Origin of the sequence: Pseudomonas sp. NPDC087804, assembly GCF_044742965.1 — a bacterium.
Taxonomy (GTDB): Bacteria; Pseudomonadota; Gammaproteobacteria; order Pseudomonadales; family Pseudomonadaceae; genus Aquipseudomonas; species Aquipseudomonas rustica.
Genome location: NZ_JBIUVN010000026.1, coordinates 1 through 56261 on the forward strand (window position 1 = coordinate 1; position 56261 = coordinate 56261).

At 60.0% G+C, this 56261-nt stretch carries 52 protein-coding genes, 1 other RNA gene and 1 pseudogene (1 of these 54 running past the window's edge); 38 read left to right on the plus strand and 16 right to left on the minus strand.

Annotation, left to right across the window (positions count from 1 at the left end; all coding sequences use genetic code 11):
• Positions 1-63: 63 nt before the first annotated feature.
• From rho to ACIOMO_RS22845, 5 genes are all read left to right on the plus strand, one after another.
• Entirely contained in the window at positions 64-1323 is a 1260-nt protein-coding gene (rho, locus tag ACIOMO_RS22825) for a transcription termination factor Rho (protein ID WP_401243718.1), read from the plus strand.
• A gap of 196 nt (positions 1324-1519) precedes the next feature.
• Positions 1520-3517 (plus strand): acyltransferase family protein, encoded by a 1998-nt coding sequence (locus ACIOMO_RS22830; protein WP_401243720.1) that lies wholly within the window; start codon positions 1520-1522, stop codon positions 3515-3517.
• A gap of 69 nt (positions 3518-3586) precedes the next feature.
• On the plus strand, positions 3587-5053 hold the full coding sequence (gene ubiD / locus ACIOMO_RS22835; protein WP_034151998.1) for a 4-hydroxy-3-polyprenylbenzoate decarboxylase: 1467 nt from the start codon (positions 3587-3589) through the stop codon (positions 5051-5053).
• Entirely contained in the window at positions 5053-6021 is a 969-nt protein-coding gene (locus ACIOMO_RS22840; RefSeq protein WP_159814342.1) for a CDP-6-deoxy-delta-3,4-glucoseen reductase, read from the plus strand. The genes ubiD and ACIOMO_RS22840 overlap by 1 nt, the downstream gene beginning before the upstream one ends.
• Before the next feature lie 209 nt (positions 6022-6230).
• Positions 6231-6899 carry a gamma-glutamylcyclotransferase gene (locus ACIOMO_RS22845; protein ID WP_053124899.1) on the plus strand — a complete coding sequence of 223 codons (669 nt, stop codon included), beginning with the start codon at positions 6231-6233 and terminating at the stop codon, positions 6897-6899.
• Here ACIOMO_RS22845 and glpT read toward each other — a convergent pair.
• Positions 6875-8224 carry a glycerol-3-phosphate transporter gene (gene glpT, locus ACIOMO_RS22850; protein WP_053124897.1) on the minus strand — a complete coding sequence of 450 codons (1350 nt, stop codon included), beginning with the start codon at positions 8222-8224 and terminating at the stop codon, positions 6875-6877. The genes ACIOMO_RS22845 and glpT overlap by 25 nt on opposite strands.
• A gap of 222 nt (positions 8225-8446) precedes the next feature.
• On the opposite strand from glpT, the gene ACIOMO_RS22855 reads away from it, so the two are divergent.
• Complete coding sequence (locus ACIOMO_RS22855) at positions 8447-9076, plus strand: flagellar basal body-associated protein FliL (protein WP_401243723.1); 630 nt, start codon at positions 8447-8449, stop codon at positions 9074-9076.
• A 19-nt stretch (positions 9077-9095) separates the two neighbouring features.
• On the opposite strand, the gene ACIOMO_RS22860 is transcribed toward ACIOMO_RS22855, so the two are convergent.
• Positions 9096-10073 (minus strand): NADPH:quinone oxidoreductase family protein, encoded by a 978-nt coding sequence (locus ACIOMO_RS22860; RefSeq protein ID WP_401243725.1) that lies wholly within the window; start codon positions 10071-10073, stop codon positions 9096-9098.
• A gap of 150 nt (positions 10074-10223) precedes the next feature.
• On the opposite strand from ACIOMO_RS22860, the gene ACIOMO_RS22865 reads away from it, so the two are divergent.
• The gene (locus tag ACIOMO_RS22865; protein ID WP_053124890.1) at positions 10224-10631 is read left to right on the plus strand and encodes a flagellar basal body-associated protein FliL; all 408 of its coding nucleotides are present in this window, start codon (positions 10224-10226) and stop codon (positions 10629-10631) included.
• Positions 10632-10724: 93 nt separating this feature from the next.
• Here the strand turns inward: ACIOMO_RS22865 and ACIOMO_RS22870 are convergent, their stop codons facing one another.
• Positions 10725-11174 (minus strand): EVE domain-containing protein, encoded by a 450-nt coding sequence (locus tag ACIOMO_RS22870; protein ID WP_053124888.1) that lies wholly within the window; start codon positions 11172-11174, stop codon positions 10725-10727.
• Between the two features lie 197 nt (positions 11175-11371).
• Here ACIOMO_RS22870 and ACIOMO_RS22875 point away from each other — a divergent pair, with 197 nt between their 5' ends.
• Positions 11372-11527, plus strand: coding sequence for a hypothetical protein (locus ACIOMO_RS22875; RefSeq protein WP_008081430.1), 156 nt, complete (start codon positions 11372-11374; stop codon positions 11525-11527).
• 34 nt (positions 11528-11561) lie between these two features.
• Here ACIOMO_RS22875 and ACIOMO_RS22880 read toward each other — a convergent pair whose 3' ends face one another.
• The 4 genes from ACIOMO_RS22880 to ACIOMO_RS22895 all read right to left on the minus strand — a co-directional run bounded on the left by ACIOMO_RS22880 (position 11562) and on the right by ACIOMO_RS22895 (position 12979).
• On the minus strand, positions 11562-12167 hold the full coding sequence (locus ACIOMO_RS22880) for a 5-formyltetrahydrofolate cyclo-ligase (protein ID WP_401243728.1): 606 nt from the start codon (positions 12165-12167) through the stop codon (positions 11562-11564).
• Positions 12168-12246: 79 nt separating this feature from the next.
• Positions 12247-12425, minus strand: a non-coding RNA gene (gene ssrS / locus ACIOMO_RS22885) — 6S RNA.
• A 30-nt stretch (positions 12426-12455) separates the two neighbouring features.
• Complete coding sequence (locus tag ACIOMO_RS22890; RefSeq protein ID WP_008081434.1) at positions 12456-12773, minus strand: cell division protein ZapA; 318 nt, start codon at positions 12771-12773, stop codon at positions 12456-12458.
• Positions 12770-12979, minus strand: a complete 210-nt coding sequence (locus tag ACIOMO_RS22895) for a TIGR02449 family protein (RefSeq protein WP_007911197.1) — start codon at positions 12977-12979, stop codon at positions 12770-12772. The genes ACIOMO_RS22890 and ACIOMO_RS22895 overlap by 4 nt, the downstream gene beginning before the upstream one ends.
• Positions 12980-13109: 130 nt before the next feature.
• Between ACIOMO_RS22895 and ACIOMO_RS22900 the strand changes: the two genes are divergently transcribed.
• The 10 genes from ACIOMO_RS22900 (at position 13110) to gcvP (ending at position 25705) form a co-directional block, all read left to right on the plus strand.
• Positions 13110-13670, plus strand: a complete 561-nt coding sequence (locus tag ACIOMO_RS22900) for a YecA family protein (protein ID WP_053124884.1) — start codon at positions 13110-13112, stop codon at positions 13668-13670.
• Positions 13671-13697: 27 nt separating this feature from the next.
• On the plus strand, positions 13698-15032 hold the full coding sequence (gene pepP / locus ACIOMO_RS22905) for a Xaa-Pro aminopeptidase (RefSeq protein WP_401243730.1): 1335 nt from the start codon (positions 13698-13700) through the stop codon (positions 15030-15032).
• Positions 15029-16216: a 2-octaprenyl-6-methoxyphenyl hydroxylase gene (gene ubiH / locus ACIOMO_RS22910; RefSeq protein WP_053124880.1), complete on the plus strand. Its 1188-nt coding sequence runs from the start codon at positions 15029-15031 to the stop codon at positions 16214-16216. Before pepP ends, ubiH begins: the two co-directional genes overlap by 4 nt.
• Positions 16209-16694, plus strand: coding sequence for a DUF4442 domain-containing protein (locus tag ACIOMO_RS22915; RefSeq protein ID WP_053124878.1), 486 nt, complete (start codon positions 16209-16211; stop codon positions 16692-16694). Before ubiH ends, ACIOMO_RS22915 begins: the two co-directional genes overlap by 8 nt.
• A 9-nt stretch (positions 16695-16703) precedes the next feature.
• Positions 16704-17921, plus strand: coding sequence for a 2-octaprenyl-3-methyl-6-methoxy-1,4-benzoquinol hydroxylase (locus ACIOMO_RS22920; protein WP_400754282.1), 1218 nt, complete (start codon positions 16704-16706; stop codon positions 17919-17921).
• Positions 17922-18180: 259 nt separating this feature from the next.
• The gene (locus ACIOMO_RS22925; RefSeq protein ID WP_008081441.1) at positions 18181-19185 is read left to right on the plus strand and encodes an extracellular solute-binding protein; all 1005 of its coding nucleotides are present in this window, start codon (positions 18181-18183) and stop codon (positions 19183-19185) included.
• Between the two features lie 154 nt (positions 19186-19339).
• Positions 19340-20956 (plus strand): ABC transporter permease, encoded by a 1617-nt coding sequence (locus tag ACIOMO_RS22930; protein ID WP_401243733.1) that lies wholly within the window; start codon positions 19340-19342, stop codon positions 20954-20956.
• A gap of 155 nt (positions 20957-21111) precedes the next feature.
• Positions 21112-22194, plus strand: coding sequence for a glycine cleavage system aminomethyltransferase GcvT (gcvT, locus tag ACIOMO_RS22935; RefSeq protein ID WP_053124871.1), 1083 nt, complete (start codon positions 21112-21114; stop codon positions 22192-22194).
• Positions 22195-22242: 48 nt separating this feature from the next.
• A complete protein-coding gene (gene gcvH / locus ACIOMO_RS22940) occupies positions 22243-22626 on the plus strand; it encodes a glycine cleavage system protein GcvH (protein ID WP_053124868.1) in 384 nt (127 codons plus the stop codon).
• Positions 22627-22831: 205 nt separating this feature from the next.
• A complete protein-coding gene (gene gcvP / locus ACIOMO_RS22945) occupies positions 22832-25705 on the plus strand; it encodes an aminomethyl-transferring glycine dehydrogenase (RefSeq protein ID WP_401243735.1) in 2874 nt (957 codons plus the stop codon).
• Positions 25706-25880: 175 nt separating this feature from the next.
• Here the strand turns inward: gcvP and ACIOMO_RS22950 are convergent, their stop codons facing one another.
• The 3 genes from ACIOMO_RS22950 to ACIOMO_RS22960 all read right to left on the minus strand — a co-directional run bounded on the left by ACIOMO_RS22950 (position 25881) and on the right by ACIOMO_RS22960 (position 28482).
• Positions 25881-26201 (minus strand): DUF2388 domain-containing protein, encoded by a 321-nt coding sequence (locus ACIOMO_RS22950; RefSeq protein ID WP_171057234.1) that lies wholly within the window; start codon positions 26199-26201, stop codon positions 25881-25883.
• 65 nt (positions 26202-26266) lie between these two features.
• Positions 26267-28051, minus strand: coding sequence for a GspE/PulE family protein (locus tag ACIOMO_RS22955; RefSeq protein ID WP_401243737.1), 1785 nt, complete (start codon positions 28049-28051; stop codon positions 26267-26269).
• A gap of 92 nt (positions 28052-28143) precedes the next feature.
• Positions 28144-28482 carry a hypothetical protein gene (locus ACIOMO_RS22960; protein WP_401243739.1) on the minus strand — a complete coding sequence of 113 codons (339 nt, stop codon included), beginning with the start codon at positions 28480-28482 and terminating at the stop codon, positions 28144-28146.
• Positions 28483-28608: 126 nt separating this feature from the next.
• On the opposite strand from ACIOMO_RS22960, the gene ACIOMO_RS22965 reads away from it, so the two are divergent.
• Entirely contained in the window at positions 28609-29073 is a 465-nt protein-coding gene (locus tag ACIOMO_RS22965) for an Lrp/AsnC family transcriptional regulator (protein WP_141125863.1), read from the plus strand.
• 145 nt (positions 29074-29218) lie between these two features.
• Here ACIOMO_RS22965 and ACIOMO_RS22970 read toward each other — a convergent pair whose 3' ends face one another.
• The gene (locus ACIOMO_RS22970) at positions 29219-30589 is read right to left on the minus strand and encodes an inorganic triphosphatase (protein ID WP_400754255.1); all 1371 of its coding nucleotides are present in this window, start codon (positions 30587-30589) and stop codon (positions 29219-29221) included.
• 155 nt (positions 30590-30744) lie between these two features.
• Between ACIOMO_RS22970 and argE the strand changes: the two genes are divergently transcribed.
• Both argE and argA read left to right on the plus strand, forming a co-directional pair.
• A complete protein-coding gene (gene argE, locus ACIOMO_RS22975) occupies positions 30745-31890 on the plus strand; it encodes an acetylornithine deacetylase (RefSeq protein ID WP_401243742.1) in 1146 nt (381 codons plus the stop codon).
• Between the two features lie 237 nt (positions 31891-32127).
• Complete coding sequence (argA, locus tag ACIOMO_RS22980; RefSeq protein ID WP_053124855.1) at positions 32128-33426, plus strand: amino-acid N-acetyltransferase; 1299 nt, start codon at positions 32128-32130, stop codon at positions 33424-33426.
• A gap of 209 nt (positions 33427-33635) precedes the next feature.
• Here argA and tauA read toward each other — a convergent pair whose 3' ends face one another.
• Positions 33636-34622 (minus strand): taurine ABC transporter substrate-binding protein, encoded by a 987-nt coding sequence (gene tauA, locus ACIOMO_RS22985; protein WP_053124853.1) that lies wholly within the window; start codon positions 34620-34622, stop codon positions 33636-33638.
• Between the two features lie 367 nt (positions 34623-34989).
• Here tauA and ACIOMO_RS22990 point away from each other — a divergent pair, with 367 nt between their 5' ends.
• The 8 genes from ACIOMO_RS22990 to ACIOMO_RS23025 all read left to right on the plus strand — a co-directional run bounded on the left by ACIOMO_RS22990 (position 34990) and on the right by ACIOMO_RS23025 (position 42319).
• Complete coding sequence (locus ACIOMO_RS22990) at positions 34990-36363, plus strand: OprD family porin (RefSeq protein ID WP_401243745.1); 1374 nt, start codon at positions 34990-34992, stop codon at positions 36361-36363.
• A gap of 294 nt (positions 36364-36657) precedes the next feature.
• The gene (locus ACIOMO_RS22995) at positions 36658-37296 is read left to right on the plus strand and encodes a peroxiredoxin (RefSeq protein ID WP_159811927.1); all 639 of its coding nucleotides are present in this window, start codon (positions 36658-36660) and stop codon (positions 37294-37296) included.
• A gap of 283 nt (positions 37297-37579) precedes the next feature.
• The gene (gene ssuE, locus ACIOMO_RS23000) at positions 37580-38173 is read left to right on the plus strand and encodes an NADPH-dependent FMN reductase (protein WP_008085340.1); all 594 of its coding nucleotides are present in this window, start codon (positions 37580-37582) and stop codon (positions 38171-38173) included.
• Positions 38174-38263: 90 nt separating this feature from the next.
• Positions 38264-39229 carry a sulfonate ABC transporter substrate-binding protein gene (locus tag ACIOMO_RS23005; protein ID WP_401243747.1) on the plus strand — a complete coding sequence of 322 codons (966 nt, stop codon included), beginning with the start codon at positions 38264-38266 and terminating at the stop codon, positions 39227-39229.
• A 25-nt stretch (positions 39230-39254) separates the two neighbouring features.
• The gene (ssuD, locus tag ACIOMO_RS23010) at positions 39255-40403 is read left to right on the plus strand and encodes an FMNH2-dependent alkanesulfonate monooxygenase (RefSeq protein ID WP_008085337.1); all 1149 of its coding nucleotides are present in this window, start codon (positions 39255-39257) and stop codon (positions 40401-40403) included.
• 8 nt (positions 40404-40411) lie between these two features.
• Positions 40412-41194: an aliphatic sulfonate ABC transporter permease SsuC gene (ssuC, locus tag ACIOMO_RS23015; RefSeq protein ID WP_003229260.1), complete on the plus strand. Its 783-nt coding sequence runs from the start codon at positions 40412-40414 to the stop codon at positions 41192-41194.
• The gene (gene ssuB / locus ACIOMO_RS23020) at positions 41191-41997 is read left to right on the plus strand and encodes an aliphatic sulfonates ABC transporter ATP-binding protein (RefSeq protein ID WP_401243749.1); all 807 of its coding nucleotides are present in this window, start codon (positions 41191-41193) and stop codon (positions 41995-41997) included. Before ssuC ends, ssuB begins: the two co-directional genes overlap by 4 nt.
• A gap of 106 nt (positions 41998-42103) precedes the next feature.
• On the plus strand, positions 42104-42319 hold the full coding sequence (locus tag ACIOMO_RS23025) for a molybdopterin-binding protein (protein WP_003229256.1): 216 nt from the start codon (positions 42104-42106) through the stop codon (positions 42317-42319).
• 160 nt (positions 42320-42479) lie between these two features.
• On the opposite strand, the gene ACIOMO_RS23030 is transcribed toward ACIOMO_RS23025, so the two are convergent.
• Together ACIOMO_RS23030 and ACIOMO_RS23035 are read right to left on the minus strand one after the other, a co-directional pair.
• Entirely contained in the window at positions 42480-43106 is a 627-nt protein-coding gene (locus ACIOMO_RS23030; protein ID WP_159811925.1) for a TetR/AcrR family transcriptional regulator, read from the minus strand.
• A 269-nt stretch (positions 43107-43375) separates the two neighbouring features.
• Positions 43376-44751, minus strand: a pseudogene (locus tag ACIOMO_RS23035) (glutamine synthetase family protein).
• Positions 44752-45029: 278 nt separating this feature from the next.
• Between ACIOMO_RS23035 and ACIOMO_RS23040 the strand changes: the two are divergent.
• The 8 genes from ACIOMO_RS23040 (at position 45030) to ACIOMO_RS23075 (ending at position 53840) form a co-directional block, all read left to right on the plus strand.
• Entirely contained in the window at positions 45030-45386 is a 357-nt protein-coding gene (locus ACIOMO_RS23040; RefSeq protein ID WP_156316191.1) for a glutamine amidotransferase, read from the plus strand.
• Between the two features lie 93 nt (positions 45387-45479).
• Positions 45480-46838 (plus strand): glutamine synthetase family protein, encoded by a 1359-nt coding sequence (locus ACIOMO_RS23045; protein ID WP_007913846.1) that lies wholly within the window; start codon positions 45480-45482, stop codon positions 46836-46838.
• A gap of 56 nt (positions 46839-46894) precedes the next feature.
• A complete protein-coding gene (locus ACIOMO_RS23050; RefSeq protein ID WP_053124836.1) occupies positions 46895-48259 on the plus strand; it encodes an aspartate aminotransferase family protein in 1365 nt (454 codons plus the stop codon).
• A gap of 171 nt (positions 48260-48430) precedes the next feature.
• Complete coding sequence (locus ACIOMO_RS23055; RefSeq protein WP_053124834.1) at positions 48431-49543, plus strand: polyamine ABC transporter substrate-binding protein; 1113 nt, start codon at positions 48431-48433, stop codon at positions 49541-49543.
• 186 nt (positions 49544-49729) lie between these two features.
• A complete protein-coding gene (locus tag ACIOMO_RS23060; RefSeq protein ID WP_053124832.1) occupies positions 49730-50827 on the plus strand; it encodes a polyamine ABC transporter substrate-binding protein in 1098 nt (365 codons plus the stop codon).
• A 66-nt stretch (positions 50828-50893) separates the two neighbouring features.
• Positions 50894-52036, plus strand: a complete 1143-nt coding sequence (locus tag ACIOMO_RS23065; RefSeq protein WP_008085321.1) for an ABC transporter ATP-binding protein — start codon at positions 50894-50896, stop codon at positions 52034-52036.
• Between the two features lie 35 nt (positions 52037-52071).
• A complete protein-coding gene (locus ACIOMO_RS23070; RefSeq protein ID WP_172680169.1) occupies positions 52072-52953 on the plus strand; it encodes an ABC transporter permease subunit in 882 nt (293 codons plus the stop codon).
• Positions 52950-53840: an ABC transporter permease subunit gene (locus tag ACIOMO_RS23075; RefSeq protein ID WP_053124828.1), complete on the plus strand. Its 891-nt coding sequence runs from the start codon at positions 52950-52952 to the stop codon at positions 53838-53840. Before ACIOMO_RS23070 ends, ACIOMO_RS23075 begins: the two co-directional genes overlap by 4 nt.
• An 89-nt stretch (positions 53841-53929) precedes the next feature.
• On the opposite strand, the gene ACIOMO_RS23080 is transcribed toward ACIOMO_RS23075, so the two are convergent.
• On the minus strand, positions 53930-54571 hold the full coding sequence (locus ACIOMO_RS23080; protein WP_401243753.1) for an HD domain-containing protein: 642 nt from the start codon (positions 54569-54571) through the stop codon (positions 53930-53932).
• A gap of 306 nt (positions 54572-54877) precedes the next feature.
• Between ACIOMO_RS23080 and ACIOMO_RS23085 the strand changes: the two genes are divergently transcribed.
• Entirely contained in the window at positions 54878-55843 is a 966-nt protein-coding gene (locus ACIOMO_RS23085; RefSeq protein ID WP_401243755.1) for a GlxA family transcriptional regulator, read from the plus strand.
• 133 nt (positions 55844-55976) lie between these two features.
• Here the strand turns inward: ACIOMO_RS23085 and ACIOMO_RS23090 are convergent, their stop codons facing one another.
• Positions 55977-56261, minus strand: the 3' portion of a protein-coding gene (locus tag ACIOMO_RS23090) for a penicillin acylase family protein (RefSeq protein ID WP_401243757.1). The gene runs 2127 nt beyond the window's last position; only the last 285 of its 2412 coding nucleotides appear in the window; the start codon falls outside the window, past its right edge; the stop codon is at positions 55977-55979.

The window sequence follows — 56261 nt, forward strand, 5'->3', positions numbered from 1 at the left end:
CGCGGCCTCATTAAGCCAAAAGCTAAAATTCCCCCCCACCATAAATGATTACGTCATTCCTATATGAATCTGACTGAACTCAAGCAAAAGCCGATTACCGAACTGCTCGAATTGGCCGAACAGATGGGCATAGAAAATATGGCCCGTTCGCGCACGCAGGACGTGATTTTCTCCCTGCTGAAAAAGCACGCTAAAAGCGGCGAGGAAATCTCCGGTGATGGCGTGCTGGAGATTCTCCAGGTCGGCTTCGGCTTCCTGCGCTCCGCTGACGCTTCCTATCTCGCCGGCCCAGACGACATTTACGTCTCGCCGAGCCAGATCCGCCGTTTCAACTTGCGCACCGGTGACACCATCGTTGGCAAGATTCGCCCTCCGAAGGAAGGCGAGCGGTATTTCGCACTGCTCAAGGTCGACACGATCAACTTCGATCGTCCGGAGAACGCGAAAAACAAGATTCTCTTCGAGAACCTGACCCCGCTGTTCCCGACCGTGCGCATGAAGATGGAAGCCGGTAACGGTTCCACCGAAGACTTGACCGGTCGTGTGATCGACCTGTGCGCCCCGATCGGCAAAGGCCAGCGTGGTCTGATCGTTGCACCGCCGAAAGCCGGTAAAACGATCATGCTGCAAAACATCGCAGCGAACATCGCCCGTAACAACCCTGAAGTTCACCTGATCGTGTTGCTGATCGACGAGCGTCCGGAAGAAGTAACCGAAATGCAGCGCACCGTGCGCGGCGAAGTGGTTGCCTCGACCTTCGACGAGCCGCCGACCCGTCACGTACAAGTGGCTGAAATGGTGATCGAGAAGGCCAAGCGCCTGGTCGAACACAAGAAAGACGTGGTGATCCTGCTCGACTCCATCACCCGTCTGGCCCGTGCCTACAACACCGTGATCCCGAGCTCCGGCAAGGTATTGACCGGTGGTGTCGATGCTCACGCCCTCGAGAAGCCAAAGCGTTTCTTCGGTGCGGCACGTAACATCGAAGAAGGCGGCTCGCTGACCATTATCGCCACCGCGCTGGTTGAAACCGGCTCGAAAATGGACGAAGTGATCTACGAAGAGTTCAAGGGTACCGGCAACATGGAACTGCCTCTGGATCGCAAGATCGCCGAGAAGCGCGTGTTCCCTGCGATCAACATCAACCGCTCCGGCACCCGCCGCGAAGAGTTGCTGACCGCCGACGACGAACTGCAGCGCATGTGGATTCTGCGCAAGCTACTGCACCCGATGGACGAAGTCGCAGCGATCGAGTTCCTGGTCGACAAGCTGAAAACGACCAAGACCAACGACGAGTTCTTCCTGTCGATGAAGCGCAAGTAACATCGCAGACTGAGCCGATAAAAATGGCGTCCCTACGGGGGCGCCATTTTTTTGCCCGTATTTTGTCCGGGCGAAGGGACGATGGCGATCTGGTAAGGTCTGTGCCTTGCAGAATGAGCAGCAACGTACGAGACCGTTTCCGGGTAAGAGAATCAGGCTGTACAAATAATAACCAACTGATTGGCATTCAAGATTTATGAGCACACTCGCTTATCGAAGGGATATCGACGGCTTGCGGGCCGTTGCGGTCATCGCCGTGGTCCTTTTCCACTTTGGCGTCCCGGGGTTTACCGGCGGTTTTGTCGGCGTAGACGTGTTCTTCGTGATTTCCGGCTACCTCATCACCTCGATCATCTGGAACCAGCGTCAGGCCGGGCGTTTCAGCTTCGTCGAGTTCTGGGCACGTCGTGCGCGGCGGATTCTGCCGGCGCTGTTTGCGATGATCGTCGCCGTGCTGGCGGTGGGCTGGTTCCTGATGGCGCCCAAGGATTACGAAGAGCTGGGGCGCTCGGTGCGTTATCAGGTGCTGTTCGTCTCGAACATTCTGTTTATGCGTCAGGACGGCTATTTCGACGTCGCGTCTGACCTCAAACCGATGTTGCACACCTGGTCGCTGGCGGTTGAAGAGCAGTTCTACATTCTCTTCCCGCTGCTACTGGCCGTCATGTCGAGTCGCCTCAAACACTGGCGACTGGCGCTGTTCGCGATTCTGCTGGTGTCCTTCGGCCTGAGCGTGTGGGCGGTCAGCCACCACCCGGAAAAAGCCTTTTTCCTGTTGCCGATGCGCGCCTGGGAGCTGCTCGCCGGTGCGATGCTGGCAGTCGCGCCGAAGCAGGCCTGGCGCATGAAGCCAATGGCTGCGCAACTGCTGAGTTTGCTCGGCATGGGCCTGATCCTGCTGGCGGTGTTCGGCTACGACAAGTCCACGCCATTCCCCGGTGCGGCGGCGTTGCTGCCGGTGCTGGGTGTGGTGTTGCTGATTTTCGCCAACGGTCATCGCGAGACGGTTGTTGGTCAATTGTTGAGCAGTAAGGTGATGGTCGGTTTCGGCCTGATTTCCTATTCCTGGTACCTCTGGCATTGGCCGGTGTTCGTGTTTTCCAGCTATGCCAGCGTCGAAGACACCACTGCGCTCGACAACGCCGGGTTGATCCTGCTGACGCTGGTGCTGGGTTACCTGTCGTGGAAATTCATCGAAACGCCGTTCCGCGAGCGCCGTTTGCTCGCCGGTCGTCGGCCGATTCTGATTGCCGGCGCGCTGGGCGTGCTGGTGCTGGCGCTGGCCGGGCAAACGCTGCGCTGGACCGATGGCTTGCCGTGGCGCTTGTCCGATCAGGCCCTGCAATATGCCAAGGGCCACGACTGGCGGCCGGAGTTGATGGCGTGTCTGGCGGACGACAAGACACCTGATGACAAACTGTTCTGTCATTACGGTGTGGCCGACGTGCCCGCGCAGGCGCTGGTCTGGGGCGACAGTCACGCCACGGCACTGATTCCGATATTCGATGACGGCGCGAAAGCCCACGACGTCAGCGTGATTCTCGCCAGTTCACCGGGCTGCATTCCGGTGGAAGGTCTGGAACATGGCCCGGTGTGCGCGCATTTCAATCGCCGGATCGAGCAGGCGTTGAAAGAGAAAACCGTCAGCGATGTGGTGCTGGTCGCGCGCTGGAGTCTGTATGTCTACGGTGCAGCCAATGGCGACCTGGGCCACGTCCTGCGGACTCCGGACGGTCGTTATGATCGCGCCTATGCCGAGCAACGTCTGGCCGACGGTCTGCGTGCGCGGGTTGCGCAATTGCGTGCCAGCGGCCATCGCGTCTGGCTGGTCAAAGAGGCGCCGTTGCAGCCCTACAGCCCGCCGTATCGCCTGACGCGATTGGCGATGCTCGATCGTTCGGTTGAAGGTGTTGGTCAGCAAGTCGCCATTCACCACGAGCGCCAGGTGTTTATCAGTCAGTTGTTCGCTGAGTTGGCCAAAGACCCGGCGGTGCGCATCGTCGACCCGGCGCCGCGCCTGTGTGACGACAAGGGTTTGTGTCACGCCGAGCTCGACGGCTACTCGCTGTACACCGACGACAATCACCTTTCGGAAGTCGGCGCGCGTCTGGTGGCGCCGATCATGGAACCGTTGTTCATTAACCTGCAACGCCAGGAAAACCTTGGCAAAGCCCAGACGAATGCAGCCAAGTAAGCAGCGACAGGCTGCCACAGGGCTGCATAGCAGGTAGGATGTACGCCTATTTTGAGGGTGCCATCGTCAATGAAATTCAAGGATCTTCGGGATTTCGTGCAGCAGCTTGAGCAGCGCGGAGAGTTGAAACGCATCCAGATTCCCGTCTCGCCGGTGCTGGAGATGACTGAGGTGTGTGACCGCACGCTGCGGGCCAAGGGCCCGGCGCTGCTGTTCGAAAAGCCCACCGGCTACGACATTCCGGTGCTCGGCAACCTGTTCGGCACGCCCGAGCGGGTGGCCATGGGCATGGGCGCCGAGTCGGTCAGCGAGCTGCGCGAAATCGGCAAGCTGCTGGCGTTCCTCAAGGAGCCGGAGCCGCCGAAGGGCTTGAAAGACGCGTGGTCGAAGCTGCCGATCTTCCGCAAGATCATCTCGATGGCGCCGAAAGTCGTCAAAGACGCGGTGTGCCAGGAAGTGGTCATTGAAGGCGACGACGTCGACTTGGCGATGCTGCCAGTGCAGACCTGCTGGCCCGGCGACGTCGGCCCGCTGATCACCTGGGGCCTGACCGTCACCAAAGGCCCGAACAAGGAACGCCAGAACCTCGGTATCTACCGTCAGCAAGTGATCGGCCGCAACAAGGTGATCATGCGCTGGCTCAGCCACCGTGGCGGCGCACTGGATTATCGCGAATGGTGCGAGAAGCATCCGGGCCAGCCGTTCCCGGTGTCCGTGGCCCTCGGCGCCGATCCGGCAACTATCCTCGGCGCCGTGACGCCGGTACCGGACAGCCTCTCCGAATACGCTTTCGCCGGTCTGCTGCGCGGTAATCGCACCGAACTGGTGAAGTGCCGTGGCAACGACCTGCAAGTGCCGGCCACTGCCGAAATCATCCTCGAAGGTGTGATCCACCCGGGCGAAATGGCCGATGAAGGCCCGTACGGCGACCACACCGGTTACTACAACGAAGTCGACAGCTTCCCGGTGTTCACCGTCGAGCGCATCACCCACCGGATCAAACCGATCTACCACAGCACCTACACCGGCCGTCCGCCAGATGAACCGGCGATTCTCGGTGTGGCGCTGAACGAAGTGTTCGTGCCGATTCTGCAAAAGCAGTTTCCGGAGATCACCGACTTCTACCTGCCGCCGGAAGGCTGTTCGTACCGCATGGCCATCGTGACCATGAAGAAGTCGTATCCGGGGCATGCCAAGCGCGTGATGCTCGGTGTCTGGTCGTTTTTGCGACAGTTCATGTACACCAAGTTCGTTATCGTCACTGACGACGATATCAACGCCCGCGACTGGAACGACGTGATCTGGGCCATCACCACGCGCATGGATCCCAAGCGCGACACGGTGATGATCGATAACACGCCGATCGACTACCTCGACTTCGCCTCGCCGATCTCCGGCCTGGGTTCGAAAATGGGCCTCGATGCCACCCACAAGTGGCCGGGCGAAACCACTCGCGAGTGGGGCCGCGTGATCGTCAAGGACGACGCCGTCACCCAACGGATCGATGCCATCTGGAATCAGTTAGGAATAGATTGATGCGTGTAACTCTGCAGCCCTCCGGAGCAGTGCTCGAGATACAGCCCGGTGAGCGGATTCTCGATGGTGCGCGGCGCCTGGGCTACGAATGCCCGCAAAGCTGCCGCAACGGCAATTGTCACGTGTGTGCGGCGCTGCTGGTTGAAGGCCGCGTCGAACAGGCCGGCAAGGTGCATGACCATGGCGAGTTCTACACTTGCATAGCCGAGCCGCTGGAAGACTGCATCCTGCTGTGGGATGGCGTGCTCGCGCTGGGAGAACTGCCGGTGCGCAGCCTGTCGTGTCAGGTTATTGAATGCCGCGATGTCGGTGGCGACACCTGGCGCGTGCGGCTGCGTGCGCCGGCAGGCAAACCACCGCGCTACCACGCCGGGCAATACTTGATGATCGAACGCGAGAACGGCGAGAAATCGGCGTTCTCCATGGCTTCGGCACCGCATGGCGGGCGTGATCTGGAAATCCATGTGCTGGCGCGCGAAGCCAGTGCACTGAGCCTGATCGAACAGCTGCAACGCAACGCGATGGTGCGCGTTGAGCTGCCATTCGGTGATACGCATCTGGCCGAGCTGCCGGACGGGCCGCTGGTGCTGGTCGCTGCGGGTACCGGCATGGGTCAGATTCACGCGCTGATCGAGCACTGCCGCGCTAACGGCTTCAAACATCCCGTGCATCTGTACTGGGGCGTGCGTCGTCCGGAAGATTTCTATGAGATCGAGCATTGGGACGAATGGCAGAAGTTGCCTAACCTGTTCCTGCACAAAGTCGTCAGCGATCAATGCGGTTGGGAAGGGCGCTGCGGCATGCTGCACGAAGCGGTTTGTGAAGATTTCCCCGATCTGAAACCGCTGCACGTCTACGCCAGCGGCTCACCGGCGATGGTCTACGGCACCCTCGACGCCTTGGTCGAAGCCGGGATGGACGCCCATCAAATGCGTGCCGACGTGTTTGCCTACGCCCCGCGCTCTTGAGCCGCGTTCCTGATTCGTTATAACTCTCTATATAGCCGATCGGTATTTATGTAATTGCATAAATACCGCTAGGTTATATATCAATCAGGCAATCAATTAAGAACTGTGCCATGGCACTCAAATTGCCTTAAAACATATGTGCCTTATTGTTACAGCGGTGCGTTCTATTAAGTAATTCTTTACCCGCGGGGAGCTGAACGCTATTCGCCATGAGCGCCATTGAAAACGCTTTTCTGAATCTGAATTACCCTCCGCGGCTCGATCTTGGGCCGCAGCTGACGCACGAACAACTTCTCGCTTCCATGCAATCGACCATGGCGCGCCACAAGGGCGGGCCGGTGTGGCTGTTCGCCTACGGTTCGCTGATCTGGCGGCCGGAATGTTCGGCGGTGGAGCGCGTTCGTGGACGTGTGCATGGCTACCATCGCGGCTTGTACCTGTGGTCGCACGAGCACCGTGGTACGCCGGAAATGCCCGGTCTGGTTTTTGGTCTGGATCGCGGCGGTTCGTGCAGCGGCTTCGCGTATCGCTTGCCGGAAGACAATCTCGATGCAGCGTTGTACGCCTTGTGGAAACGCGAGATGCCGGTGCCGTCCTATCGGCCACACTGGCTCAACTGCCGACTCGCAGATGGCAGTCAGGTGCAGGCTTTGGGATTTGTCTTGGAGCGGCACCTGCCCAGCTATGCCGGCAACTTGCCGGATCACGTGCTGAGTCAGGTGTTCGAAAGCGCCAGCGGGCGATACGGCACAACTCGCGATTATGTCGAGCAGACCGTACACGCCCTGCGCAGCCACGCCATGCCAGACCGAAATCTGGAGGCGCGGCTCAAGCGCTGTCAGTCACAGTGCGATCAAGCGACCGCTTCGCGACTCTGACTGGCGACTTGTTTGTGCCATAGCGTCGGGGCCAGGAAGGCCATCGCCAGCAGGCATGCGCCGATCAGCAGGACAAAACCACCGTCCCAGCCGAAATGGTCAACGGTGTAGCCCATCGCCGCACTGGCCGCGACCGAGCCACCGAGATACCCGAACAGACCGGTGAAACCCGCCGCAGTGCCGGCGGCTTTCTTCGGTGCCAGTTCCAGTGCCTGCAAACCGATCAACATCACCGGGCCGTAGATCAGGAAGCCGATCGAGACCAGCGCGATCATGTCGACGGTCGGGTTGCCGGCCGGGTTCAGCCAATAAACCAGCGTCGCCACAGTCACCAATGCCATGAACACCATGCCGGTCAGGCCACGGTTGCCACGAAAGATCTTGTCCGACATCCAGCCGCACAGCAGCGTGCCCGGTATACCTGCCCACTCGTAGAAGAAGTACGCCCACGAGGTTTTGTCGACGGTGAAGCCTTTGGCTTCCTTCAGGTACGTCGGCGCCCAGTCCAGCACGCCGTAGCGCAGCAGGTAGACGAAGACGTTGGCCATGGCGATGTACCAAAGCATTTTGTTGCGCAGCACGTATTTGACGAAGATCTCTTTCGCGCTGAATTCGTCTTCGTGGCTGGCGTCGTAGCCTTCCGGGTAGTCGTTCTTGTACTTTTCGATTGGTGGCAGGCCGACCGATTGCGGGGTGTCGCGCATGGTGATGAAGGCAAACACCGCTACGCCCAGCGCTACCGCTGCCGGTACATAAAACGCTGCGTGCCAGTCATTGAACAGGCCCATGCCGAGCAGGAACAACGGGCCGATCAGGCCACCGCCGACGTTATGCGCCACGTTCCACACGGACACCACGCCGCCGCGTTCTTTCTGCGACCACCAGTGCACCATCGTCCGTCCACTCGGCGGCCAGCCCATGCCTTGAGCCCAGCCGTTGATGAACAGCAGAATGAACATCATGGTCACGCTGGACGTTGCCCAAGGCGCGAAACCGAACACGAACATGACGCCCGCCGAAACCAACAGGCCGAACGGCAGGAAGAAGCGTGGGTTGGAGCGGTCGGACACCAGGCCCATGAGGAATTTCGACAAGCCATAGGCGATGGCAATTGCCGACATCGCCAAACCCAGATCGCCACGGCTGTAGCCTTCGTCGATCAAGTACGGCATGGCCAGCGAGAAGTTTTTGCGCAGCAGGTAATAACCCGCGTAGCCAATGAAAATACCAGCGAAGATCTGCCAGCGCAGGCGTCGGTAGGTGCTGTCTATTTGTTCTTCAGGCAATGGAGCCTGATGTGCGGCAGGGCGAAAGAAAGCAAACATTCAAGAGCTCCAGATTTCTTGTTTTGACTGCGGATGCGAATGTTACAGTTTCGTTACCGAAAATAGCACCGGTTCGCATCGGCAAAACAGCGGAAAATGTTGGAAGTCGCACGTTCCTTTACGAACCTGTCGCTCAGCTGTAAGAACAGGGCGTTTTTGTCGCGATCAGCGCGTTGTGTCTTAGACTCGCGCTCAATGAATGACTGATTGCAGAGATGAACCATGGCTCCGAATGTGCGCAGGTTATTGCCGAGGTTGCTGATGGTGGCCGTCGTCACCGTTTCGGTGCTGGTGCTGAGTTTCGCCCACGGTTCTGGCGCATCGGGGCTGCGTAACACCACCGTACTGATCGTCCGCCACGCGGAAAAACCGGACGTGGGCCGAGAGCTCAACGCCCAAGGCCAACAACGCGCCGCCGCCTACGCCGACTATTTCACCCCGCTGAAACTGGCTGACGAAACACTCACCCCGCAACGCCTGATCGCCACCGCCGACAGCCCACAAAGCATCCGCCCACGACAGACGCTGATCCCGCTGTCGCAACGCCTGCAACTGCCGATCGAACAACCCTTCGCCAACAACGACGTCGACAAACTGGTCAGCCAGTTACGCGACAGCAATCAGGCAAAAACCATCCTGATCGCCTGGCACCACGGCCACATCAACAAACTCATCGGCGCATTCGGCGGCAATGGCCCAGCGCTGATCGGCCAGCCGAAATGGCCGGTGGGGGTTTATGACTGGCTGATTGTTTTGCGTTTTGACGACAAGGGGCAGTTGGTGGAGTCGCGTAGCGAGAAGGTGCAGGAGCATTTGATGCCGGGCGACGTTGCGGCGTCGCCCGGCAGTTGATGGGTGTCCGTTTCTTTAGTTAGCGAACCTGCACCACAACCTTCCCCACAGCCTTGCGCTGCCCAAGGTCATTGATCGCCTGCGCCGCATTGCTCAGCGGATACACTTGCGACACCAGCGGCTTCAACTTGCCCTCGGCAAACCAGCCGAACAGTTGCTGAAAGTTCGCCGCGTTGTCCTGTGGCTGGCGTTGAGCGAAGGAGCCCCAGAACACGCCGAGTACCGCCGCGCCTTTGAGCAGGGCGAGGTTGACTGGCAGCTCGGGGATGCGTCCGCTGGCGAAGCCGACCACCAGCAGGCGGCCGTTCCAGGCGATGGCGCGGATGGCTTGATCGAACAGATCGCCGCCGACCGGATCGTAGATCACGTCGGCGCCCTGGCCGTCGGTGAGGCGTTTGATTTCGTCCTTGAGGCTGGCTTCGCTGTAGTTGATCAGTTCGTCAGCGCCGGCAGCCTTGGCCACCGCGAGTTTCTCGGCGCTGCTGGCGGCGGCGATGACGCGGGCGCCCATGGCTTTGCCGATTTCCACGGCAGCCAGGCCGACACCGCCGGACGCACCGAGCACCAGCAGGGTTTCGCCCGGTTGCAGGTTGGCGCGTTGCTTCAGCGCGTGCATCGAGGTGCCGTAAGTCATGCTGAAAGCGGCGGCGATGTTGAAGTCCATCGACGGCGGAATCGGCAGGACGTTATAGCCCGGCACCGCGACCTGTTCGGCGAAGCTGCCCCAGCCGGTCAGGGCCATGACGCGGTCGCCGACCTTGAGATGGCTGACCTTTTCCCCGACTTCGCGCACCACGCCCGCCGCTTCGCCACCCGGCGAAAACGGGAAGGGCGGCTTGAATTGATACTTGCCCTCGATGATCAGCGTGTCGGGGAAGTTGACCCCGGCGGCGTGCACGTCCAGCAGGATTTCGTTCTTCTTCGCGTCAGGACTGGCGACGTCTTCCAGCACCAGCGATTCGGCAGGGCCGAAGGCTTTGCACAGCACGGCTTTCATCAGGGCTATTCCTTTGGGAGTGATGGCCGATAAGTGTAGGTGTGTCAGTTAAAGGGTCAACGAGCATGCCCGACCCTGATAGTCAGCCATAAGCTTGTGCTTGCGCGGCGGGTCGTTATGCTAGGCCGCAAACCGGATAAGGAGCGAATTGTGAAAGCGTGGATCATGTTGTTGCTGGCCCTGTCTCTGCCTGTGGCAGCGCTGGCCGAAGAAGCCAAAGAAGGCGAAGCGCCGAAGGTCAGCTACATCAGCCTGAGCCCACCGTTCGTGGGTAACTACGGGTTGGACGGCACGCCGAAACTCAAGGTCTACAAGGCCGATGTGGCGCTGCGCGTGACCGGCGATGACGCAGCCAAACTGGTCAAGGCCAACGAGCCGCTGATCCGTAATCAACTGGTGGCGCTGTTTACTCAGCAGACGACCGAGGCGATGGGCAGCATCGAAGGCAAAGAGAAGCTGCGTCAGGAAGCGTTGAAGCAGACTCAGCAGGTGATGAATGATGAGACTGGGAAGCCGGTGGTTGAGGATTTGTTGTTCAACAACTTGATCATTCAATAAGCATTAAAGACAAAAGATCGCAGCCTTCGGCAGCTCCTACATTGGAATGCGGTTCCCTGTAGGAGCTGCCGGAGGCTGCGATCTTTTTGCGCGTCAGCGCAGGGCAAGCACCGCCGCCCACTGCTCTGGTGTGACCGGCATCACCGACAACCTCGAACCCTTCTGCACCAACGGCATCTCCGCCAGCGCCGTCTGCTGCTTCAGATAGTCCAGCTTCAACACTCGCGCAAACGTCTCGACGTGTTCAACGTCAATCGCACTCCACGCATTCTTCTCCGGCGTCGCCTTCGGATCGAAGTAATGACTCTCCGGCTCCAGCGCCGTCGGATCCGGGTACGCCGCTTCGATTATTTTGCCAATCCCGGCAATCCCCGGCTCCGGGCAGCTGGAATGATAGAAAAAGAACTCATCGCCCACCGCCATCGCCCGCAGGAAGTTGCGTGCCTGGTAGTTGCGAACCCCGTCCCAGCGCGCTTTGCCGAGTTTTTCCAGGCCCTTGATCGAGAGCTCGTCGGGCTCGGATTTCATCAGCCAATAGGCCATGTTTTGTTCTCCTGGCGGGATCAGTGGACAAGTTGTCAGGCAATTTTATGACAAACCGACAGTCGGTTGACGTCAGCGTTTGCGCAGCGGTTCGCGTTGCCGCAAAATGCCGGCCTTTAAAGCTTGACGCTGCTGCACGGCCTACAAACGGAAACCGCTGCTGTCATCGTGTTGATGTGCCTTGAGGGGGGCAATCGATGAAACGCAAACCGGATTTACTATGGACTTTGGTAATTTTGTTTGGCCTGGGCGTCGTGACCACCGGTTACGCGCAGAGTCTGTGGACAACCAAAGCTGACGCTCCAATCGAAGTCGCGCAACAGGTTCAACAGTCGACCGCGTTCAAGCGCTGAAACTGCACACCCGACGCCGCTGATCTGCGGCGTCCTATCCCGCGAAATACCACGCCTTGTCGCTGACCGTGCCTTGTAACGGTACATCCCAGCTCGCCTGCGCCAAACGATCGACCTTCTGACATTCATGGGCCAGCCCCAACAGCGTCGGCTTGCGCCAGCTTTTACGGCGCGCCAGATACGCCAGGCTGCGATCGTAAAAACCGCCGCCCATGCCCAGTCGCCCGCCGACATCGTCAAACCCCACCAACGGCAACAACACCAGATCCAGCGTCCAGACCTTGCGTTGCCGAGCCAGATTGGCGCGTGGCTCAAGAATGCGGAAGCGATTGGGTTTGAGTTTCTCGCCGGGACAAATGCGCTGGAAAACCATTTTGGTTCGCGGCCAGGCACTCAGCACCGGCAGATAAGTCGACTTGCCTCGACGCTGTGCTTCACGCAGCAGCAGGCGCGGATCGATTTCACCGTCGGTGGGTAAATACAGAGAGATGTGTTTGGCCCGGCGAAAGTGCGGGTCCTGCGCCAGTTGCCGGTACAGGCCTTTGGCGGCCTGGCGTTGCTCGCTTTTGCTCAGCGAGCGGCGCGCCTTGCGCAGCAGGCGGCGGAGTTGCGGGCGGGGCAGCAGCGCGGGTTCAGTCATGGTTCGGCTTCGGCAGGTTGGACGAAAACGTACGCATAAAAAATCCGATGGCGGTTTTCACCGACATCGGATTCGAATCAGGCTCCCCGGATGAACCGCTGTCAACTTAGCCCTTGAACCCGAAAGTTCAAGGTGGAAGATGCAGTAGACTTTAAGGCTTTCCGTCTAGCGGACATGCACACCAGCCCAACGTGCAACTTCCAGGGTAGTGCGAATCGGCTCAGGGACATCGTCAACTGGCAAGCACCCCAGGGAGTGCCGCGAGTATACCGCAAGCGGCCAGTCGAATCAGCCCTTGGTGTTGGTCTGATCGTCGGCGAGCACCAGATCGACACGATCGAGCAAGTCGCGCACCTGTTCACGGGTCGAACCGCTGGCCTGGATGTCCGGACGCTCTTCTTTGTGCAAGAGGTCGTGGGTGATGTTCAGCGCGGCCATCACGGCGATGCGATCGGCGCCGATGACTTTGCCGCTGCTGCGGATCTCGCGCATTTTGCCGTCGAGGTAGCGCGCGGCGCTGACCAGATTGCTGCGTTCTTCCTGTGGGCAGATGATCGAATATTCTTTATCGAGGATCTGCACGGTGACGCTATTGCTTGAACTCATGAGTCTTGCTCCAGGGCCTTGAGGCGCGAAATCATCGATTCGACCTTACGCCGGGCGATTTCGTTTTTTTCAATGAGGTGAGCGCGTTCCTCGCGCCAGGTCTTTTCCTGAGCTAGTAAGAGTGCGTTTTGACTCTTAAGTTGCTCGACTCGACCAATCAACAGTTCGAGTCTGGCCATCAGCGCTTGCAGGTCGGTGTCTTCCATTGTGTCCACTGAGTTGGAGTCTGTCTGATGGGATAGCTGGCGGACAGCCTTTAATAGTCTTGGCGAGTCTGTCGATGTAGGATACAAGGCCTTCATTCTAGACATAGCGCCGTCTGGCGCCTAGCTGCCCATGACCATTCAGAATTCCCCGTACCAAGCCTTCGCCACGCTGCTGACTTCCAGCGGCCACAACGTCTCGCCTGCCGAACTTCATGGCCTGTTGCTCGGACGCAGCTGCGCCGGCGCCGGTTTCACTGCCGAAGAATGGTTGATCGACGCTGCCGAACTGCTCGAAAGCGAGCCGCAGGACAACGTTCGCAACGCCTTGATCGGCCTGCAAGAGATGGTCAAAGGCGAACTGACCGGCGACGACGTTACCGTCGTTCTGCTGCTGCCGACCGATGACGCGCCGCTGGCCGAGCGCGCCGCTGCACTGGGCGAGTGGTGCCAAGGCTTCCTCAGCGGTTTCGGCCTGAACTGCCGCGACAGTAGCATGCTCAGCACCGAAGCCACCGAAGTGCTGCAGGATCTGGCGGCGATCTCCCAAGTGCAAGACGCTCTGGAAGAATCCGAAGACGGCGAGACCGACTACATGGAAGTCATGGAGTACCTGCGCGTCGCGCCGCTGCTGCTGTTCTCGGAAACCAAGAAAGCCGACGTGCCGCCAGCGGCCAAACCGTCGCTGCATTAATCGCGTGCCAGGGAAAGCCATCTGCCCATGACCCATATCCCCAAAGCGGAATACAGCCGTCGCCGCAAGGCCCTGATGGCGCAGATGGAACCCAACAGCATCGCGATCCTGCCCGCCGCCGCGGTCGCCATCCGCAACCGCGACGTCGAGCACGTCTACCGTCAGGACAGCGATTTCCAGTACCTCAGCGGGTTTCCCGAGCCGCAAGCCGTCATCGTCTTGATGCCCGGCCGCGAGCATGGCGAGTACGTGCTGTTCTGCCGTGAACGCAACGCCGAACGCGAATTGTGGGACGGCTTGCGCGCAGGTCAGGAAGGCGCGATCCGCGACTTCGGTGCCGACGACGCTTTCCCGATCACCGACATCGACGACATCCTCCCGGGCCTGATCGAAGGCCGCGACCGGGTGTATTCGGCGATGGGCAGCAACCCCGAATTCGATCGTCACCTGATGGACTGGATCAATGTGATCCGCTCTAAAGCGCACCTTGGCGCCCAGCCACCGAACGAATTCGTTGCCCTGGATCATCTGCTGCACGACATGCGCCTGTATAAATCGGCGGCAGAAGTGAAGGTGATGCGCGAAGCCGCGCGGATCTCGGCGCAAGCGCATATTCGCGCGATGCAGGCCAGTCGGGCCGGGCTCTACGAGTACAGTCTCGAAGCCGAACTCGACTACGAATTCCGCAAGGGCGGGGCGAAAATGCCCGCCTACGGTTCGATCGTCGCCGCCGGGCGCAACAGCTGCATCCTGCATTACCAGCAGAATGACGCGGTGCTCAAGGACGGCGATCTGGTGTTGATCGACGCCGGTTGCGAGATCGACTGCTACGCCAGCGACATCACCCGCACCTGGCCGGTTAACGGCAAGTTTTCCCCCGAACAGAAGGCGATCTACGAATTGGTCTTGGCCTCGCAGGAAGCCGCATTCGCTGAAATCGCGCCGAACAAGCATTGGAATCAGGCGCACGAAGCCACGGTTCGCGTGATCACCACGGGGCTGGTGAAACTTGGTTTGTTGCAAGGCGAGGTCGACGAGTTGATCGCCAGCGAGGCCTATAAAGCCTTTTACATGCACCGCGCCGGTCACTGGCTGGGCATGGATGTGCATGACGTCGGCGAGTACAAGGTCGGCGGCGAATGGCGCGTGCTCGAAGTCGGCATGGCGCTGACCGTGGAGCCGGGCATTTACATCGCCCCGGACAATCAGAACGTCGCGAAGAAATGGCGCGGCATTGGCGTGCGCATCGAGGACGACGTGGTCGTGACCAAAACAGGCTGTGAAATCCTCACCACCGGCGTACCGAAAACCGTCGCCGACATCGAAGCGCTGATGGCGCAAGCAAGGACACACGCGGCATGAGTCGAGTCAATCTGGCAATCATCGGTGGCGGTCTGGTCGGCGCCAGTCTGGCGTTGGCCTTGCAGGCCGGGGCCAAGGCGCGCGGCTGGAAGATCGTGCTGATCGAGCCGTTCGCCCCCGGCGACAGTTGGCAGCCGAGCTACGACGCGCGTTCGTCGGCGCTGTCCTTCGGCTCGCGACAGATTTATCAACGGCTGGGCGTGTGGCAGGAAATCTCCCGCCGCGCCGAGCCGATCAAACAGATTCACGTCTCCGACCGTGGCCGCTTCTCCACCGCGCGTTTGTCGGCGATGGAAGAGGGCGTACCGGCGCTCGGTTATGTGGTGGAAAACGCCTGGCTCGGCCATTGCCTGTGGCAGCACGTCGACAAAGACGTGATCAGTTGGCGCTGCCCGGCAGAAGTCACGCGCATGGAGCCGCTGGCCGACGGCTATCGCCTGACCCTCAACGATGAAACCACGCTGGAATGCGACCTCGCGGTGCTCGCCGATGGCGGTCGCTCCGGGCTGCGCGAGCAGTTGGGCATCAACGTGCGCCAGCGTCCGTACAACCAGAGCGCGCTGATCGCCAACATCACCCCGAGCGAAGCGCACAACGGCATGGCTTTCGAGCGCTTCACCGATGAAGGGCCAATGGCGCTGCTGCCGCTGCCGGAAAACCGCTGCGCCCTGGTCTGGACGCGTCTGGGCATGGACGCGCAGCGTCTGGCCGATTTGAGCGAGCGTGATTTCCTCAGCGAATTGCAGGGCGTGTTCGGTTATCGCCTCGGCACGCTGAAACAGGTCGGCGCGCGGCATTTATATCCGCTGACGCTGGTCGAGGCCGAAGAACAAGTGCGCTCACACCTGGCCGTGCTCGGCAATGCGGCGCACAGCCTGCACCCGATAGCCGGGCAGGGTTTCAACCTGTCGCTGCGGGATGCCGATGCACTGGCCGCTGCTTTGCTGGCCAGCGACAAACCGCTGGGCGATTTCGCCACGTTGCAGGCGTATCGCGAGCGTCAGCGTCTCGATCAGGATCTCACCGTCGGTTTCTCCGATCAGGTCACGCGCCTGTTCGGCAGCACGCAGCCGCTGGTGTCGCTGGGCCGTAATATCGGCTTGCTTGGCCTCGATTTGTTGCCCCCGGCCAAGCGCTGGTTTGCGCGTCAGGCCATGGGGTTGGGGACGCGTCCGGATGCTTAAGTGGTTGACTAAAAAATTCGGCAAGGCGCGGTTGATGCGCTGGGTCATGACCTTTTACCCGCCGTACCTCGGCGCTGGCGTGCGCGTTCGCCATATCAGCGATGACTTCCGCGACGTTCAAGTGTCGATGGGCCTCGGCTGGTACAACCGCAATTATGTCGGCACCCAGTTCGGCGGCAGTCTGTACTCGATGGTCGATCCGTTTTTCATGCTGATGCTTATGGAAAACCTCGGCTCGAAGTACATCGTCTGGGACAAGGCAGCGGATATCGATTTTATCGCGCCTGGCAAAGGCCCGGTGTTTGCGCGGTTCAGCATCGACGAGACACTGCTCGGCGAGATTCGCCGGCAGACCGCCAGTGGCGAGAAATACCTGCCGCAGTTGCAGGTCGACATTCATGACGGCGCCGGCAACCTTGTCGCGCGGGTCGGTAAAACCCTTTACGTGCGGCTCAAGCCGCAAGCGAGACAGGCTTAAAGCATGGACATGCGCGCAGATCTGCTGATTGTCGGAGCCGGAATGGTCGGCAGCGCCCTGGCGTTGGCGTTGCAGGACAGTGGGCTGGAAGTGCTGCTGCTCGACGGCAGCCCACTGAGCGTCAAACCGTTCGACGCCGAAGCCGCGTTTGAACCGCGAGTGAGCGCGTTATCGGCGGCCAGCCAGCGAATCCTCGAACGCCTCGGCGTGTGGGACGGCATCGCTGCACGGCGCAGCAGCCCGTACACCGACATGCATGTGTGGGACGGCAGCGGCACCGGGCAGATTCATTTCTCGGCGAGCAGCGTGCACGCCGAAGTGCTTGGCCACATCGTCGAAAACCGCGTGGTGCAGGACGCTTTGCTCGACCGTTTGCACGATTGTGATCTGGGCATGCTCGCCAATGCGCGGTTGGAACAGATGCGCCGTTCGGGCGATGACTGGCTGCTGACGTTGGCCGATGGTCGTCAATTGCGCGCGCCGTTGGTGATTGCCGCTGATGGGGCTAACTCGGCAGTGCGCCGTCTCACCGGGATGGCCACGCGCGAGTGGGATTACATGCACCATGCCATCGTCACCAGCGTGCGCAGCAGCCAGCCGCACCAGTCGACTGCATGGCAGCGCTTTACCGATCACGGGCCGTTGGCGTTTCTGCCGCTGGAGCGTGACGGGCAGCAGGATTGGTGTTCGATCGTCTGGTCGACCACGCCGAGCGAAGCCGAGCGTTTGATGGCGCTGGATGAAGCGGATTTCTGCCGCGAGCTGGAGCGTGCCTTCGAAGGTCGCCTTGGCGAAGTCATCAGTGCTGATCCGCGCCTGTGCGTGCCGCTGCGTCAGCGTCATGCCAAGCGTTATGTGGCGGAAGGGCTGGCGCTGATCGGTGACGCGGCGCACACCATTCACCCGTTGGCGGGGCAGGGTGTGAACCTTGGTTTCCTCGATGCGGCGGTGTTGGCCGAAGTGTTGCTGCAAGCGGCCGAGCGCGGGGAGCGTCTGGCGGATGTGAAAGTGCTGAGCCGTTACGAGCGTCGGCGCATGCCGCACAACCTCGCACTGATGGCGGCGATGGAAGGGTTTGAGCGGTTGTTTCAGGCGGATCGTTTGCCGGTGCGTTGGCTGAGGAATGCCGGGTTGAAGCTGGTGGAGCAGATGCCGGAGGCGAAGGCGCTGTTTGTGCGGGAGGCCCTCGGGTTGACGGGGGATCTTCCGGCCCTCGCCAAACCTTGATCATTTCGTTGCTGCTGATGGCCTCATCGCGAGCAGGCTCACTCCTACATTTGGAATGCATTCCCCTGTAGGAGCTGCCGCAGGCTGCGATCTTTTGATCTTAAAAACAACATCAAAAGATCGCAGCCTGCGGCAGCTCCTACAGGGATGGCGGTCAATCATGCAACATCTGGTAACTCCTTCAAAAAGAGTTCGATTGAGGTGGTAAATGTGAGTCCTTATCATTTGGCCCACATTTTCCGACCGAGAGACCACTCCCATGTTGGCACCCAAGCGTCTTCTGACCGCACTGGCCCTGACCCTGATCGGTAGCACCACGGCCCAGGCCGCTGATGAGGTGGTGGTTTACTCGTCGCGCATCGATGAGCTGATCAAACCGGTCTTCGATGCCTACACCGCCAAGACCGGGGTGAAGATCAAGTTCATCACCGACAAGGAAGCGCCGCTGATGCAGCGCATCAAGGCCGAAGGTGAAAACGCCACCGCCGACCTGCTGCTCACCGTGGATGCCGGCAACCTCTGGCAGGCCGAGCAGATGGGCATCCTCCAGCCGTTCACCTCGAAAACCATTGACGCCAACATTCCCCTGCAATATCGCTCGTCCACCCACGCCTGGACTGGCCTGAGCCTGCGCGCGCGCACCATCGCCTACTCCACCGAACGGGTGAAGCCGGGCGAGTTGACCACTTACGAAGCGCTGGCCGACAAGAACTGGGAAGGGCGCCTGTGCCTGCGCACGGCGAAGAAGGTTTACAACCAGTCGCTGACCGCGACCATGATCGAAGTTCACGGCGCGGCGAAGACCGAGGAAATCCTCAAGGGCTGGGTTAACAACCTGTCCACCGACGTGTTCTCCGATGACGTTGCAGTGCTGGAGGCGATCAACGCCGGGCAGTGCGACGTGGGCATCGTCAACACTTACTACTACGGTCGCCTGCACAAGCAGAAGCCGGAGCTGCCGGTGAAACTGTTCTGGCCGAATCAGGCGGATCGCGGTGTGCACGTGAACCTGTCGGGGATTGGCCTGACCAAGCATGCACCGCACCCGGAAGCGGCCAAGGCTCTGGTTGAATGGATGACCACGCCGGAAGCGCAGAAGATTTTTGCTGACGTGAACCAGGAATTCCCGGCCAACCCGGCGGTCGCGCCTTCGGAAGAAGTGGCGGCGTGGGGCAAGTTCATTGCGGACACCTTGCCGGTGGAAGTGGCGGGCAAGCGTCAGGCTGAAGCGATCCGCATGATGGATCGGGCGGGTTGGAACTGAGTCTGCTTTGATAGCGCTATGATCGTTCCCACGCTCAGCGTGGGAATGCAGCCCCCGACGCTCTGCGTCGAATCACCGAAAGCGTGACGCGGAGCGTCACAAGATGTGTGCCCACGCAGAGCGTGGGCACAATCATTTGAGCGAGACTGTTTCCTTGGCCCACCCCGCCCAACGCCGCTGGTACCCCATCGTCTTCGCCGTCGCCGCGTTGGTGCTGTTACCCCTGAGCGTTCTGCTGCTCTCCTGGCAGACCATCGATCAACAGATCTGGTCGCACCTGTGGCAAACCCAGATGCCGCGCCTGCTCGGCAACACCTTGACGCTGGTACTCGGCGTTGGTGTCGGCGTGACGCTGCTCGGCGTCAGCCTCGCCTGGCTCACCAGCCTCTGCGAATTCCCCGGTCGGCGCTGGCTCGACTGGGCGCTGATGCTGCCCTTCGCTATCCCCGCTTACGTACTGGCCTTCGTCTTCGTCGGCCTGCTCGACTTCGCCGGCCCGGTGCAAACCCTGCTGCGCGAATGGTTCGGCACAGGCCTGCGCCTGCCCCGCGTGCGCTCCACCGGCGGGGTGATTATCGTGCTGGTGCTGGTTTTCTACCCGTACGTTTACCTGCTGGCGCGCACCGCGTTTCTCGCGCAGGGCAAAGGCTTGATGGAAGCCGCGCGGGTGCTCGGCCAATCGCCGTGGCAAGCCTTCTGGCGCGTAGCGTTGCCGATGGCGCGCCCGGCCATTGGCGCCGGTGTGGCGCTGGCGCTGATGGAAACCCTCGCCGATTTCGGTGCGGTGTCGGTGTTCAACTTCGACACCTTCACCACCGCGATCTACAAAACCTGGTACGGCTTCTTCAGCCTGTCGAGCGCGGCGCAACTGGCCAGCCTGTTGCTGCTGGTGGTGATGCTGGTGCTGTACGGCGAACGTCGCGCACGCGGCGCCAACCGCGCGAGCAACGAGCGGCCTCGGGTGAAAGCGCTGTATCACCTGCGCGGATTCAAAGCCCTCGCGGCGATGAGCTGGTGCGGACTGGTGTTCGCCTGCGCCTTCGTGATTCCGATGCTGCAACTGATGGTCTGGTTCTGGCAGCGCGGGCGTTTCGATCTCGATGAGCGCTACGCCGGGCTGATCCTGCACACCCTCTATCTGGGCGGCATGGCGGCGTTGATCACCGTCAGCGTCGCGCTGCTGCTGGCCTTCGCCCGGCGGTTGGCGCCGACCCCGGCGATCAACTCCGGCGTGGGTCTGGCCAATCTCGGTTACGCCTTGCCGGGTTCGGTGCTGGCGGTGTCGATCATGCTCGCGTTCAGTTATCTCGATCGCGAGTTGGTGATCCCGCTCTCCGGCTGGCTCGGTGGCGCTGGCAAACCCTTGCTGCTCGGCAGTCTCGCGGCGTTGCTGATGGCGTATCTGGTGCGCTTTATCGCGGTCGCTTATGGCCCGCTGGAAAACAGTCTGGCACGTATACGGCCGTCTTTGCCCGAAGCGGCACGTAGCCTCGGTGTCAGTGGGCCACGACTGTTTTTCAAAGTGTATCTGCCGTTGTTGCTGCCCGGCACGTTGAGCGCCGCGCTGCTGGTGTTCGTCGATGTGCTCAAGGAAATGCCCGCGACCCTGCTGATGCGCCCGTTTGGCTGGGACACGCTAGCCGTGCGCATCTTTGAAATGACCAGCGAAGGCGAATGGGCGCGGGCGTCGTTGCCGGCGCTGACCCTGGTTTTGGTCGGACTGTTGCCGGTCATCGGCCTGATTCGCCGCTCGGCGCATCGAAACACTTAGTAGTGAGTCCTGAATCATGCGGCTACAATGCGCGGCATTCGGTGCGGTTCGTCTGACAGACCCGTTCGCTGGAATCGGCTGAGAGCCTTCTATTTCAAGGCTTTCGCCCGTGCAGCGGCTGTCCGCACCTTCGCCACGCCCGGAAGGAGAAACCCATGGGACAGCGTACGCCTCTGTATGACCTGCATCTCGCCCTCGGCGCGAAGATGGTCGATTTTGGCGGTTGGGACATGCCACTGCATTACGGCTCGCAGGTCGAGGAGCACCACGAGGTGCGCCGCGATTGCGGGGTGTTCGATGTATCCCATATGACCGTGATCGACGTCACCGGCAACCAGGCCAAGGCCTGGCTTCAGCATTTGCTGGCCAATGACGTCGAACGCCTGCACCGCCCCGGCCGTGCGTTGTACAGCACCATGCTCAACGAGCGTGGCGGCATCGTCGACGACATGATCGTCTACCGCCTCGACGAGGGTTATCGTCTGGTGGTCAACGCGTCCACCCGCGATCAGGATCTGGCGTGGATGAACGCGCAACTTTCCGGCTACGACGTGCAACTGCATGAGCGTTCCGAGATGGCGATGCTGGCCATTCAAGGCCCGCAAGCCCGGCACAAGATTGCCGAGCTGGTGACCCAATCCCGCGCCACGCTGATCCAGCACCTCAAACCCTTCGAAGGCTATACCGACGGCGACTGGTTCATCGCGCGCACCGGTTACACCGGTGAAGACGGTCTGGAAATCGTCCTGCCAGCCAATCAGGCTCCGGGTTTCTTCAACGATCTGGTTGGCGCCGGCATTTCCCCGATCGGCCTCGGCGCTCGTGACACCCTGCGCGTTGAAGCCGGGATGAACCTCTACGGTCAGGACATCGATCAGGACGTTTCGCCGCTGGCCTCGAACATGGCCTGGAGCATCGCCTGGGAACCGGCCTCGCGGCAGTTCATCGGCCGTGCTGCCCTGGAGGCGGAAAAAGCCGCTGGCGTGGCGCACAAACTGGTCGGTCTGGTGCTGGAAGAACGCGGCGTTTTGCGCGCTCATCAAGTGGTTCGTATCGCCGATGTTGGCGAAGGAGAGATCACCAGTGGTAGTTTCTCCCCTACGCTAAGCAAATCGATTGCCCTGGCGCGTGTTCCGATGGCAACCGCCGACCGCGCCGAAGTGGAAATCCGTGGCAAGTGGTACCCGGTACGTGTGGTCAAACCGACCTTCGTCCGCCATGGCAAAACTTTGATCTAACCTTTTCCGGCGGGCACGACCGCTGACAATTTCTCGAGGACACCGAAGATGAGCGATATCCCTGCCGACCTGCGTTTTGCCGAAAGTCATGAATGGGCCCGTCTGGAAGCCGACGGCACCGTCACTGTGGGCATCAGCGATCACGCGCAGGAAGCGCTGGGTGATGTGGTGTTCGTCGAGCTGACTGAAGTCGGCAAAGTCTTCGCTGCACAAGATCAGGCCGGTGTGGTTGAGTCGGTGAAAGCCGCTTCCGACATCTACGCGCCGATCGGCGGTGAAGTGATTGCCGTCAACGAAGAGCTGGGTGGTTCGCCTGAACTGCTGAACTCCGACCCGTACGGCGCGTGGATCTTCAAGATCAAGCCAACCGACGCGGCTGAGCTGGACAAGCTGCTGGATGCCGGCGCTTACAAGGCTGCCATCGGCGAGTAAGTTGTCTGAAATACCCAAAGCCCTGACTTGTCGGGGCTTTTTTTTCAGGATCAAAAGATCGCAGCCTTCGGCAGCTCCTACAGGGGGATGGTGTAGACCTTGTAGGAGCTGCCGAAGGCTGCGATCTTTTGATCTTCAAGGGCACTGCTATGCTGGTTTGACCGTGTTGCATTGACGCCGAGCGCCAGCCAAGAGAGAGCCCGTCATGTCCCAGTTGCCGTCCTTGAGCCAGTTACGCGATCCCGATGCTTTTCTGCGTCGTCACCTCGGCCCGGATGCCGCCGAGCAACAAGCGATGCTCGACAGCCTCGGCCTCGGCAGTCGCGCCGAACTGATCGAACAGACTGTGCCGCCGGGCATCCGCTTCAATCGCGCACTCGATCTGCCGCCGGCGCTGGACGAACAAGCGGCGCTGGCCAAACTGCGCGGTTATGCCGAGCAGAATCAGGTGTGGAGCAGCCTGATCGGCATGGGCTACCACGGCACCCTGACGCCGACCGTCATCCTGCGCAACGTGCTGGAAAATCCCGGTTGGTACACCGCGTACACGCCGTATCAACCGGAGATCGCCCAAGGCCGGCTCGAAGCGCTGTTGAATTTCCAGCAACTGACCATCGACCTCACCGGCCTCGAATTGGCCAACGCCTCGCTGCTCGATGAAGCCACGGCGGCGGCAGAAGCCATGGCCCTGGCCAAGCGTGTGGCGAAGTCGAAGAGCAATCTGTTTTTCGTTGATGAGAACTGTCATCCGCAGACCATTTCCGTGGTGCAGACCCGCGCCGAGGGCTTCGGCTTTGAGCTGATCATCGACGCTCTGGATAACTTGAAGCAGCACCAGGTATTCGGTGCGCTGCTGCAATATCCCAACACCCACGGCGAAGTGCGAGATCTGCGTCCATTGATTGATCACTTGCACGCTCAACAAGCGCTGGCGTGCGTCGCTACGGATTTGTTGAGTTTGCTGTTGCTGACCCCGCCGGGTGAGTTGGGCGCGGATGTGGTGTTTGGCTCATCGCAGCGATTCGGCGTACCGATGGGTTACGGCGGCCCGCACGCGGCGTTTTTTGCCAGTCGTGAGGAATACAAACGGGCGATTCCGGGGCGGATCATCGGTGTGTCGAAAGACGCTCGGGGCAACGTCGCGTTGCGCATGGCCCTGCAAACCCGCGAGCAACATATCCGCCGCGAGAAGGCCAACTCGAACATCTGCACAGCGCAGGTGCTGTTGGCGAATATCGCCAGTTTCTACGCGGTGTATCACGGCCCGGAAGGTCTGAAACGCATCGCTCAGCGGGTTCACCGGCTCACCTGCATTCTGGCGGCGGGGCTTGAACGGCATGGGCTGAAACGCCTGAACGCGCAGTTTTTCGACACGCTGACGCTCGACGTTGGTGGCGCACAAACCGCGATTATTCAAAGCGCTCAGACTGCGCAGATCAATCTGAGGATTCTTGGCCGTGGCCGCGTCGGGCTGAGCCTTGACGAGACCTGCGATGAAACGACCGTGGCGAAACTGTTCGATGTCTTGCTCGGGGCTGATCACGGCTTGAGCGTCGACGATCTCGACGCCGAGGCGCTGACCTCGGGCATCCCCGACAACCTTCAGCGCACAACGCCGTACCTGCGCCATCCGGTCTTCAACGCGCACCACAGCGAAACCGAGATGCTGCGCTACCTCAAACAACTGGAGAACAAGGATCTGGCGCTCAACCAGTCGATGATCCCGCTGGGCTCCTGCACCATGAAACTCAACGCCACCAGCGAGATGATCCCGATCACCTGGCCGCAATTCGCCAACCTGCATCCGTTCGTGCCGCGCGAGCAAGCCGTCGGCTACACGCTGATGATCGAGGAGCTGGAGCGCTGGCTCTGCGCGATCACCGGTTTCGATGCGATCTGCATGCAGCCCAACTCCGGTGCGCAGGGCGAATACGCCGGGCTGCTGGCGATTCGCAAATATCACGAGAGCCGGCAGCAGGGTGTGCGGGATATTTGCCTGATTCCTTCGTCAGCCCACGGCACCAACCCGGCGTCGGCGCAGATGGCCGGGATGCGCGTGGTGATCGTCGAGTGCGACGCGGCGGGCAACGTTGATCTGGAAGATTTGAAAGCCAAAGCCGCTGAGGCTGGGGATAAGTTGTCGTGCTTGATGGCGACGTATCCGTCGACCCATGGCGTGTACGAGGAGGGCATCAGCGAAATCTGCGAAGTGATCCACCAACACGGCGGTCAGGTGTACATGGACGGCGCCAATCTGAACGCGCAGGTCGGGCTGGCGCGGCCGGCGGACATTGGTGCCGACGTCTCGCACATGAATTTGCACAAGACCTTCTGCATTCCTCATGGCGGCGGCGGGCCGGGCATGGGGCCGATCGGGATTCGTGCGCATTTGGCGCCGTTCGTTGCCAATCACCCGGTGGTGCTAATCGACGGGCCGCTGGCGCAGAACGGCGCGGTCAGTGCCGCGCCGTGGGGCAGCGCGAGTATTTTACCGATCAGCTGGATGTACATCGCCATGATGGGCCCGCAATTGGCCGATGCCAGCGAGGTGGCGATTCTCGCGGCGAATTATCTGGCGCAGCATTTGTCCGGCGCGTTCCCGGTGCTGTACACCGGGCGTAACGGGCGGGTGGCGCATGAATGCATTCTTGATTTACGACCGTTGAAAGCGCAGACCGGGATCAGTGAAGAGGACGTTGCCAAGCGGTTAATGGATTACGGTTTCCACGCGCCAACCATGTCATTCCCGGTGCCGGGGACGTTGATGGTCGAGCCGACCGAGAGTGAGTCGAAGGCTGAGCTGGATCGGTTTATCGGCGCGATGCTGAGCATTCGAGCGGAAATCACCGAGGTGCAAAACGGTAACTGGCCGGCAGAAGACAATCCGTTGAAACGCGCGCCGCATACCTTGGCGGATGTCGCCGGGGTGTGGGAGCGGCCGTACAGCATCGAGCAAGGAATTACCCCGGATGCGCACACCAAAGCGCACAAGTATTGGCCAGCGGTGAATCGGGTGGACAACGTTTACGGCGATCGCAACCTGTTCTGCGCGTGCGTGCCGGTGGACGATTACCGCTGAACTCGCAGAACGCACAGATCTCCTGTAGGAGTGAGCCTGCTCGCGATAGCGTAGTGTCAGCCAATATTTTTGGCGGCTGATTCACCGCTATCGCGAGCAGGCTCACTCCTACAAGGGATGGTGTTGTGGCGGAAATTTGGGCAAAAAAATGCCGCTCGATTGAGCGGCATTTGAGTTACTCGGAAGCCACGGCGTTTTTCGCCAGAATCGCATTCGCCAGTTCCATGTCCGTGGCCTGCAGGCCCGGGTTGTCGGCGCGTACTTTCTGCATCGCGGCTTCCAGGTATGGCCCGCGAATGCCGCCGTCGCTGGCGACGAAGCTGCCGGCATCGTCCTGTGCGGCGATGATCAGCTTGTGATCCTTGAAGGTCAGGTAGGTCGAACCGGTGGTTGCACCGGACGAAATGACGTTACGCCAAAAGCTGTCCGCCATGGCCGAACCAACGGGAAGGGACAGCAGGGCCAAGGTGGCGACAGCAAGTTTGAGACGCATGATGAGGTGACTCCTGGGGGTTAACTAGGGCGTTGGATTGCCAGCCCCCGATCCAGTTCCCTGACGGGCTACTTGAGCTCACTCTGCGGCGTGACCCGCAACACTTCCTCAACCGTGGTCAGCCCCGCCGCCACCTTCTGCGCGCCGGACAGACGCAAACTGCGCATGCCTTCCTTGAACGCCTGACGTCGAATCGCCGCCAGATCGGTGTCCGGCGTGATGAACACCTTCAGGCTGTCGCTCAGTTGCATGATCTCGTAAACCCCGGCGCGCCCGTGATAACCGGTGTCGCGGCACTCCACACAACCGATCGCCCGTTGCGCATTGCCCGGCAGCGGCGCTTGCCACGGGCGAGTCAGGGTTTGCCAGTCTTCTTCCTCCAGCGTCTGCGGTGCCTTGCAGTGCGGGCACAGCGTGCGCACCAGACGCTGGGCCATAACGCCGAGGACGGTGGCTTTAATCAGATAATGCGGCACGCCGAGTTCGAGCAGACGGCTGATCGCGCTGGGTGCGTCGTTGGTGTGCAGCGTCGACAGCACCAAGTGCCCGGTCAGCGCCGCTTGAATCGCCATTTCGGCGGTTTCCAGATCGCGGATCTCGCCGATCATGATGATGTCCGGGTCTTGCCGCATCAGTGCACGCACCCCGGCGGCGAAGCTCAGGTCGATGTTGTGCTGCACCTGCATCTGGTTGAACGCCGGCTCGACCATTTCGATCGGATCTTCGATGGTGCAGAGGTTCACTTCCGGCGTCGCCAGTTTTTTCAGCGTGGTGTACAGCGTTGTGGTCTTGCCCGAACCGGTCGGCCCGGTGACCAGGATGATGCCGTTGGGCTGACGGGTCATGTCCTGCCAGCGCCGCAGATCGTCGGCGCTGAAACCCAGTTGATCGAAATCCTTGAGCAGCACTTCCGGATCAAAAATCCGCATGACCATTTTCTCGCCGAACGCGGTGGGCAGCGTCGACAGGCGTAACTCAACTTCGCCGCCCTCCGGGGTCTTGGTCTTGACCCGGCCGTCCTGCGGTTTGCGCTTCTCGGCGACGTTCATCCGCCCGAGGCTTTTCAGGCGACTGACGATCGCCATGGTCACCTGCGGCGGAAATTGATAGACGTTGTGCAGCACGCCGTCGATGCGAAAACGCACGGTGCCTTGTTCGCGCCGGGGTTCGATGTGGATATCGCTGGCGCGTTGCTGGAAGGCGTACTGGAACAGCCAGTCGACAATGTTGACGATGTGCGCGTCGTTGGCGTCCGGCTCCTGATCGCTGGCGCCGAGGTTGAGCAGTTGTTCGAAGTTGCCGAGGTTGCCGCTCTGCGCATCGGCATTGCTGGCGCCGCTGACAGATTTGGCCAACCGGAAAAACTCGACGCTGAAGCGCTGGATGTCCGCCGGGTTGGCCACCACCCGTTTGATCGGCAGTTTCAGCACGTGAGTCAGATCGGCTTCCCAACCGGTGACGTAAGGCTGGGCGCTGGCCACAGTCACCGCATCACGGTCGACCGCCACGGCGAGGATCTTGTGCCGTTGCGCGAAGGCGTAAGACATCAAGGGCGTGATCGCGGCGACGTTGATCTTCAGCGGATCGATGCGCAAATACGCCTGGCCGGCCTGTTGCGCCAGCCACAAAGTCAGGCTTTCCAGGTCGAGGTGTTTGCCCGGACGGCTGAGGTCGTCGAGTTGCTGGCTGGCGATGAATTCCAGCGGGTGCATCTGGCCGTTCGCCGCGTGACGGCGGCGCGCATTCAGCGCCTGCTCCGCCGCGTCTTGGCAAATAAAGCCTTGGGCGACCAGTTCACGCAGCACATCATTGAGTTCCAGCCAGCGGTCCTGAGTGGCGAATTGAACGGACATGCGGGCTTCCTTTTAAACGACAGTGCGCAAAAGGATAGTCGCGGCCGGGCAGACCGTTGGGCCACTACCCGACGAAGCCGTTGCCGGATTTGTCAGCCGGCCGCTTGTGCAGGCGCATCCCAAGCGCTGTCGGCGTTTTGCAGATCCACCGAGCAGACGCTGATCAGGTTACGAAGTTTTTCCGCGATCACTTGCGCGCGATGCCAGCTAAGTCCGCCCATGACGATGTCGATCGACATTAGGTCGTCCATGCGCTGCACGTTGACCTGTTCGGGCGTGAGGAATTGCAGGGCGAACAGATTCAGCACCCGCACCAGCAAATCCGGCTCGGCTTCGGCGAGGATTTGATATTGCGCCAGGCAATGGGCATTGCTGACGTTCCAGACGTCGGCGCGGGTGGGCGTGGTGGTGACGGCTTCGAGGTGCGGCATGACGATTCTCCAAATTCTCTGGAGGAATTTTTACATTCGGTGCGGGGTATTTCTTGGCTATGATCGGCGATATTGGCGATTGATCGAATGGATCAATTCGCAAGACGGTTGATTAGAGGTTTTTCTATGCGCAGTGAGCTGGACAGCTATGACCGCAAGATTCTCGCCCTGCTGCAAGAGGACGCTTCACTGTCGAGCGCGCAGATCGCCGAGCAGGTCGGCCTCTCGCAATCGCCGTGCTGGCGGCGGATTCAGCGGATGAAGGAGGAGGGCATCATTCGTGGCCAGGTGACCTTGCTTGATCGCAAGAAGATTGGCCTGAACACGCAGATCTTCGCCGAGATCAAACTCAACGCGCACGGGCGTTCGAACTTCACCGAATTCACCGAAGCGATTCGCGGCTTTCCGGAGGTGCTGGAGTGTTATGTGCTGATGGGCGCGGTGGATTTTTTGTTGCGGATCGTCGCGGCGGACATTGAGGCGTATGAGCGGTTCTTCTTCGAGAAGTTGTCGCTGGTGCCGGGGATTCAGGAAGTGAATTCGATTGTGGCGCTGTCGGAGATCAAATCCACCACCAGCCTTCCGGTTTGAGGTAAGGCGGCTAACTGATCGTTCCCACGCTCTGCGTGGGAATGCCTCAATGGACGCTCTGCGTCCGCTTTGGGACGCGGAGCGTCCCGGGCTGCATTCCCACGCGGAGCGTGGGAACGATCAAGGCTGCGATCTTTTCGCGGTGTTACATGCGCAGGAGCATTTTCCACGCACGATTCTGGTAAACCGCAATCGCCTGCTGCTTGCGTGCATCAAGCAGTTCGTCAGTGATCGTCGGCTCGTTGGCCAGTTGTGCCAGTTTGTTCAACTCGCCGTATAGGCGATCCATTTCCGGGATCTCCAGCACGTTGCGTGCGTGGTGCAGCCAGACCTGAATGCGCTCGATACGCGGCAGTTGTTCAGCCAGATCTTCCGGCTGCTGCTGATAACGCTGCAATTGCAGGGCCGTCGCTTCTTCGCCCAAGGTGCGCGGCAGCCAGCTGTGCAACTGCGCGCCGCCCTGACGGTTGCCACGCACGTTACGCTCGGCGGTCCAGGTGCGAGCCAGCAACCAGCGCGAAGTGTTCAGCGAGAACAGGCCCCAACGCGGGTCTTCGAGTTCTTCGAGGAACTGCTCCGGCGCGGCTTTGCGCACGTCTTCGTCCTCGATACCGGCCTGCACCAGCGGGCGCCAGTCTTCCAGCAAGGCATCCAGGGCAACGCGCAAGTCGTGGGTCGACTGACGCGGCGCGGCCTGGCCGAGGCTGCTGAGCAGGGCGCGCATTTCGGCGAGGTTCTCGACCCAGTCGAGCAGCAGGCGCCAGTGGCCGTTGAAACGATATTGCTCAGCCAGACGCTGGCTGCTGCCGAGCAGGTGCCAGCTCAGCGCGGCAAAAGCATCGTCGAGCTGGGTTTCCGCGGTCAGCTCTGGCGCCGGCAGGCTCAGCGAGTAGCTGTTGGCGTCGTACAGACGATAACCGCGCTCAGCCTTGCTGATGTCGCACGGCATCAGCGCGAGGGTAGCGGCCAGTTCAGCGGCCAGTTCCAGCAGCGCAGCAGGCTCGCCTTCGCGCAGTTCCAGTTCCAGCTCGCAGATTTCTTCTTTCTGCTTGCCGACTACAACGTGACCGAGATCCAGCGCGGCTTCGATAACCACTTTGCTCTTGCCACGGCCCCAGGCGATTTCGGCGCGTTCGCGGACGAAATCGGTGGTGAAAATCGGCTTGAGGGTTTTCTTGTCCAGCTCGGCCAGCGACTCGGGCCAGCATTCGCCGTCGAGTTTCTTCACGTCGAGTTTGGCTTTCGGCAACTTCCAGTCGTATTCATTACGCTCGGACAGGCCGGCGACGCTCTGGCCACGGGTCTTGAGGGTCTGAATCACTTCGTCACCGTCCTTGCGCAGGCGCAGGGCAACTTTGGCCTGAGCCAGGTCGCGCTCGGGGGTGTCGAAGTACTGGTTCATCAACTCACGGCGTTCCCAGCCACTTTTGTTGCGTTTTTTCAGTAACGGGTGCTCGCGCAGGGCAGCGAGGGTTTCGCGGCTGACGCGGAGTTTGATTTCGGTTTCTTTCTGCATGGCCGGAAAATCCAGGATCGGGAGCGCAGCCGGGGAATATGTGGCTGCCAAGGCCGTGCAGTGTACAGGACTGATTCGTCCTACGCCCTGCGGCGGTTTATTCCTGACGCCGGATGGTTCTATGATGGACTTCAAATCGGGAGTTGGAGTCAGCGATGCCTTTGCCGTCCATGCAAGACCAGTTCGCTGCGCTGATTGCCGCGCCGTCGGTCAGCTGTACCCAACCGAACCTTGATCAGTCCAACCGCGCGGTGATCGATTTGCTCGCCGGCTGGCTGGGTGATCTGGGTTTCAGCTGCGATATCCAGCAAGTCAGCCCCGGCAAATTCAACCTGCTCGCCAGTTTTGGCAGCGGCCCCGGCGGGCTGGTGCTGGCCGGGCACAGCGACACGGTGCCGTACGACGATGCGTTGTGGCAGACCGATCCGCTGAAATTGACCGAAGTCGATGGCCGCTGGGTCGGCCTCGGTAGTTGCGACATGAAGGGCTTTTTCGCGCTGATCATCGAAGCCGTACAGCCGCTGCTCGATCAGCCGTTCAAGCAACCGCTGTTGATCCTCGCCACCTGCGATGAAGAAAGTTCGATGTCCGGCGCCCGCGCGCTGGCCGAGGCCGGGCGTCCGCTGGGGCGTGCGGCGGTGATCGGCGAGCCGACCGGGCTCAAGCCGATCCGCATGCACAAAGGCATCATGATGGAGCGCATCGACATTCTCGGGCAGAGCGGCCATTCGTCGGATCCACGCTTGGGCCACAGTGCACTCGAAGCGATGCACGACGCGATCGGCGAACTGCGCGGCCTGCGCCTGTTGTGGCAGCGTGAATTCAACAACCCGCAGTTCAGCGTGCCGCAGCCGACGATGAACTTCGGTTGCATTCATGGTGGCGATAATCCCAACCGGATTTGCGGCCAGTGTTCGCTGGAGTTCGACCTGCGGCCGCTGCCGGGCATGGATCCGAAGGTGCTGCGCGCGGAGATTCTGCGCAAGCTGAACCCGGTGGCCGAGCGGCATCAGGTGAAGATCGATTACAAACCGTTGTTCCCGGAAGTGCCGCCGTTCGAACAGGATGCAGACGCCGAATTGGTGCGCATCGCCGAAAAGCTCACCGGTCATAGCGCCGAAGCAGTAGCGTTCGGCACCGAAGCGCCTTATCTTCAGCGCCTCGGCTGCGAAACCATCGTCCTCGGCCCCGGCGACATTGCCTGCGCGCATCAGCCCGGCGAGTACCTTGAAATGTCACGTTTGCAGCCTACCGTGCATCTATTACGGCAACTGATTGAACATTACTGCCTGAAGAATTGAACGCCTCCCTTGTAGGAGCTGCCGAAGGCTGCGATCTTTTGATGTTGGTTTCAAGATCAAAAGATCGCAGCCTGCGGCAGCTCCTACAGGGTAGGTCGTTAAATTTGTGGGAATTGAACCCGTATTCATGAGGAGAGCGCGCGTGTCGCCAAGCCTGTTCCGACGATAACCATCAGCCCGCTGTGCGTTTTCCGTTTCGCCCTTTTTCCGGCTGCTATTTATTACAGGCCCAGGTTCATGCCCGAATACGTTAATTGGCTTCGTCACGCGTCCCCTTACATCAATGCCCACCGCGATTGCACCTTCGTCGTCATGCTGCCCGGCGACGGCGTGGAGCATCCGAATTTCGGCAACATCGTCCACGACCTGGTCTTGCTGCACAGCCTTGGCGTACGACTGGTGCTGGTGCACGGTTCGCGCCCGCAGATTGAAACCCGCCTCGCCGCGCGCGGCCTGACCCCGCATTACCATCACGGCATGCGCATCACCGATGCCGCGACGCTGGAGTGTGTGATCGACGCGGTCGGTCAGTTACGCATTGCCATTGAAGCGCGCCTGTCGATGGACATGGCCTCGTCGCCGATGCAGGGCTCGCGCCTGCGCGTGGCCAGCGGCAACCTCGTTACCGCGCGGCCGATCGGCGTGCTCGAAGGCGTCGACTATCACCACACCGGCGAAGTGCGCCGGGTCGACCGCAAGGGCATCAATCGCCTGCTCGATGAGCGTTCGATCGTGCTGCTGTCGCCGCTGGGCTACTCGCCGACCGGTGAAATCTTCAACCTCGCCTGCGAAGACGTCGCTACCCGCGCCGCCATTGATCTGGGTGCAGATAAGCTGCTGCTGTTCGGCGCTGACCTCGGCCTGATCGACGAAAATGGCAAACTGGTGCGCGAACTGCGCCCGCAACAAGTGCCGGCGCATTTGCAGCGTCTGGGCAGCAACTATCAGGCGGAACTGCTGGATGCCGCTGCCGAAGCCTGCCGTGGCGGTGTCGCGCGTAGCCATATCGTCAGTTACGTCGAAGACGGTGCGCTGCTGACCGAGCTGTTTACCCGTGACGGTGGCGGTACGCTGGTCGCGCAAGAGCAATTCGAATTGGTGCGCGAAGCGGCGATTGAAGACGTCGGCGGTTTGCTCGACTTGATCAGTCCGCTGGAAGAGCAGGGGATTCTGGTGCGTCGTTCGCGCGAAGTGCTGGAGCGTGAGATCGAGCAGTTCAGCGTGGTCGAACGCGAAGGCATGATCATCGCCTGTGCGGCGCTGTATCAGATTGCCGAATCGGACGCCGGTGAACTGGCGTGCCTGGCGGTGAACCCGGAATATCGCCACGGTCGTCGCGGCGATGAGTTGCTGGAGCGCATCGAGACACGTGCGCGGGCGCAGGGCTTGAAAACGTTGTTCGTACTTACCACCCGTACTGCGCACTGGTTCCGCGAACGCGGCTTCGAGCCAAGCAGCGTCGAGCGCCTGCCAGCGGCACGGGCGTCGCTGTACAACTACCAGCGCAACTCGAAGATCTTCGAAAAAACCCTGTAAAGCTCAGCGGGCGCTCTTGTGGTGAGAGCATTTATCTGTGGTGAGTGGGGTGACCTGTGGCGAGGGGATTTATCCCCGATGGACTGCGTAGCAGTCCCCGCTTTTAAAGCAGGGCCGCTGCGCAGCCCATCGGGGATAAATCCCCTCGCCACAGGGTTTTTCATGCAGCCAGTGAGAAATTTTGCATAAGCCAGCGATGAATTTTGGGTTCACTCAGCTATAAATTTCGCGCTCACGTACGGCGAATAATCCGGCAGCACCGTCTCAACTTTGCCCTGTTCCTTCAAAAACTTCGCCGTCTCGCCAATCGCCTTCGCCGTGCCGCCGTCCAGCAGCGCCGTGGTCTGTTGTGCCTTGGCATCCGGGAATGCGGAACCGGCGAGCAATTCAGGCACGTCGGCGGCATTGGCACCGGTCAGTTTGGCGATTTTTTGCACAGGCACCGAGTCAGCCGTCCAGCTGTCTTTGTGCGCCGCGTAATCAGCAAACGAGTCCAGCGTGACCTTGGCGAATTTGGCCACGACGTCCGGGTGCTTCTCGGCAAAGTCCTTGCGTGCGACCCACACTTCAAAGGTCGGCGCGCCCCACTGGCCAACTTGCGCAGCATCGGTCAAGGTCTTGCCGGTCTTGCGGATTTCACCCAGCGCCGGCGACCAGACAAACGCGCCATCAATATCGCCACGCTTCCACGCCGCGGCGATTTCTGCCGGTTGCAGGTTCACCACTTTGACTTTCGAAGCGTCGAGGCCCCAATGCTTCAGGGCACCGAGCAGGCTGTAATGCGAGGTGGAAACGAACGGTGTGGCGATGGTCTTGCCGACCAGATCCTGCGGAGAATTGATGCCGCTGCCATTGCGCACCACCAGTGCTTCGGCGGCGTTGATCTGCGCCGAAACGATGAAGGCGACGATTGGCAGATTGCGTGAAGCGGCTGCCGCCAGCGGGCTGGAACCGAGGTTGCCGATCTGCACGTCGCCCGAAGCAATGGCTGTCACAACTTCCGGGCCGCTGTTGAAACGACGCCAGTCGATCTTCTCGCCGATGGTTTTCTCGTAGACACCGTCAGCCTGCGGGACTTTGCTCGGATCGATACCGGTTTGGTAGCCAACGGTGAGGTTGGCTGCCTGTGCGGAAAAAGAAAATATTGCCGATACACAAACTGTAACAAATTGACTCGATAGTGCGCGTTTGGCCATGATGGCGTCGCCTTTTGGATAGGGTTTGACGTGATTTGAATGCGCCAAAGCTAATCGATCTAAAAAAAGGCTAACAAATACCATTTAGGAATGAGCTTAGTAGCCGATATCCTGTATCCCGCTGCAGGTGGCCATTAATGGGCCATATACTCGAATGGTATTAAAAAGAATGAAATAATTCTTTTTGGGGTTATCAGGAAATCAGTACTGTGCAAGGACCAAATCACTGCGATTAGACCTTGGTCGTAGACACACGAGGTTACGATTGACTTGTCAGTCACGGTCTGGCGCTAATCGCGCATCTTAGGATCCAGGGCATCAGACCCCGGGCCAGGAACACAAAAATTAGAAACGAGAGGAGCTATACATGAACAAGTCCACCTTGGCCCTGGCTGTGGCCGTAGGGGTTATGGCGCAGCAGGCAGGCGCCGCCGGTTTCATCGAAGACAGCAAGGCCACACTGGGGCTGCGTAACTTCTACATCAATACTGATAACCGTGACAGCGCTGCTGGTACTCCCGCCAACAAAGCGGCCGGTGTTCAGAGCAAGAACGAAGAGTGGGGCCAAGGCTTCGATCTGCGTTTCATCTCCGGTTACACCCAAGGCACCGTCGGCTTCGGTATCGACGCCATCGGCCTGCTGGGCATCAAGCTGGATTCGGGCGGCGGCACTAACGGCGCTACTGCTACCTCTTACGGCGGCACTGTGTTCCCGAGCAAGTCCAACGGCGAAGCGGTTGATAACTACTCGAGCCTGGGCCTGACTGCCAAAGCCAAGATCTCCCAGACCGAACTGAAATTGGGCACCCTGCAGCCAAAACTGCCGGTCATCGTGACCAACGACGGTCGTCTGCTGCCACAAACCTGGCAGGGTGGCCAGATCACTTCCGGCGACATCAAAGACCTGACCCTGGTCGGTGGTCAGATCGAAGCCGTGAAAGGTCGTAACTCCAGCAACAACGAGCAACTGTCGATTGGTGGCGCTAACAGCCCAACCATCACCGGTCGCGACAGCAACAAGTTCATCTACGCCGGTGGTGACTACAAAATCACCAAAGACCTGACTGCCCAGTACTACTACGGCAACCTGGAAGATTTCTACAAGCAACACTTCCTGGGTCTGGTTCACAACTGGGCAATCGGCCCGGGCGTGTTGAAGTCCGATCTGCGTTACTTCAACAGCTCTGATGACGGTGCCAACGGCGACACGCCTGCTTACTACAGCACCGGTAGCTACGCTGGTTTCGCCAACGGTCGCGGTAAAGTCGACAACAACCTGTACAGCGGCTTGTTCCTGTACACCGTTGCCGGTCACACCTTCGGTGGTGGCTATCAGGTCAGCAACGGCAGCAGCGACTTCCCTTGGCTGAACCAGGGCGACGGTTCGTCGAACTACACCATCACCGACATGCAAATCCAGAAGTTCGGCCGTGCCGGCGAGCGCACCTGGCAAGCACGCTACTCCTATGACTTCGCCAAAGTGGGCGTGCCTGGCTTGACCGCTGGCATGGTTTACCTGCGTGGCGACAACATCGATACCTACAACGCCAATCGCGTTCAAACCTCGAACGGCGCTTCCGAGTGGGAACGCGATTTGACCGTAGCGTACGTGATCCCGGAAGGCCCGTTGAAGAACGTGGGCTTCATGTGGAAAAACGCTTCGTGGCGCAACGACATCGCCAGTCAGCGCGACCAGGACGAAAACCGTCTGATCCTCAGCTACTCGCTGCCGCTGCTGTAATAGCGTTTTCAAGTATCTGAAGTAAAAAAGCCCCGTCCGGCATCGCGCCGGACGGGGCTTTTGCGTTTTCGAGTCAGGCCCACCCCCGTAAGCCCTCCCCGAATTTCCCTCTTTACTGCAACTCAAGGCCTTCTCGAACCTTGCGACCGATGTTCGTCGGGATGCCGTTCAGCGTCCAGTGAACAGATGTTTAATATTCACTTATGATCTAGATATCTGATTATTTATTCTTTTTCATGATGGCAAATCCCGAGCTACAGTTGAGGTCTCCAACAACTCATCAGGAGCAGCACCATGAGCCTCAGACTCGGCGACATCGCCCCCGACTTCGAACAGGATTCCAGTGCCGGCAAGATTCGTTTTCATGAGTGGCTGGGCAATAGCTGGGGCGTGCTGTTCTCCCACCCGGCGGACTTCACCCCGGTGTGCACCACCGAGCTGGGCTTCACCGCCAAACTCAAAGATGAATTCAGCAAGCGCGGCGTCAAAGCCATTGCGCTGTCGGTCGACCCGGTGGACTCGCACCATAAGTGGATCGAAGACATCAACGAAACCCAGAACACCCTCGTCAACTTCCCGATCCTGGCCGATGCCGATCGCAAGGTTTCCGATCTGTACGATCTGATCCACCCGAACGCCAACGACACGTTGACCGTGCGTTCGCTGTTCGTGATCGATCCGAACAAAAAGATTCGCCTGACCATCACCTACCCGGCGAGCACCGGGCGCAACTTCCACGAGATTCTGCGGGTGATCGATTCGCTGCAACTCACCGACAACTACAAAGTGGCCACGCCGGCCAACTGGCAGGACGGTGATGAGGTGGTGATCGTGCCTTCACTCAAGGACGAGGAAGAGATCAAGCAGCGTTTTCCCAAGGGCTATCGCGCCGTGAAGCCTTACCTGCGCCTGACGCCACAGCCGAATCGTTAAGATCAAAAGATCGCAGCCTGCGGCAGCTCCTACAGGAGTACGCCGCTTCCTGTAGGAGCTGCCGAAGGCTGCGATCTTTTCGAGGCATCCACAAAGCAGGGGATTTCGGGCCGTTTCGACGGCCTTTTTTTTCGCCCGAAACAAAGCAATCCGCATATCTCCAAAACGCATAACCAAATGAATAAATATGATTTATGGATATATAAATCAGCTGGTAAGGTCACTCCCATCGAAGCGAGATCGCAACCCGCGAATCGCCTGTAACGCTTAAGGAATCGTCTCAATGCTGGTTGTCTCACTCGGTGGCAGTCCCAGCCTGCGCTCCCGTTCCGGGGTGCTGCTGGAACGCTCGCAACGTTGGTTGCAGCAGCAAGGCGTGGAAGTGGTGAGTTATCAGATTCGGGATTTCCCGGCCGAGGATTTGCTCCATGCCCGCTTCGACAGCCCGAAGGTGCTCGACCTGCTGCAACAGATTGAAAACGCCGACGGCCTGTTGATCGCCACACCGGTTTACAAAGCGTCTTTTTCTGGCGCGTTGAAGACGCTGCTGGATCTGCTCCCAGAGCGTGCCCTGAATCACAAGATTGTTTTGCCGATGGCCACCGGCGGCAGCATCGCCCACATGTTGGTGGTCGATTACGCCCTCAAGCCTGTGCTGTCGGCATTGAAAGCCCAGGAAATGCTCCAGGGGATTTTCGCCGAGGACAGCCAGATTGCTTACGGCGAAGGCAGTGCCGCCGCGCAACTGGCCCCGGCGCTGGAGCAGCGTCTGCATGAAGCGCTGGATCAGTTTGTCGGCGCCATGGCCCGCCGCCCGAAACCGTTGGAACCGGGCTTGTTGAACGAACGTTTGTTGAGTGCTCGCTGGAGCATTTAAGCCTCACCCGCATTTGATGTACTTCACCTTACTCAGCCGCTAACGGTTAAGCAGGTGCAGCCAAAACCCAACAGCAAAAAGGAGAGCGCTATGCGCACTGTATTTTTGCGTCGTGGTCTGGTCGCTCTGTTTGCTGCGGCTGTCACCTTCGGCGCCATTACTCAAGCTCAAGCCGAGACACTTCGGATCGGTTATCAGAAGTACGGCACGCTGGTGCTGCTCAAAGCCAAAGGCACGTTGGAAAAACGTCTGGCCGCCCAAGGCGTCGACGTGCAATGGACTGAGTTCCCCGGCGGCCCGCAGTTGCTGGAAGGCCTGAACGTCGGCTCGATCGACTTCGGTGTCACTGGCGAAACTCCACCGGTGTTCGCTCAGGCTGCTGGCGCTGATCTGCTCTACGTTGCCTACGAACCGCCAGCACCCAACAGCGAAGCGATCCTTGTGCCGAAAGACTCGCCGATCAAATCGGTGGCCGATCTCAAGGGCAAGAAAGTCGTGCTGAACAAAGGCTCCAACGTCCACTACCTGCTGGTGCGTGCGCTGGAAGATGCCGGTCTCAAGTACTCCGACATTCAAACCGTATTCCTGCCGCCGGCCGATGCCCGCGCCGCGTTCGAACGTGGCAGCGTCGATGCTTGGGTCATCTGGGATCCGTACCAGGCTGCCGCCGAGAAACAACTGCAAGCGCACACCCTGCGCGATGGCAAGGGCATCGTCGACAACCACCAGTTCTATCTCGCCACCAAGCCTTACGCACAGAAAAATCCTGAGGTGATCAAAGCCCTCGTTGAGGAAGTGCGCGCCGTCGGCGAGTGGTCGAAAGCCAACCCTGAAGACGTGACCCAGCAAGTCGCGCCACTGCTCGGCCTGCCGGCGGACATCACCCTGACCTCGGTGAAACGCCAGGGCTACGGCGCGCTGTTCCTGACCCCGGAAGTGGTCGCTGCGCAGCAAAAGATCGCTGACACGTTCTACCAGCTCAAGCTGATTCCGAAGCCGCTGAGCATCAAGGATGTGATCTGGACACCACCGGCCGCTGTGGCCAAAGCGCTGTAATTCGAATCCCCAAGGAGACCACTCCATGAGCCTCAATATCTTCTGGTTCCTGCCTACCCACGGTGACGGCCATTACCTTGGCACCGCCGAAGGCGCTCGCGCCGTCGACCACGGTTATCTGCAACAGGTCGCGCAAGCGGCGGATCGTCTGGGTTTCGGCGGCGTGCTGATTCCGACCGGCCGCTCCTGCGAAGACTCGTGGCTGGTGGCGGCGTCGCTGATCCCGGTGACCCAACGTCTGAAGTTTCTTGTTGCGCTGCGCCCCGGGATCATTTCCCCGACGGTCGCGGCGCGGCAGGCAGCGACGCTGGATCGTCTGTCCGGCGGCCGTGCGCTGTTCAACCTGGTAACCGGCGGTGACCCAGAAGAATTGGCCGGCGATGGTCTGTTCCTCAGCCACGAAGAACGCTATCAAGCTTCGGTGGAATTCACCCGCATCTGGCGCCGAGTGCTGGAAGGCGAAACCGTTGATTACGACGGCGAGCACATCAGCGTGAAAGGCGCGAAGCTGCTCTATCCGCCGATCCAGCAACCACGTCCGCCGCTGTACTTCGGTGGCTCGTCGGAAGCCGCGCAGGATCTGGCCGCTGAACAAGTGGAAATGGTGCTGACCTGGGGCGAGCCGCCAGCAGCCGTCGCCGAGAAGATTGCCCAAGTTCGCGCCAAAGCCGCCAAACTTGGCCGCACCGTACGCTTCGGCATTCGCCTGCACGTGATCGTCCGCGAAACCAACGCAGAAGCGTGGCAAGCGGCGGATCGGCTGATCTCGCATCTGGATGACGACACCATCGCTCGCGCTCAAGCTTCGCTGGCGCGTTTCGATTCGGTCGGCCAGCAGCGCATGGCCGCACTGCACGGTGGCAGCCGCGACAACCTCGAAGTCAGCCCGAACCTGTGGGCCGGCGTCGGTCTGGTGCGCGGCGGTGCCGGTACGGCGCTGGTCGGCGATGGCCCGACTGTGGCCGCTCGCGTGAAGGAGTACGCGGATTTGGGCATCGACACCTTCATATTCTCCGGTTATCCACACCTCGAAGAGTCGTATCGCGTCGCTGAACTGCTGTTCCCGCACCTCGACATCGAGCGTCCGGAACTGCCGAAAAGTGCCGGTTACGTCAGTCCGTTCGGCGAGATGGTCGCCAACGACATTCTTCCCAAAGCAGCGTCGCAGAGCTGAGGCGCGCCATGAAGAAAATCATCCACAGCCTCGCGCCCTGGGCGTTGCCGGTATTGCTGCTGGCGGTGTGGCAGTTGTCGGTGTCGGCGGGCTGGTTGTCGACACGGATTCTGCCGGCACCGGTGGCGGTGATCGAAGCCGGCGTGAGCCTGGTGCGCAGCGGCGAAATCTGGACGCACCTGGCGATCAGTGGCTGGCGCGCGGCGCTCGGTTTCACCATCGGCGGCAGTATCGGTCTGGTCTTGGGCTTTATCACTGGCCTGTCGAAATGGGGCGAACGCTTGCTCGACAGTTCGGTGCAGATGATCCGCAACGTGCCGCACCTGGCGCTGATTCCGCTGGTGATCCTGTGGTTCGGCATCGACGAGTCGGCGAAGATTTTTCTGGTGGCGCTGGGCACGTTGTTCCCGATCTACCTCAACACCTATCACGGCATTCGCAACGTCGACCCGGCGCTGGTGGAGATGGCGCGCAGTTATGGCTTGAGCGGTTTCAGCCTGTTCTGGCAGGTGATTCTGCCGGGCGCGCTGCCTTCGATTCTGGTCGGTGTGCGCTTCGCCCTGGGCTTTATGTGGCTGACGCTGATCGTCGCCGAAACCATTTCCGCCAGCTCCGGCATCGGCTACCTGGCGATGAACGCCCGGGAGTTTTTGCAGACCGACGTGGTGGTGCTGGCGATCCTGCTTTACGCGGTGCTCGGCAAACTCGCCGACCTCGCCGCCCGTGGACTTGAACGTGTGTGGTTGCGCTGGCATCCGGCCTATCAGGTTGCCAAAGGAGGTGCAGCATGACCGCTCAACAACCTCCACGCCTGCTGCGCGGGATTCCGCTGGCGGTGCGCAACCTGCAGAAAACCTTCGGCGCGCGGCAGGTGCTGCGTGACATCGATCTGCACATTCCGGCGGGGCAATTCGTCGCTGTGGTCGGGCGCAGTGGCTGCGGCAAAAGTACTTTGCTGCGCTTGCTCGCCGGCCTCGACCAGCCAACGGACGGCGACTTGCTCGCTGGTTCTGCGCCGCTCAGCGATGCGCGGGAAGACACCCGATTGATGTTCCAGGAAGCGCGTCTGCTGCCGTGGAAAAAGATCATCGACAACGTTGGGCTCGGCCTTAAAGGCAACTGGCGTCCGCAGGCATTGGAGGCACTGGAAGCAGTCGGTCTGGCCGATCGCGCCAATGAGTGGCCGGCGGCTTTGTCCGGCGGACAGAAGCAACGCGTCGCACTGGCCCGGGCGCTGATCCATCAGCCACGGCTGCTGCTGCTCGACGAACCGCTCGGCGCACTGGACGCGCTGACCCGCATTGAAATGCAGCAACTGATCGAACGTCTCTGGCAGCAACACGGCTTCACGGTGTTGCTGGTGACCCACGACGTCAGCGAAGCGGTGGCGATTGCCGACCGGGTGATTCTGATCGAGGACGGCGAAGTCGGCCTTGACCTGCACGTCGAACTGCCGCGCCCACGGGTACGCGGTTCGCACCGACTGGCCGCGCTGGAAACCGAAGTGCTCAACCGAGTTTTGTCCCTGCCCGGCGAACCGCCGGCGCCGGAACCTGTTTCACCACTGCCTACGCAATTGCGTTGGGCGCAATGAAGCAGCTGCGAGCTTCAAGCTACAAGCTACAAGTAGACGCGCTGTGCTTTTGCTTGCCGCTTGAAGCTTGCCACTTGCCGCTTATTTCGACCTCAGGAGAAATATCATGACTATTAAAGCCATCAACGTGCGCAACCAGTTCAAAGGCTCGATCAAGGAAATCGTCCTCGGCGACGTGCTGTCGGAAATCGACGTGCAAACCGCTTCGGGTATCGTCACTTCGGTGATCACCACGCGTTCGGTCAAGGAGCTGGAACTGGTGGTGGGCAGCGAAGTGATCGCCTTTGTGAAATCCACCGAGGTGTCGATCGCCAAGTTGTAAGCCAGTGAGTAAAAAACAACCCCGGAGGGCGTGAGCCCTTCGGGGTTTTTTGTGATCGTTCCCACGCTCCGCGTGGGAATGCCTCTAGGGACGCTCCGCGTCCAGTGACGCGGAGCGTCACGGGCTGCATTCCCACGCAGAGCGTGGGAACGATCGTGGCTCAGCGCTTGGGCAGATACGGCGGCAAATACAGCCCAATGTAAGCATCAAACACGCGCATCCCTTCCTCGGCCATGCGCGGGGTGATCTGCCCATGCTGCTGCACCGAGCGCGCATACACCCGGTCGCCCAACTCCATCGCCAAGGCAAACACATCAACATCCTCCGGCAGCCTCGGCAACTCGAAGTGATGATTGAACAGCTTGTGCATCAGGTCGCCCAGCTCAATGTCGTGCTGCCGGTCAGCCTGGGTCACTTCGGTCAAGCCGTGCTGGGCGAGAATCAACTGGCGTGCGGCGGCGTCTTCGTCGTAGATCTCCAGCATCCGTTGCTCGACCAACCGCGACAGATCGCGCCAGTCGCGCAGCGCTTCGTGATCGATCGGCGCTTGCAGGCAGGCGCGAAACGCCGCATGAACATCCGCCGTCAGCGCTTCGAGCAAGGCCGGTACGCTGGCGAAAAAGTGGTACACGGAGGAGGGCGGAATCTGCGCGCGTTCGGCGACGCTGTAGATCGACAGACTCGCCACGCCCTCGGCAGCCAGCAGCGTGCGCGCGGCGTCGAGTATCGAATCGATGCGCGCCTGACTGCGGGCACGGGGTTTGCGAACGGGGGCGGGACGCGTCATGAAAGTCTCCTGCGGGGCAGCGGGCATTGTACGAGCCGGGTTCCGTGTTGTCTGCCAGTACCCTGTGGCGAGGGGATTTATCCCCGATGGGTTGCGAAGCAGCCCCAAAGCCATCCCACTCGGTGTGTCAGGAGTATCCGGCTCTCAGGGTTTACGACTGCTGCGCAGCCGATCGGGGATAAATCCCCTCGCCACAGGTTTGTGTTCGGCCATAAAAAAACGCCGTTGGCTGAATCAGCCGACGGCGTTTTTTTTGGTGCTACAACCGCTTAAACGGTATGCAGATACCAGTTGTACTCAAGGTCGGAGATGGAGTGTTCGAACTCCTCCAGCTCGCTTTCCTTGCAGGCGACGAAGATATCGATGTACTTCGGATCGATGTACTTGGCCATCACCTCGCTGTCGTCCAGCTCGCGCAGGGCATCGCGCAAGTTGTTCGGCAGGCTTTGTTCGTTCTGCTCGTAGCTGTTGCCTTCGACAGGCGCGCCCGGCTCGATCTTGTTGGTCAGACCGTGGTGCACGCCGGCCAGTACCGAAGCCATCAGCAGGTACGGGTTGGCGTCGGCGCCGGCCACGCGGTGTTCGATACGTACGGCATCGGACGAGCCGGTCGGTACGCGAATCGCCACGGTGCGGTTGTCCAGACCCCAGCACGGCGAGTTCGGCACGTAGAACTGTGCGCCGAAACGACGGTAGGAGTTGACGTTCGGGCAGAGGAAAGCCATCTGCGCGGGCAGGGTCTCGAGCACACCGCCGATCGCGTGACGCAGCGCGGCGTTCTGCTCGGGATCCTCGCTGGCAAAAATGTTTTTGCCTTCTTTATCCAGAATCGAAATGTGTACGTGCAGACCATTACCCGCTTGGCCCGGGTACGGCTTGGCCATGAAGGTGGTGTCCATTTCATGGTCGTAAGCGATGTTCTTGATCAGACGCTTGAGCAGTACCGCGTAGTCGCAGGCCTTGATCGGATCGGCGACGTGGTGCAGGTTCACTTCGAACTGCGCCGGGGCACTTTCCTTGACGATGGCGTCGGCCGGGATGCCTTGCTCTTTCGCGCCTTCCAGAATGTCCTGGAGGCAGTCGACGTATTCGTCGAGGTCGTCGATCAGGTAGACCTGAGTCGAGTGCGGGCGTTTACCGGAGATCGGCGAGCGTGGCGGCTGTGGACGGCCGTTCACGTTTTCCTGGTCGATCAGGTAGAACTCGAGTTCGAAGGCGGCGCAGATGGTCAGACCCAGCTCGTCAAACTTTGCAACAACTTGACGGAGCACTTCGCGCGGATCGGCGAAGAAAGGGTCGCCTTCGAGTTCGTGCATGGTCATCAACAGTTGCGCGGTAGGGCGCTTCTGCCATGGCTCGTTGCACAGAGTATCGGGGATTGGATAGCAGATTCGATCGGCGTCGCCGATGTCCAGACCCAGGCCGGTGCTTTCCACCGTGGAGCCGTTGATGTCCAGAGCAAATAGAGAGGCCGGCAGGTTGATGCCTTTCTCGTAAACCTTGTGGAGACTGGTGCGTTCAATGCGCTTGCCGCGCACCACACCATTCATATCCGCAATCAGAAGGTCAACGTACAGAACCCAGGATGTTCCTTAAGGAACGCGTTCGCTTCGTTAAGCTGAACGGCACGCGGGGGTACCGACATGATGCAACACCTTTGTTGTTAAAAATATCAATCATTGATCTTTTCTGGTTTCAGTCAACCCGAACGGCCTGCCGAAGTCAAGCGAGGCCTTTTTTGCCCTAAAAAAGCGCTGCAAGGGCATTTATGGGGCACTTTGGGGCGCTTTTGAGACGCCGGGACGCTTGCCACCCGCGGGCTTGAGCAGGCCGTGTTGTATTTTTTACGGGGGTGTTGTGTAAAAAAATGAACAAGGCTAAGCTCGGATCAAACCCATAACAGCAATAATACCGGGGTGCTTCATGTCTCGCCTGCCGTTAATCGGCATCACCGACTGCTCGCAACAGTCCGGTCTGCATGCTTATCACATCAGTGGCGACAAATCCGTCCAACGCTCCGCCAATAAGGCGCGCAGCCTGTCGACGAGGTTCTCGTCAGCAGCAGGCAAAACGGCAGCGTCCGATATTCTGGACGTACGACAAGGCACTCTGTTTATGGCGTCCCCTTCCAATATAGATCTCTTTTACTCTCAAAGCCTGTGCCGGCTGCCAAGCCGTGCTCACGATTCTGCACGCCTGAACTGTGCACAGGAAATGCAACGCCAGCGTAAAGGGCAGGTAAGCTCCTCTTTCATTGTCTATGCGCGGTGCCTGGCGTAAGCCCGCACTGCGCACAAGCAAGCCCTTTATCGCGACGCCCCGGCGTCAAACTTTGCCTGACATAGCGTCAGGAGACTCAGCCCAGAGGCATTTATGAGTAACAACCTCGACCAGCTCACCGATTGGTTGAAAGACCACAAGATCACAGAAGTCGAATGCATGATCGCCGACTTGACCGGGATCACCCGTGGCAAGATTTCGCCGACCAACAAGTTCATCGCCGAAAAAGGCATGCGCCTGCCAGAGAGCGTTCTGTTGCAGACGGTGACCGGCGATTACGTCGAAGATGACATCTATTACGAACTGCTCGACCCGGCCGACATCGACATGATCTGCCGTCCCGACCAGAACGCCGTGTACATGGTGCCGTGGGCCATCGAGCCGACCGCACAGGTGATCCACGACACCTACGACAAGCAAGGCAACCCGATCGAGCTGTCGCCGCGCAACGTCCTCAAGAAAGTTCTCAAACTCTATGCCGACAAGGGCTGGCAGCCAATCGTCGCGCCGGAGATGGAGTTCTACCTGACCAAGCGCAGCGACGACCCTGACTATCCGTTGCAGCCGCCAATCGGTCGCTCGGGCCGTCCGGAAATCGGTCGTCAGTCGTTCTCGATTGAAGCGGCGAACGAATTCGACCCGCTGTTCGAAGACGTCTACGACTGGTGCGAACTGCAAGAACTGGATCTCGACACGCTGATCCACGAAGACGGCACGGCGCAGATGGAAATCAACTTCCGTCACGGCGACGCACTGTCGCTGGCCGACCAGATTCTGGTGTTCAAACGCACCATGCGCGAGGCCGCGCTCAAGCACGATGTGGCTGCGACCTTTATGGCCAAACCGATGACGGGCGAGCCGGGCAGTGCGATGCACTTGCACCAGAGCATCATCGACATCGAGACCGGCAAAAACGTCTTCTCTAATGAAGACGGCACCATGAGCCAGCTGTTCCTGCACCACATCGGTGGTTTGCAGAAACTGATCCCTGAGCTGCTGCCGTTGTTCGCGCCGAACGTTAACTCGTTCCGCCGCTTCCTGCCGGACACCTCGGCACCGGTGAACGTGGAATGGGGCGAAGAAAACCGCACCGTGGGTCTGCGTGTACCGGACGCCGGCCCGCAGAACCGTCGCGTGGAAAACCGTCTGCCGGGCGCCGACGCCAACCCGTACCTGGCGATTGCCGCGAGCCTGCTCTGCGGTTACATCGGCATGGTCGAAGGCCTCAACCCGAGTGCGCCAGTGGTCGGACGCGGTTATGAACGCCGTAACTTACGCCTGCCGCTGACCATCGAGGATGCACTGGAGCGTATGGAAAACAGTGCAACCATCGAGAAGTACCTGGGCAAAACTTTCATCACTGGCTACGTCGCGGTCAAGCGGGCCGAGCATGAAAACTTCAAGCGCGTGATCAGTTCGTGGGAGCGCGAGTACCTGCTCTTCGCCGTCTGATACGCCGGGCGCGGCGTGCAGACGCCGCGCCTTCACCGATAACAAGGAGAATTGGCATGACCAGCAACAACCCGCAAACCCGCGAGTGGCAAGCACTCAGCAATGATCACCACCTGGCGCCGTTCAGCGACTTCAAGCAGCTGAAAGAGAAAGGTCCGCGGATCATTACCAGCGCCAAGGGCGTGTACCTGTGGGACAGCGAGGGCAACAAGATCCTCGACGGCATGGCCGGTCTGTGGTGCGTGGCCATCGGTTACGGTCGTGATGAACTGGCCGACGCCGCCGCCAGACAGATGCGTGAACTGCCGTACTACAACCTGTTCTTCCAGACCGCGCACCCGCCGGCACTGGAACTGGCCAAGTCGATCGCCGACGTGGCACCAGAGGGCATGAACCATGTGTTCTTCACCGGTTCCGGCTCCGAAGGCAACGACACCATGCTGCGTATGGTTCGTCACTACTGGGCAATCAAAGGCCAGCCAAACAAGAAAGTCATCATCAGTCGCAAGAACGGTTATCACGGTTCGACCGTGGCCGGCGCGAGCCTCGGTGGCATGACTTATATGCACGAACAGGGCGACCTGCCGATCCCGGGCATCGTCCACATCGCGCAGCCGTACTGGTTCGCTGAAGGTGGCGACATGTCCCCGGAAGAGTTCGGTATCTGGGCGGCCAATCAGCTGGAAGAAAAGATTCTCGAAGTCGGCGTCGACAACGTCGGTGCCTTTATTGCCGAGCCGATTCAGGGTGCCGGCGGCGTGATCATTCCGCCAGACACCTACTGGCCGCGCATCAAGGAAATTCTCGCCAAATACGACATCCTGTTCGTGGCGGACGAAGTGATCTGCGGTTTCGGCCGTACCGGTGAGTGGTTCGGTAGCGATTTCTACGACCTCAAGCCTGACATGATGACCATCGCCAAAGGCCTGACCTCCGGCTACATCCCGATGGGTGGCCTGATCGTGCGCGACACCGTGGTGGCAGTGCTCAACGAAGGTGGCGATTTCAACCACGGCTTCACCTACTCCGGTCACCCGGTGGCGGCAGCGGTGGGTCTGGAAAACATCCGCATTCTGCGCGACGAAAAAATTATCGAGAACGCGCACAACGAAACGGCACCGTATTTGCAGAAACGTCTGCGAGAACTGAATGATCACCCGTTGGTGGGTGAAGTTCGCGGCGTCGGTCTGTTGGGGGCCATCGAGCTGGTGCAGGACAAGGCCACTCGCAAGCGTTACGAAGGCAAGGGCGTCGGCATGATCTGCCGTCAGTTCTGCTTTGATAACGGCCTGATCATGCGCGCTGTCGGCGACACCATGATCATCGCGCCGCCGCTGGTGATCAGCAAAGCGGAGATCGATGAACTGGTTACAAAGGCACGCAAGTGCCTGGATCTGACCCTCAGTGCGTTGCAGGGCTAAGTGCTAGGCTTTGAGCGGGGGAGCCGCGGCGCTCTCGCTCAAAGCTGTCAGAAAGGCTGGTCTTTTCTTGAAAGACCGCCTCGGATCTTGCCAGACTAGCCGCGGTTCCAGTTGTCCGGGTTCGGCCGCTGAACAAAGTGGTTCAAAAAAAGAAAATTTGGAGCATTACGCATGAAGGCATTAGGCAAAAAGCTCGCTGGCAAGACTCTGCTCGCCATGTCCCTGATGGGAATCATGGCGGCTGCGGCTCAGGCGGACGACAAGGTGTTGCACGTCTACAACTGGTCGGACTACATCGCTCCGGACACCATCAAGAAGTTTGAAGACGAGTCGGGCATCAAAGTCGTTTACGACGTCTTCGACAGCAACGAAACCCTCGAAGCCAAACTGCTCGCAGGCAAGTCCGGCTACGACATCGTCGTACCGTCGAACAACTTCCTCGCCAAGCAGATCAAGGCCGGTGTTTACCAGACGCTGGACAAGTCCAAGCTGCCTAACTGGAAAAACCTCAACACCGATTTGCTCAAAGCCGTGTCGGTCAGCGACCCGGGCAACGAGCACGCTTTCCCGTACATGTGGGGCTCGATCGGTATTGGCTTCAACGCCGAGAAGGTCAAGGCTGCACTGGGTGCCGACGCACCTGTCGATTCGTGGGACCTGATCTTCAAGCCGGAAAACGCGGCCAAGCTGAAATCCTGCGGCATCAGCCTGCTCGACTCGCCAACCGAGATGATTCCGGTGGCGTTGCACTACCTGGGCCTGCCAACCGACAGCCAGAAGAAAGAAGACATCGACAAGGCTGAAGCGCTGATCATGAAGGTGCGTCCTTCGATCGCCTACTTCCACTCGTCCAAGTACATCTCCGACCTGGCCAACGGCAATATCTGCGTCGCCGTGGGTTACTCGGGTGACATCTACCAGGCCAAGTCCCGCGCGGCTGAAGCCGGTGACAAGGTGAAAGTCAGCTACAACATTCCGAAAGAAGGTGCGGGCAGCTTCTACGACATGGTCGCCATCCCTAAAGATGCCGAAAACGTCGAAGGCGCCTACAAGTTCATGACCTTCCTGCAGAAGCCGGAAATCATGGCTGAAATCACCAACGCCGTACGCTTCCCGAACGGTAACGCCGCTGCAACGCCACTGGTTGATAAAGACATCACCAGCGATCCGGGCGTTTACCCACCGGCTGACGTACTGGCCAAGCTGTACGCGATCGCCGACTTGCCGGCCGCAACTCAGCGGATCATGACCCGCAGCTGGACCAAGATCAAATCCGGTAAATAAGCCGATTTGAAGCGATAACCGCTGGCCGTCGCCCTCGCGATGGCGGCCAGCGGATCAATTAAATGACAAAAGTTTTGCTGGAACGGTTTTTCGAGGGTAAGTTGCGCGCCGGTTTTGTTGCCGGGCAGCCACGGCTGTCATGCAGCGCGGGGCAACTTGGGCCCAACTAATTTAGAGGACCTCCACTTGCCTATTTTTTCTTCTTTGCGCAATGCCCTGCTGGCCACTGCCGGCCTGACGATTGCTGTCGGTGCCCAGGCCGCCGGTACGGTGCATATTTATAACTGGTCGGACTACATCGGCGAGACGACCCTGGCTGACTTCCAGAAAGCCACCGGGATCAAACCGGTTTACGACGTGTTCGATTCCAACGAAACCCTGGAAGGCAAACTGCTGGCCGGGCGTACCGGTTACGACGTGGTCGTGCCGTCGAACCACTTCCTCGGCAAGCAGATCAAGGCAGGCGCGTTCCAGAAGCTCGACCGCTCACAACTGCCGAACTATTCGAATCTCGACCCGGCGCTGCTCAAGCGTCTGGAGCAGAACGATCCGGGCAACTTGTACGCCGTGCCGTACCTGTGGGGCACCAACGGCATCGGTTACAACGTCGATAAAGTGAAGGCTGTGCTGGGTGTCGACAAGATCGATTCCTGGGGTGTTTTGTTCGAACCAGAGAACATCAAGAAGCTGCAAAGTTGCGGCGTAGCGTTCCTCGATTCGGCGGATGAAATGATGCCGACCGTGCTCAACTACATGGGCCTGAACGCCAACAGCACCAATCCCAAGGACTACGAAAAAGCCACGGCCAAGCTGCTCGCGGTGCGTCCTTACGTGACCTACTTCCACTCCTCGAAATACATCGGTGACCTGGCCAACGGCGACATCTGCGTGGCCATCGGTTTCTCCGGCGATATTTTCCAGGCGAAGAACCGCGCAGCCGAAGCCAAGAAAGGTGTGAACATCGCCTACTCGGTGCCGAAAGAGGGCGGCGCGCTGTGGTTCGACATGCTGGCGATTCCGAAGGATTCGTCGAACGTGAAGGAGGCTCACGCCTTCATCAACTATTTGCTGAAACCTGAGGTGATTGCCCAGGTCAGTGATTACGTCGGTTACGCCAACCCTAACCCTGGGTCGGACAAACTGATGGAACAGTCCATCCGTACCGATGAGTCGGTGTACCCACCGCAGGCCGTTATCGACAAGGCCTACGTGTCGACCGAGTTGCCACCGAACATTCAGCGTCTGATGACCCGCAGCTGGACCAAGGTCAAGTCGGGGATGTAAGGCACACACTATCCTGGGTTCGCCTTGCGGGGCGGACTGCATTGTTTTTATCTGGGAGTTTCGTAAATGGCAGTTGCCTCCGGCGCCTATAAGAAAGCCCTCGAGGGCGACCAGACACCGAAACAGGTGTTGGTCAAAATCGACCGGGTCACGAAGAAGTTCGACGAGACGATTGCCGTGGACGATGTGTCCCTGGAAATCAAAAAGGGCGAAATCTTCGCTCTGCTCGGCGGATCGGGATCGGGCAAATCCACTCTGCTGCGGATGCTGGCAGGGTTCGAACGGCCCACGGAGGGGCGCATTTTCCTCGACGGCGTCGACATTACCGACATGCCGCCGTACGAACGTCCGATCAACATGATGTTCCAGTCGTACGCCTTGTTCCCGCACATGACCGTGGCGCAGAACATTGCCTTCGGCCTCAAGCAGGACAAGATTCCGGCGGCTGAAGTCGACGCCCGCGTGGCCGAAATGCTCAAGCTCGTGCAGATGAGCCAGTACGCCAAGCGCAAGCCGCATCAACTGTCCGGCGGTCAGCGTCAGCGTGTGGCACTGGCGCGTTCGCTGGCCAAACGGCCGAAGCTGCTGCTGCTCGACGAACCGATGGGCGCACTCGACAAGAAACTGCGTTCGCAAATGCAACTGGAACTGGTCGAGATCATCGAGCGCGTCGGTGTGACGTGCGTGATGGTGACGCACGACCAGGAAGAGGCCATGACCATGGCCGAGCGCATCGCGATCATGCACCTGGGCTGGATCGCCCAGATCGGCAGCCCGATCGACATCTACGAAACCCCGACCAGCCGTCTGGTCTGCGAATTCATCGGTAACGTCAACATCTTCGAAGGCGAAGTGATCGACGACGCCGAAGGCCACGCGACCATCACCTGCAAAGACCTTGATCGGCAGATCTACGTCGGCCACGGCATCAGCACTTCGGTGCAGGACAAATCGGTGACTTACGCGATTCGTCCGGAGAAGCTGCTGGTCACCGCCGATCAACCGACCTGCGAGTACAACTGGTCGAGCGGCAAGGTGCACGACATCGCCTATCTGGGTGGGCACTCGGTGTTCTACGTCGAGTTGCCGAGCGGCAAACTGGTGCAGTCGTTCGTGGCCAACGCCGAACGCCGTGGCGCACGTCCGACCTGGGGTGATCAGGTTTACGTGTACTGGGAAGACGACAGCGGCGTGGTACTTCGCTCATGAACATGCGCAAATTCAAACGCCGCATCAACCGAATAATCCCCAGTGGCCGGCAACTGGTCATCGGGGTCCCGTTCATCTGGCTGTTCCTGTTCTTCATGTTGCCGTTCTTCATCGTTTTGAAGATCAGCTTCGCCGAAGCCGATGTGGCGATTCCGCCGTACACCGAGATCTACACCTTCGTTGAACAGAAGCTGCAACTGCTGCTGAACCTGGGCAACTACGCGATGCTGGCGGGCGACGAGTTGTACATCGCCGCCTACCTCGGCTCGTTGAAGATGGCGCTGATCAGCACCGTCCTCTGCCTGTTGATCGGCTACCCGATGGCCTATGCCATCGCCACCGCCCGTAAAGAGATGCAAACGGTGCTGGTGCTGCTGATCATGATGCCGACCTGGACGGCGATCCTGATCCGCGTTTACGCGTGGATGGGCATCCTCAGCAACAACGGCCTGCTCAATGGTTTCCTGATGAGCATGGGCTTTATCGACGAGCCGCTGCAGATCCTCAACACCAACCTCGCGGTGTACATCGGTGTTGTCTATTCGTACCTGCCGTTCATGATCCTGCCGCTGTACGCCAACCTGGTGAAGCACGATCACAGCCTGCTGGAAGCCGCTTCCGACCTCGGTTCGAGCACCTTCAACAGCTTCTGGAAAATCACCATTCCGCTGTCCAAGAACGGGATTATTGCCGGCTGCATGCTGGTGTTCATCCCGGTGGTGGGCGAGTTCGTGATCCCGGAACTGCTCGGCGGCCCGGAAACCCTGATGATCGGTAAAGTGCTCTGGCAAGAGTTCTTCAACAACCGTGACTGGCCGGTGGCGTCCGCGCTGGCGGTGGTGATGCTGGCGATCCTGATTGTGCCGATCATTCTGTTCAACCGCAGTCAGGCCAAAGAAATGGAGGGCAAAGAATGAAGCGCATCCGTTTCTCCAGCCTGATGCTGGTACTGGGTTTGTTGTTCATCTACCTGCCGATGCTGATCCTCGTGATCTACTCGTTCAACGCCTCGAAACTGGTGACGGTGTGGGGCGGCTGGTCGATCAAGTGGTACGTCGGCCTGCTCGACAACACCCAACTGATGGGCTCGGTGGTGCGCTCGCTGGAAATCGCCTGCTACACGGCGGTGGCAGCGGTGGCACTGGGTACGCTGGCGGCATTCGTGCTGACCCGTATCACCCACTTCAAGGGCCGCACGCTGTTCGGCGGCCTGGTGACCGCGCCGTTGGTCATGCCCGAAGTGATCACCGGTCTGTCGCTGTTGCTGCTGTTTGTGGCCATGGCGCAGATGATCGGCTGGCCGCAGGAACGCGGCATTGTCACCATCTGGATCGCGCATACGACGTTCTGTGCGGCGTACGTGGCGGTGGTGGTGTCGGCGCGTCTGCGTGAGCTCGATCTGTCGATCGAAGAAGCGGCGATGGACCTTGGCGCACGGCCGTGGAAGGTGTTCTTCCTGATCACCATCCCGATGATCGCGCCATCGCTGGCGGCGGGCGGCATGATGTCCTTCGCCCTGTCGCTGGATGACCTGGTGCTGGCGAGCTTCGTTTCCGGCCCGGGTTCGACGACGTTGCCGATGGAAGTGTTCTCGGCGGTGCGTCTGGGCGTGAAGCCTGAGATCAACGCCGTGGCGAGTCTGATTCTGCTGGCGGTATCGATCGTGACGTTCCTTGTCTGGTTCTTCAGCCGCCGTGCCGAAGAAGCGCGCAAGAAAGCCATCCAGCAAGCCATCGAAGAAAGCGCTGCCGATTCGTGGAAGCAACCGGACGTCCGCCGCGCGCCTGCGCCGGAAGCGGCCTAACAGCAAAAGATCGCAGCCTGCGGCAGCTCCTACAGGGAACACATTCCAATGTAGGAGCTGCCGCAGGCTGCGATCTTTTGATTTTGCCCTCAGTTCACCCAAGGGGAATTGCGGATGACTTCGACGAAGTTCATCGGTTTGAACCCCGGCACCTGATCCTTCAGCACATCGGTCTTCACGTTGCCAAACGTGGTCTGCGGACGATGGCGCAAGCCGTCGGCGAACGCGCAGATGATGCATTCATTGAAACCTTCCCCGCGTGGATGCGCATGTACCACCGCTTCGCGCTGCACGGTGCTGAACGCCGCGTAATCCATGCCCAGCACGTCCATCTCGACACCCGCCGTCACCAGCGCCACGGTCGGGCGCAAGTGTTTCGGCACGCCCGGCGTGGTGTGCAGGGCGATCGATAACCAGACTTGTTCGATGTCGTCATCGCTCAAACCGTACGGCTTGAGAAACGCCGCCGCCGCGTTGGCGCCGTCCACTTCAAAACGCTCGTCAGCGCTGCGATGACCTTCGACCAGGCCGAGGTCGTGGAACATCGCGCCGATATAGAGCAGCTCTGGATCGTAGGCCAGTTGCTGGCGTTCACCGCTCAGCGCGCCGAACAGAAATACCCGGCGCGAGTGGTGGTAAAGCAGATCGGATTCGATGTCGCGGATGTACTCGGTGGTGGCGCGGGCGAGGGCGCTGTCGGGAATTTTGATGCCGGCGATGGTCGTGCTCATGGTGCTTTCCTTTCTGAAAGCGCCGTCGTGGCGCTGATGGGGAAAGTCTGTTCCCGACGCTGCAAGCGAACAATCGGCGCATGGCTGCGATCCTTGCCAATCCACCTGCAAATCGTGCCAACTGCCCTTCACAGGTCGGAATGCCATCCATTGTGGCGAGGGGATTTATCCCCGTTCGGCGGCGCAGCAGTCGCAAATCCAGCCATGAGGACTGCCTGACACAACGTGGTGTATGGTCTTGGGGCTGCTTCGCAACCCAACGGGGATAAATCCCCTCGCCACAGGGTTACACGGGACTTCGAAAACATGAATAAAACCGTCGCCATCGTGGTGTTCGCAGGTGTGCAGTCGCTCGATGTCACCGGCCCCATGGATGTGTTCGCCGAGGCTAACCGCTTCCTCGCGCCGGAAGATCACTATCGGCTGGAAGTGATCGGCCTGGAAAAAACACCGATGGCCTGTTCCAACGGCTTGATCCTCAACGCCCATCGCCATTTCAGCGAAGCGCTGGACGCCTATGACCTGCTGCTGGTCGCCGGCGGGCCGCAACTGCCGTTCATGGATTTCGGTGCGACGTTCGACACCTGGCTGCGCGACGCCTGCGCCCGCTCCCAGCGTTTCGGCTCGATCTGCAACGGCGCTTTCATGCTCGCCCGCGCCGGGTTGCTGGAAGGGCGCACCGTGACCACGCACTGGAACGATGCCGAAGCCTTGGCGCAGTTGTGTCCATCGACGCAGGTGGACGCCGATCGTTTGTACGTCGAGGATGGCACGCTCTACACCTCGGCGGGGGTGACGGCGGGGATTGATCTGTCGCTGTATTTACTGGCGCGTGATCACGGTGCTGAAGTGGCGCTCAGTGTGGCGAAGCGGCTGGTGGTGTTCACTCAGCGCTCGGGCGGTCAGTCGCAGTTCAGCCCGTTTCTGACACCGCACGCGGAGCCGACGTCGGCGGTGGCGATGGTGCAGTTGTACGTGCTGGCCAATCTGACCGGCGATCTGACCATTGCCGATCTGGCCAACGCGGCGAACATGAGCGCGCGTAATTTCTCGCGCGTGTTTGCCCGGGAAGCGAAGGTGACGCCGGCGGAGTTTGTCGAGCGGGCGCGAGTGGATGCGGCGCGGGTGATGCTGGAGAGCACGGCGGCGCCGTTGAAGACGGTGGCGTATCAGTGCGGGTTTCGCGATGCGCAGCATATGCGCGGGGTGTTTAACCGCAGGTTGGGCGTGACGCCGCAGCAGTTTCGGCTGAATTTTGCGCTGATGGTTTGAGGTTGTGTGGTGCTCTTCAGTGCCTCATCGCGAGCAGGCTCACTCCTACAATTAACCGCGTTCTTTCAGAAGAAATGCGATCAATTGTAGGAGTGAGCCTGCTCGCGATAGGGCCAGCCCAGCAAATCGAGAACTACTGCGCAGCCCGCATCGGCAACAGCTTCAACGTATTGTGCGTATTCGCCGTCACCTCTTCCTCGCTGAAGTGCGCCTGCACATAAATCCCGTCAACATACGCCTCAGCCTGATCGTCATAGTGGCTATCAAACGGCACACCACTCTGCCCAACCGGGTTAATCGTCAGCCCATGCGCCGGATCCGCAAAATCCACCAAGCGCCGCGTCGACGGCCCATACGTCACTGGCCACGGCGCCGGGCCGATCTTCGCCGAAAGGTTGTTCGGCACTTCATGACTGCC

What these genes read in the sequence shown, in the direction of transcription:
- ACIOMO_RS22845 (WP_053124899.1), top strand. Translation starts at nt 6,231, where the DNA reads ATGAGCGCCATTGAAAACGCTTTTCTGAATCTGAATTACCCTCCGCGG.
- ACIOMO_RS22970 (WP_400754255.1), bottom strand. Translation starts at nt 30,589, where the DNA reads ATGCAGAAAGAAACCGAAATCAAACTCCGCGTCAGCCGCGAAACCCTC.
- ACIOMO_RS22995 (WP_159811927.1), top strand. Translation starts at nt 36,658, where the DNA reads ATGAGCCTCAGACTCGGCGACATCGCCCCCGACTTCGAACAGGATTCC.
- ACIOMO_RS22840 (WP_159814342.1), top strand. Translation starts at nt 5,053, where the DNA reads ATGCGTGTAACTCTGCAGCCCTCCGGAGCAGTGCTCGAGATACAGCCC.
- ACIOMO_RS23055 (WP_053124834.1), top strand. Translation starts at nt 48,431, where the DNA reads ATGAAGGCATTAGGCAAAAAGCTCGCTGGCAAGACTCTGCTCGCCATG.
- ACIOMO_RS22925 (WP_008081441.1), top strand. Translation starts at nt 18,181, where the DNA reads ATGTTGGCACCCAAGCGTCTTCTGACCGCACTGGCCCTGACCCTGATC.
- ACIOMO_RS22870 (WP_053124888.1), bottom strand. Translation starts at nt 11,174, where the DNA reads ATGGCCTATTGGCTGATGAAATCCGAGCCCGACGAGCTCTCGATCAAG.
- ssuC (WP_003229260.1), top strand. Translation starts at nt 40,412, where the DNA reads ATGAAGAAAATCATCCACAGCCTCGCGCCCTGGGCGTTGCCGGTATTG.
- ACIOMO_RS22860 (WP_401243725.1), bottom strand. Translation starts at nt 10,073, where the DNA reads ATGAAAGCCGTGCTGTGCAAAGCCTTCGGCCCTGCCGAATCGCTGGTG.
- ACIOMO_RS22895 (WP_007911197.1), bottom strand. Translation starts at nt 12,979, where the DNA reads ATGGAAGACACCGACCTGCAAGCGCTGATGGCCAGACTCGAACTGTTG.
- ACIOMO_RS22990 (WP_401243745.1), top strand. Translation starts at nt 34,990, where the DNA reads ATGAACAAGTCCACCTTGGCCCTGGCTGTGGCCGTAGGGGTTATGGCG.
- ssuD (WP_008085337.1), top strand. Translation starts at nt 39,255, where the DNA reads ATGAGCCTCAATATCTTCTGGTTCCTGCCTACCCACGGTGACGGCCAT.
- ACIOMO_RS23085 (WP_401243755.1), top strand. Translation starts at nt 54,878, where the DNA reads ATGAATAAAACCGTCGCCATCGTGGTGTTCGCAGGTGTGCAGTCGCTC.
- ACIOMO_RS22880 (WP_401243728.1), bottom strand. Translation starts at nt 12,167, where the DNA reads ATGACTGAACCCGCGCTGCTGCCCCGCCCGCAACTCCGCCGCCTGCTG.
- ACIOMO_RS22955 (WP_401243737.1), bottom strand. Translation starts at nt 28,051, where the DNA reads ATGTCCGTTCAATTCGCCACTCAGGACCGCTGGCTGGAACTCAATGAT.
- rho (WP_401243718.1), top strand. Translation starts at nt 64, where the DNA reads ATGAATCTGACTGAACTCAAGCAAAAGCCGATTACCGAACTGCTCGAA.
- gcvH (WP_053124868.1), top strand. Translation starts at nt 22,243, where the DNA reads ATGAGCGATATCCCTGCCGACCTGCGTTTTGCCGAAAGTCATGAATGG.
- ACIOMO_RS22830 (WP_401243720.1), top strand. Translation starts at nt 1,520, where the DNA reads ATGAGCACACTCGCTTATCGAAGGGATATCGACGGCTTGCGGGCCGTT.
- argE (WP_401243742.1), top strand. Translation starts at nt 30,745, where the DNA reads ATGCCTTTGCCGTCCATGCAAGACCAGTTCGCTGCGCTGATTGCCGCG.
- ACIOMO_RS23080 (WP_401243753.1), bottom strand. Translation starts at nt 54,571, where the DNA reads ATGAGCACGACCATCGCCGGCATCAAAATTCCCGACAGCGCCCTCGCC.
- ACIOMO_RS22875 (WP_008081430.1), top strand. Translation starts at nt 11,372, where the DNA reads ATGAAACGCAAACCGGATTTACTATGGACTTTGGTAATTTTGTTTGGC.
- ACIOMO_RS23030 (WP_159811925.1), bottom strand. Translation starts at nt 43,106, where the DNA reads ATGACGCGTCCCGCCCCCGTTCGCAAACCCCGTGCCCGCAGTCAGGCG.
- ACIOMO_RS22965 (WP_141125863.1), top strand. Translation starts at nt 28,609, where the DNA reads ATGCGCAGTGAGCTGGACAGCTATGACCGCAAGATTCTCGCCCTGCTG.
- ACIOMO_RS22915 (WP_053124878.1), top strand. Translation starts at nt 16,209, where the DNA reads ATGCTTAAGTGGTTGACTAAAAAATTCGGCAAGGCGCGGTTGATGCGC.
- ACIOMO_RS22890 (WP_008081434.1), bottom strand. Translation starts at nt 12,773, where the DNA reads ATGAGTTCAAGCAATAGCGTCACCGTGCAGATCCTCGATAAAGAATAT.
- ACIOMO_RS23065 (WP_008085321.1), top strand. Translation starts at nt 50,894, where the DNA reads ATGGCAGTTGCCTCCGGCGCCTATAAGAAAGCCCTCGAGGGCGACCAG.
- ACIOMO_RS22960 (WP_401243739.1), bottom strand. Translation starts at nt 28,482, where the DNA reads ATGCCGCACCTCGAAGCCGTCACCACCACGCCCACCCGCGCCGACGTC.
- ACIOMO_RS23005 (WP_401243747.1), top strand. Translation starts at nt 38,264, where the DNA reads ATGCGCACTGTATTTTTGCGTCGTGGTCTGGTCGCTCTGTTTGCTGCG.
- ssuB (WP_401243749.1), top strand. Translation starts at nt 41,191, where the DNA reads ATGACCGCTCAACAACCTCCACGCCTGCTGCGCGGGATTCCGCTGGCG.
- gcvT (WP_053124871.1), top strand. Translation starts at nt 21,112, where the DNA reads ATGGGACAGCGTACGCCTCTGTATGACCTGCATCTCGCCCTCGGCGCG.
- ubiD (WP_034151998.1), top strand. Translation starts at nt 3,587, where the DNA reads ATGAAATTCAAGGATCTTCGGGATTTCGTGCAGCAGCTTGAGCAGCGC.
- glpT (WP_053124897.1), bottom strand. Translation starts at nt 8,224, where the DNA reads ATGTTTGCTTTCTTTCGCCCTGCCGCACATCAGGCTCCATTGCCTGAA.
- ACIOMO_RS22900 (WP_053124884.1), top strand. Translation starts at nt 13,110, where the DNA reads ATGACCATTCAGAATTCCCCGTACCAAGCCTTCGCCACGCTGCTGACT.
- ubiH (WP_053124880.1), top strand. Translation starts at nt 15,029, where the DNA reads ATGAGTCGAGTCAATCTGGCAATCATCGGTGGCGGTCTGGTCGGCGCC.
- pepP (WP_401243730.1), top strand. Translation starts at nt 13,698, where the DNA reads ATGACCCATATCCCCAAAGCGGAATACAGCCGTCGCCGCAAGGCCCTG.
- ACIOMO_RS23040 (WP_156316191.1), top strand. Translation starts at nt 45,030, where the DNA reads ATGTCTCGCCTGCCGTTAATCGGCATCACCGACTGCTCGCAACAGTCC.
- ssuE (WP_008085340.1), top strand. Translation starts at nt 37,580, where the DNA reads ATGCTGGTTGTCTCACTCGGTGGCAGTCCCAGCCTGCGCTCCCGTTCC.
- ACIOMO_RS23025 (WP_003229256.1), top strand. Translation starts at nt 42,104, where the DNA reads ATGACTATTAAAGCCATCAACGTGCGCAACCAGTTCAAAGGCTCGATC.
- argA (WP_053124855.1), top strand. Translation starts at nt 32,128, where the DNA reads ATGCCCGAATACGTTAATTGGCTTCGTCACGCGTCCCCTTACATCAAT.
- ACIOMO_RS23075 (WP_053124828.1), top strand. Translation starts at nt 52,950, where the DNA reads ATGAAGCGCATCCGTTTCTCCAGCCTGATGCTGGTACTGGGTTTGTTG.
- ACIOMO_RS23050 (WP_053124836.1), top strand. Translation starts at nt 46,895, where the DNA reads ATGACCAGCAACAACCCGCAAACCCGCGAGTGGCAAGCACTCAGCAAT.
- ACIOMO_RS23045 (WP_007913846.1), top strand. Translation starts at nt 45,480, where the DNA reads ATGAGTAACAACCTCGACCAGCTCACCGATTGGTTGAAAGACCACAAG.
- ACIOMO_RS22855 (WP_401243723.1), top strand. Translation starts at nt 8,447, where the DNA reads ATGGCTCCGAATGTGCGCAGGTTATTGCCGAGGTTGCTGATGGTGGCC.
- tauA (WP_053124853.1), bottom strand. Translation starts at nt 34,622, where the DNA reads ATGGCCAAACGCGCACTATCGAGTCAATTTGTTACAGTTTGTGTATCG.
- ACIOMO_RS22920 (WP_400754282.1), top strand. Translation starts at nt 16,704, where the DNA reads ATGCGCGCAGATCTGCTGATTGTCGGAGCCGGAATGGTCGGCAGCGCC.
- gcvP (WP_401243735.1), top strand. Translation starts at nt 22,832, where the DNA reads ATGTCCCAGTTGCCGTCCTTGAGCCAGTTACGCGATCCCGATGCTTTT.